General features: G+C 34.0%; 48 protein-coding genes and 1 pseudogene (1 of these 49 only partly in view). 27 read left to right on the top strand and 22 right to left on the bottom strand.

The genetic code is table 11. The features are described 5' to 3' along the window. Positions 1–82 precede the first annotated feature (82 nt). Both purD and guaA read left to right on the top strand, forming a co-directional pair. Positions 83–1,321: a phosphoribosylamine--glycine ligase gene (gene purD, locus J7E44_RS21320; RefSeq protein ID WP_214833445.1), complete on the top strand. Its 1,239-nt coding sequence runs from the start codon at positions 83–85 to the stop codon at positions 1,319–1,321. A 145-nt stretch (positions 1,322–1,466) separates the two neighbouring features. Beyond that, complete coding sequence (gene guaA, locus J7E44_RS21315) at positions 1,467–2,996, top strand: glutamine-hydrolyzing GMP synthase (protein WP_214833442.1); 1,530 nt, start codon at positions 1,467–1,469, stop codon at positions 2,994–2,996. A gap of 208 nt (positions 2,997–3,204) precedes the next feature. On the opposite strand, the gene J7E44_RS21310 is transcribed toward guaA, so the two are convergent. Both J7E44_RS21310 and J7E44_RS21305 read right to left on the bottom strand, forming a co-directional pair. After that, a complete protein-coding gene (locus tag J7E44_RS21310) occupies positions 3,205–3,549 on the bottom strand; it encodes a hypothetical protein (RefSeq protein WP_214833439.1) in 345 nt (114 codons plus the stop codon). 55 nt (positions 3,550–3,604) lie between these two features. Beyond that, complete coding sequence (locus J7E44_RS21305; protein ID WP_214833436.1) at positions 3,605–3,952, bottom strand: hypothetical protein; 348 nt, start codon at positions 3,950–3,952, stop codon at positions 3,605–3,607. A gap of 197 nt (positions 3,953–4,149) precedes the next feature. Here J7E44_RS21305 and J7E44_RS21300 point away from each other — a divergent pair, with 197 nt between their 5' ends. The 3 genes and pseudogenes from J7E44_RS21300 to J7E44_RS21290 all read left to right on the top strand — a co-directional run bounded on the left by J7E44_RS21300 (position 4,150) and on the right by J7E44_RS21290 (position 9,868). Beyond that, positions 4,150–5,073: a pepsin/retropepsin-like aspartic protease family protein gene (locus tag J7E44_RS21300; protein ID WP_214833433.1), complete on the top strand. Its 924-nt coding sequence runs from the start codon at positions 4,150–4,152 to the stop codon at positions 5,071–5,073. A gap of 238 nt (positions 5,074–5,311) precedes the next feature. Then, positions 5,312–8,280: pseudogene (locus tag J7E44_RS21295) on the top strand (glycoside hydrolase domain-containing protein). A 79-nt stretch (positions 8,281–8,359) separates the two neighbouring features. Then, entirely contained in the window at positions 8,360–9,868 is a 1,509-nt protein-coding gene (locus J7E44_RS21290; RefSeq protein ID WP_214833431.1) for a carbon-nitrogen hydrolase family protein, read from the top strand. Positions 9,869–9,935: 67 nt separating this feature from the next. Here J7E44_RS21290 and J7E44_RS21285 read toward each other — a convergent pair whose 3' ends face one another. Then, complete coding sequence (locus J7E44_RS21285) at positions 9,936–10,097, bottom strand: hypothetical protein (RefSeq protein WP_214833428.1); 162 nt, start codon at positions 10,095–10,097, stop codon at positions 9,936–9,938. 161 nt (positions 10,098–10,258) lie between these two features. Between J7E44_RS21285 and J7E44_RS21280 the strand changes: the two genes are divergently transcribed. Genes J7E44_RS21280 through J7E44_RS21270 form a run of 3 tightly spaced genes read left to right on the top strand, consistent with a single transcriptional unit; the run spans position 10,259 to position 13,836 of the window. Then, positions 10,259–11,905 carry an ABC1 kinase family protein gene (locus tag J7E44_RS21280; protein WP_214833425.1) on the top strand — a complete coding sequence of 549 codons (1,647 nt, stop codon included), beginning with the start codon at positions 10,259–10,261 and terminating at the stop codon, positions 11,903–11,905. A 51-nt stretch (positions 11,906–11,956) separates the two neighbouring features. Then, the gene (locus J7E44_RS21275) at positions 11,957–12,466 is read left to right on the top strand and encodes a hypothetical protein (RefSeq protein WP_214833422.1); all 510 of its coding nucleotides are present in this window, start codon (positions 11,957–11,959) and stop codon (positions 12,464–12,466) included. Positions 12,467–12,483: 17 nt separating this feature from the next. Continuing rightward, positions 12,484–13,836 carry a DEAD/DEAH box helicase gene (locus J7E44_RS21270; protein ID WP_214833420.1) on the top strand — a complete coding sequence of 451 codons (1,353 nt, stop codon included), beginning with the start codon at positions 12,484–12,486 and terminating at the stop codon, positions 13,834–13,836. Between the two features lie 151 nt (positions 13,837–13,987). Here J7E44_RS21270 and J7E44_RS21265 read toward each other — a convergent pair whose 3' ends face one another. The 5 genes from J7E44_RS21265 to J7E44_RS21245 form a co-directional block, all read right to left on the bottom strand. Then, complete coding sequence (locus J7E44_RS21265) at positions 13,988–14,956, bottom strand: tetratricopeptide repeat protein (protein ID WP_214833417.1); 969 nt, start codon at positions 14,954–14,956, stop codon at positions 13,988–13,990. 8 nt (positions 14,957–14,964) lie between these two features. Next, positions 14,965–15,621 (bottom strand): GDSL-type esterase/lipase family protein, encoded by a 657-nt coding sequence (locus J7E44_RS21260; RefSeq protein WP_214833414.1) that lies wholly within the window; start codon positions 15,619–15,621, stop codon positions 14,965–14,967. A gap of 71 nt (positions 15,622–15,692) precedes the next feature. Continuing rightward, entirely contained in the window at positions 15,693–16,154 is a 462-nt protein-coding gene (locus tag J7E44_RS21255) for a lipocalin-like domain-containing protein (RefSeq protein WP_214833411.1), read from the bottom strand. A gap of 207 nt (positions 16,155–16,361) precedes the next feature. Beyond that, positions 16,362–17,525: an iron-containing alcohol dehydrogenase gene (locus tag J7E44_RS21250; protein WP_214833408.1), complete on the bottom strand. Its 1,164-nt coding sequence runs from the start codon at positions 17,523–17,525 to the stop codon at positions 16,362–16,364. Between the two features lie 118 nt (positions 17,526–17,643). Then, complete coding sequence (locus tag J7E44_RS21245) at positions 17,644–18,048, bottom strand: winged helix-turn-helix transcriptional regulator (protein WP_214833405.1); 405 nt, start codon at positions 18,046–18,048, stop codon at positions 17,644–17,646. Positions 18,049–18,145: 97 nt separating this feature from the next. On the opposite strand from J7E44_RS21245, the gene lpdA reads away from it, so the two are divergent. Further along, the gene (gene lpdA, locus J7E44_RS21240; protein ID WP_214833403.1) at positions 18,146–19,546 is read left to right on the top strand and encodes a dihydrolipoyl dehydrogenase; all 1,401 of its coding nucleotides are present in this window, start codon (positions 18,146–18,148) and stop codon (positions 19,544–19,546) included. Positions 19,547–19,592: 46 nt separating this feature from the next. Here the strand turns inward: lpdA and J7E44_RS21235 are convergent, their stop codons facing one another. Beyond that, complete coding sequence (locus J7E44_RS21235; protein WP_214833400.1) at positions 19,593–20,198, bottom strand: hypothetical protein; 606 nt, start codon at positions 20,196–20,198, stop codon at positions 19,593–19,595. 99 nt (positions 20,199–20,297) lie between these two features. Then, the gene (locus J7E44_RS21230; protein WP_214833397.1) at positions 20,298–21,779 is read right to left on the bottom strand and encodes a serine hydrolase domain-containing protein; all 1,482 of its coding nucleotides are present in this window, start codon (positions 21,777–21,779) and stop codon (positions 20,298–20,300) included. A gap of 189 nt (positions 21,780–21,968) precedes the next feature. On the opposite strand from J7E44_RS21230, the gene J7E44_RS21225 reads away from it, so the two are divergent. Further along, positions 21,969–24,503: a phosphoenolpyruvate carboxylase gene (locus tag J7E44_RS21225; RefSeq protein WP_214833394.1), complete on the top strand. Its 2,535-nt coding sequence runs from the start codon at positions 21,969–21,971 to the stop codon at positions 24,501–24,503. A 214-nt stretch (positions 24,504–24,717) separates the two neighbouring features. Here J7E44_RS21225 and J7E44_RS21220 read toward each other — a convergent pair whose 3' ends face one another. Then, positions 24,718–26,322, bottom strand: a complete 1,605-nt coding sequence (locus tag J7E44_RS21220) for a S8/S53 family peptidase (RefSeq protein ID WP_214833391.1) — start codon at positions 26,320–26,322, stop codon at positions 24,718–24,720. Positions 26,323–26,408: 86 nt separating this feature from the next. Between J7E44_RS21220 and J7E44_RS21215 the strand changes: the two genes are divergently transcribed. From J7E44_RS21215 to J7E44_RS21200, 4 genes are all read left to right on the top strand, one after another. Further along, on the top strand, positions 26,409–27,533 hold the full coding sequence (locus J7E44_RS21215) for a DegT/DnrJ/EryC1/StrS family aminotransferase (RefSeq protein WP_214833388.1): 1,125 nt from the start codon (positions 26,409–26,411) through the stop codon (positions 27,531–27,533). 4 nt (positions 27,534–27,537) lie between these two features. Next, positions 27,538–28,035 (top strand): hypothetical protein, encoded by a 498-nt coding sequence (locus tag J7E44_RS21210; protein WP_214833385.1) that lies wholly within the window; start codon positions 27,538–27,540, stop codon positions 28,033–28,035. Then, positions 28,036–29,064: a UDP-glucose 4-epimerase GalE gene (gene galE / locus J7E44_RS21205; RefSeq protein ID WP_214833382.1), complete on the top strand. Its 1,029-nt coding sequence runs from the start codon at positions 28,036–28,038 to the stop codon at positions 29,062–29,064. A gap of 84 nt (positions 29,065–29,148) precedes the next feature. Further along, positions 29,149–29,589 (top strand): adenylyltransferase/cytidyltransferase family protein, encoded by a 441-nt coding sequence (locus tag J7E44_RS21200; RefSeq protein ID WP_214833379.1) that lies wholly within the window; start codon positions 29,149–29,151, stop codon positions 29,587–29,589. A 63-nt stretch (positions 29,590–29,652) separates the two neighbouring features. Here the strand turns inward: J7E44_RS21200 and J7E44_RS21195 are convergent, their stop codons facing one another. From J7E44_RS21195 to pnuC, 5 genes are all read right to left on the bottom strand, one after another. Further along, positions 29,653–32,157 carry a TonB-dependent receptor domain-containing protein gene (locus tag J7E44_RS21195; RefSeq protein ID WP_214833376.1) on the bottom strand — a complete coding sequence of 835 codons (2,505 nt, stop codon included), beginning with the start codon at positions 32,155–32,157 and terminating at the stop codon, positions 29,653–29,655. A 168-nt stretch (positions 32,158–32,325) separates the two neighbouring features. Continuing rightward, entirely contained in the window at positions 32,326–33,351 is a 1,026-nt protein-coding gene (gene mltG, locus J7E44_RS21190) for an endolytic transglycosylase MltG (protein WP_214833373.1), read from the bottom strand. A 31-nt stretch (positions 33,352–33,382) separates the two neighbouring features. Next, positions 33,383–34,150 (bottom strand): diaminopimelate epimerase, encoded by a 768-nt coding sequence (dapF, locus tag J7E44_RS21185; protein WP_214833370.1) that lies wholly within the window; start codon positions 34,148–34,150, stop codon positions 33,383–33,385. A gap of 91 nt (positions 34,151–34,241) precedes the next feature. Beyond that, the gene (locus J7E44_RS21180) at positions 34,242–34,880 is read right to left on the bottom strand and encodes a hypothetical protein (protein WP_214833367.1); all 639 of its coding nucleotides are present in this window, start codon (positions 34,878–34,880) and stop codon (positions 34,242–34,244) included. Then, a complete protein-coding gene (gene pnuC / locus J7E44_RS21175; protein ID WP_214833364.1) occupies positions 34,877–35,554 on the bottom strand; it encodes a nicotinamide riboside transporter PnuC in 678 nt (225 codons plus the stop codon). The genes J7E44_RS21180 and pnuC overlap by 4 nt, the downstream gene beginning before the upstream one ends. Before the next feature lie 167 nt (positions 35,555–35,721). On the opposite strand from pnuC, the gene J7E44_RS21170 reads away from it, so the two are divergent. From J7E44_RS21170 to J7E44_RS21150, 5 genes are all read left to right on the top strand, one after another. Further along, positions 35,722–37,251, top strand: a complete 1,530-nt coding sequence (locus tag J7E44_RS21170; protein ID WP_214833361.1) for an APC family permease — start codon at positions 35,722–35,724, stop codon at positions 37,249–37,251. A gap of 57 nt (positions 37,252–37,308) precedes the next feature. Next, entirely contained in the window at positions 37,309–38,319 is a 1,011-nt protein-coding gene (locus J7E44_RS21165) for a WD40/YVTN/BNR-like repeat-containing protein (protein WP_214833358.1), read from the top strand. A 76-nt stretch (positions 38,320–38,395) separates the two neighbouring features. Continuing rightward, positions 38,396–39,307 (top strand): sialate O-acetylesterase, encoded by a 912-nt coding sequence (locus J7E44_RS21160; RefSeq protein WP_214833355.1) that lies wholly within the window; start codon positions 38,396–38,398, stop codon positions 39,305–39,307. A 95-nt stretch (positions 39,308–39,402) separates the two neighbouring features. Beyond that, the gene (gene hemN, locus J7E44_RS21155) at positions 39,403–40,761 is read left to right on the top strand and encodes an oxygen-independent coproporphyrinogen III oxidase (protein WP_214833353.1); all 1,359 of its coding nucleotides are present in this window, start codon (positions 39,403–39,405) and stop codon (positions 40,759–40,761) included. Between the two features lie 75 nt (positions 40,762–40,836). Continuing rightward, on the top strand, positions 40,837–41,976 hold the full coding sequence (locus J7E44_RS21150; protein WP_214833351.1) for a hypothetical protein: 1,140 nt from the start codon (positions 40,837–40,839) through the stop codon (positions 41,974–41,976). A 15-nt stretch (positions 41,977–41,991) separates the two neighbouring features. Here the strand turns inward: J7E44_RS21150 and J7E44_RS21145 are convergent, their stop codons facing one another. Beyond that, entirely contained in the window at positions 41,992–43,359 is a 1,368-nt protein-coding gene (locus J7E44_RS21145; RefSeq protein ID WP_214833349.1) for a PQQ-dependent sugar dehydrogenase, read from the bottom strand. A 216-nt stretch (positions 43,360–43,575) separates the two neighbouring features. On the opposite strand from J7E44_RS21145, the gene secD reads away from it, so the two are divergent. Next, positions 43,576–46,470 carry a protein translocase subunit SecD gene (gene secD, locus J7E44_RS21140; protein WP_214833347.1) on the top strand — a complete coding sequence of 965 codons (2,895 nt, stop codon included), beginning with the start codon at positions 43,576–43,578 and terminating at the stop codon, positions 46,468–46,470. Between the two features lie 252 nt (positions 46,471–46,722). Continuing rightward, a complete protein-coding gene (locus J7E44_RS21135) occupies positions 46,723–47,949 on the top strand; it encodes a TCR/Tet family MFS transporter (protein WP_214833345.1) in 1,227 nt (408 codons plus the stop codon). Positions 47,950–48,030: 81 nt separating this feature from the next. On the opposite strand, the gene J7E44_RS21130 is transcribed toward J7E44_RS21135, so the two are convergent. Beyond that, positions 48,031–48,969 (bottom strand): hypothetical protein, encoded by a 939-nt coding sequence (locus J7E44_RS21130; protein WP_214833343.1) that lies wholly within the window; start codon positions 48,967–48,969, stop codon positions 48,031–48,033. A gap of 219 nt (positions 48,970–49,188) precedes the next feature. Between J7E44_RS21130 and J7E44_RS21125 the strand changes: the two genes are divergently transcribed. From J7E44_RS21125 to J7E44_RS21115, 3 genes are read left to right on the top strand one after another with little or no spacing between them, the layout of a single operon-like run. Then, positions 49,189–49,521: a Sec-independent protein translocase subunit TatA/TatB gene (locus J7E44_RS21125; RefSeq protein WP_214833341.1), complete on the top strand. Its 333-nt coding sequence runs from the start codon at positions 49,189–49,191 to the stop codon at positions 49,519–49,521. A gap of 3 nt (positions 49,522–49,524) precedes the next feature. Next, on the top strand, positions 49,525–50,091 hold the full coding sequence (locus J7E44_RS21120) for a phosphatase PAP2 family protein (protein WP_214833340.1): 567 nt from the start codon (positions 49,525–49,527) through the stop codon (positions 50,089–50,091). Next, a complete protein-coding gene (locus J7E44_RS21115) occupies positions 50,088–50,906 on the top strand; it encodes a tetratricopeptide repeat protein (RefSeq protein WP_214833338.1) in 819 nt (272 codons plus the stop codon). The genes J7E44_RS21120 and J7E44_RS21115 overlap by 4 nt, the downstream gene beginning before the upstream one ends. Here J7E44_RS21115 and J7E44_RS21110 read toward each other — a convergent pair. Next, on the bottom strand, positions 50,903–51,376 hold the full coding sequence (locus tag J7E44_RS21110) for a 23S rRNA (pseudouridine(1915)-N(3))-methyltransferase RlmH (protein ID WP_214833336.1): 474 nt from the start codon (positions 51,374–51,376) through the stop codon (positions 50,903–50,905). The two genes, J7E44_RS21115 and J7E44_RS21110, sit on opposite strands and share 4 nt — an antisense overlap. Positions 51,377–51,535: 159 nt before the next feature. Here J7E44_RS21110 and J7E44_RS21105 point away from each other — a divergent pair, with 159 nt between their 5' ends. The 3 genes from J7E44_RS21105 to J7E44_RS21095 all read left to right on the top strand — a co-directional run bounded on the left by J7E44_RS21105 (position 51,536) and on the right by J7E44_RS21095 (position 53,822). Next, a complete protein-coding gene (locus tag J7E44_RS21105; RefSeq protein WP_214833333.1) occupies positions 51,536–52,561 on the top strand; it encodes a DUF4421 family protein in 1,026 nt (341 codons plus the stop codon). Between the two features lie 2 nt (positions 52,562–52,563). Continuing rightward, a complete protein-coding gene (locus J7E44_RS21100) occupies positions 52,564–53,541 on the top strand; it encodes a YihY/virulence factor BrkB family protein (protein WP_214833331.1) in 978 nt (325 codons plus the stop codon). A 134-nt stretch (positions 53,542–53,675) separates the two neighbouring features. Next, the gene (locus tag J7E44_RS21095; RefSeq protein ID WP_214833329.1) at positions 53,676–53,822 is read left to right on the top strand and encodes a bacteriocin-like protein; all 147 of its coding nucleotides are present in this window, start codon (positions 53,676–53,678) and stop codon (positions 53,820–53,822) included. Between the two features lie 42 nt (positions 53,823–53,864). On the opposite strand, the gene nhaA is transcribed toward J7E44_RS21095, so the two are convergent. The 3 genes from nhaA to J7E44_RS21080 form a co-directional block, all read right to left on the bottom strand. Further along, positions 53,865–55,052, bottom strand: coding sequence for a Na+/H+ antiporter NhaA (gene nhaA, locus J7E44_RS21090; protein WP_214833327.1), 1,188 nt, complete (start codon positions 55,050–55,052; stop codon positions 53,865–53,867). A 2-nt stretch (positions 55,053–55,054) separates the two neighbouring features. Further along, positions 55,055–57,265 (bottom strand): RelA/SpoT family protein, encoded by a 2,211-nt coding sequence (locus J7E44_RS21085; protein ID WP_214833325.1) that lies wholly within the window; start codon positions 57,263–57,265, stop codon positions 55,055–55,057. 110 nt (positions 57,266–57,375) lie between these two features. Then, on the bottom strand, positions 57,376–57,671 hold the 3' portion of the coding sequence (locus tag J7E44_RS21080) for a hypothetical protein (protein ID WP_214833323.1). 70 nt of this gene lie beyond the right edge of the window; only the last 296 of its 366 coding nucleotides appear in the window; its start codon lies off the right edge, out of view; its stop codon occupies positions 57,376–57,378.

Raw genomic sequence — 57,671 nt, 5'->3', positions numbered from 1 at the left:
TTAAAAAGTAGTTTTGAGATGGTATTTATAGCATTCAAAATTATATATTTGTATAATATAGACTAGATAATTAAATAAAAGTATGAGAATCTTAATCATAGGTGAAGGTGGAAGAGAGTCTGCATTAGCGGCAAAACTTCATAAAGACTCCAGAGTGACTAAAATGTTTTTTGCTAATGGAAATGCATCTACGGATGTTATGGGAAAAAATGTTCATTTATCAGAAATTAAAGAACTTAGAGATTTCGCTATTAAGGAAAAAGTAGATTTAACGATCGTAGGTCCTGAAGCTCCTCTTGTAGCAGGTTTGAAGGATGAATTTAAGAAACATGATCTTAAAGTTTTTGGTCCGAATCAAAAAGTAGCAAGTCTGGAAGGAAGTAAAGCTTTCTCTAAGAAATTTATGCAGACCTATGATATTAAAACAGCTAAAGCTGTAGTATTTGATTCATATAACGAAGCTAAAGAATATGTAAAAACTCAGGAATATCCTTTAGTGATCAAAGCGAGTGGTTTAGCAGGAGGAAAAGGTGTTGTGATCTGTGATACTTTAGAAGAAGCTGAAGCCACTATTCACGATTTCATGATTCGCAGAATCTATGGAGATGCTGGTATCCGTTTAGTTATCGAAGAATTTTTACAAGGTTTTGAAGCATCTATCATTGCATTCTCAAACGGAGAAAAATTGTTCCCTTGTATAGCTGCTAAAGATTATAAAAAAGCTGGAAACGGCGATACGGGTCCTAATACAGGTGGTATGGGTTCAGTGGCACCAAGCCCGGAATTTACTGCAGAACATCAGGCGGATTTTGAGAAAAATATTTTAGAACCAACTGTTCATGGTCTTAAAGAAGAAGGATTTAGTTTTAAAGGGATCATTTTCTTTGGATTAATGGTAACTAAAAACGGAACATACCTTCTTGAATATAATATGAGATTCGGAGATCCTGAAACTCAGGTATTGATGGCTCTTATGGAAAACAATCTGCTGGATGTTATCAATGACTGTATGAACGGTAAAGATATCGAGCTTAAGTTTAAGGACGAAAAAGCAGTATGTCTGGTGATGTGTTCAGGAGGATATCCAAGAAACATTGAAACAGGCTTCGAGATCAAAGGAGAGGATAAAGTACAACACAGCCAGTTATTGCATGCCGGAGCTATTAGAAAAGGAGATAAAGTGGTTTCTAATGGTGGTAGAGTACTTAACCTGGTTGCTACAGGAGCTACTTATGACGAAGCTCGCAAGAAAGTATACGAAGATGCAATTCCGGTTCACTTCGATTATAGTTTCTACAGAGAAGACATCGGAAAGTTTTAATAAAATCATAAAAAAAGATTTGGAACGTTTCCAAGTCTTTTTTTGTAAAACAGTTAATATTAGAAATAAGATTTCAGATACTAGATTCCAGGCTTCAGGCCCAAAAATCTGATATCTGATATCTTTAAAAAAATCAATTATAAAAATGAATAACGGTATTATCATATTAGATTTCGGATCACAGTATAACCAGCTTATCGGAAGAAGAATCCGGGAGATGGGTGTATATTCTGAAATCTTACCTTACAATACACCATTACAAGATATTTTAGACAAACAGCCAAGAGGAATTATCCTTTCCGGTGGTCCAAGTTCTGTGAATGCAGAAAATGCTCATCTTGTTGAAAAAGAATTATATGAGCAAGGAATTCCTGTATTGGGAATCTGTTACGGAATGCAGCTTACGGCACATCTTTTAGGTGGAAAAGTAAACAAAGGGGAAAAAGGAGAGTATGGAAAAGCTCATTTAGATATTATTAAAGAAAACGCTTTATTGAAAGGAGTAACTCAAAATTCTATCGTTTGGATGAGTCATTTTGACGAAGTCGGAGATTTACCAACTGGTTTTGAATTAAATGCAAAATCTGGTGTTATTGCTTCTATTTCTAATCCTGAAAGAAAAATTTACTGTGTACAGTTCCACCCTGAAGTTTCTCATACGGAAGAAGGAGGAAAAATACTTGAGAACTTTGTGTTCTCGATCTGTAATGCAGAGAAAAACTGGAAGCTGACCAACTATATTGAAAAGACCGTTGCAGAGATCAAAGAAAGAGTAGGAGACAATAAAGTGATCCTTGGACTTTCCGGAGGAGTAGACTCTTCTGTAGCAGCTGTTTTAATTCACAAGGCAATTGGAGATCAATTGACTTGTATCTTTGTTGATACCGGTCTTTTGAGAAAGAATGAAGATGTGAAAGTAATGGAGAATTATGGAGAGCATTTCAACATGAACATTAAGTTGGTTGATGCTTCCGAAAGATTCTTATCAAAGTTAGCTGGTGTAGATGATCCTGAACAAAAAAGAAAGATCATCGGAAACGAGTTTATTCATGTTTTTGATGAAGAATCCCATAAAATTGAAGGCGCTAAGTTCTTGGCACAGGGAACGATTTATCCCGACGTAATCGAAAGTCAGTCCGTAAACGGACCTTCTGCCGTAATTAAATCTCACCACAATGTGGGCGGGCTTCCGGAAGAAATGGATTTTGAATTGCTGGAGCCTCTAAGAGAGCTTTTCAAAGACGAAGTAAGAAAGGTAGGAGAAGAACTAGGTATTCCTCACCATCTGGTACACAGACACCCTTTCCCGGGTCCTGGTTTAGGAATTAGAATCTTAGGAGCTGTAGATGCTGAAAAAGTGAAAATCCTTCAGGAAGCTGACGATATTTTTATTGAAGAATTATATAAAAATGACCTTTACGAGAAAGTTTCTCAGGCTTTCGTCGTATTACTTCCTGTGAAATCAGTTGGAGTAATGGGTGACGAAAGAACATACGAGTACACGGCTGTAGTTCGTTCTGCAAATACCATAGATTTTATGACGGCAACGTGGAGCAGACTTCCTTACGAGTTTTTGGATACTGTTTCCAGTAGAATCATCAATGAAGTAAGAGGAATTAACAGAGTAGCTTATGATATTTCAAGCAAACCACCTGCAACAATTGAGTGGGAGTAATCCTGCTTTAAAATAGATAAAATACAGAATCCTACTTTTTTAGTAGGATTTTGCTTTTTATGATTATGCTCATGAGTTATTAGATTTTTAGGACTTATCTTTGTATAAGAATTAAGTGACTTATATTAATAAATATAATAATTTTTTTTTCATCATTTGTGTTTTTGACCTCCCTTAGGGGAGGTTTTGTTTTTTAAACTTTATATTGTTATTTAAACTCCCGAAAAGAATATTTATATTCCTTTCCATTCTTCTTTTTTAGAGTTAAGATTTTTTGAAATGGTTTTTTATAAATACTGTCACCTATTTCTGTAGTTGCATTGAAAATACTGTTATCATTTAAATCTGAAGTACGGGGATAAAAAACATATTGATTATATTTAAAAATAATTTTCACTCCCCTTGCATAATAGTCAGTGCCTAAGAGTTTATCGTTTAAATTGCTTTTATTAAAATTGATGTAATTATTTTTTGCTTCTTTTCCACCATAGCAATAATGTATTATAACTGCTATCAAGGCAATAATGAAAGGCAGATATTTTTTGAAATTCATTTTTTACTTGCTTTTTTATAAAATATTCTAACAAAGGCAGAATTGGTTTTTATGATTAAAATTTAAAAAAGGTGTATTTAAAAACCAAACCATTCTTTTTCTGTAATATTAAAGTATCTTGGAATTGTTTTTTTATAACCTTATCTCCAACTTTTGCAGTAAAAATAAAAATATTATTATCATTTAATTGACTGGTTTGGGGATAAAAAACAACAATTTTACTCTCTAAGTGCAATTTAATTCCTCGAGCAAATTCTTCTAAGCCAGTGATAGAACCGTTCAGATTACTTTTATTAAAATCATCATAATTCTTTCTGTCTCTTTTCTCCATTGAATTTGCTGTATAACAATAGATGGCTAATAATATAGCAATAGCTATCGAAAAAAATATCTTCTTATTCATTATTATCTATTTGTAGAACATCCTTTCCTTTGCTGGAACGAACATCTCACTTGCTCCTAATATTATATTGCAAATTTAAATCTATTTCCACAGTGTAAATGAAGGAGACGAGTATTTTTTCCTGAAAATAAATATATCTACAAAATTATTATACATTTAGAATTATAAATCTAATACCTCAATTAAGCATTCTAGAAATGAAAATACAACGACTTTTTATCATTATTTTACTTACCTCAATATTATCAGGGTGTTCGACCTCTAATAAAGGCATTACTCACACAGACAATTATTCATGGTTTCCGTTTTCGTGGTATTCTGCAAAAATATCAGGAAAGACATTTGATAAAGTAGCGATGCTTGTTCCCGTTAAGGTAAATGATTTGAATGCCAACTTCACAGTGCAGTTTGATTTAGGAAGTGATGCAACACTTATTTATGGAAATACCATAAGCAGTTATTACAAGGAAAATGAAATGAAAAATTTCATTTTACAAGATTCTAAATCTACTGATGATGGAGGAAAAATAGGATATGCTACGAAAGGACTTGTCTATCATTTTGGGAGATTATCCAGGGATAAATTAATATATAAAGATAATTATGGGGATAAAATTCCCCGGGACTCATTATTTACTAAAAACCCTAAACACATAGGGAGTTTGGGTGCTCATATTTTTTATAATAAAGTATTGATTATAGATTATCCGAATAAAAAAATGTGCCTTCTGGATTCGTTGGATAACCACTGGAAAAACATCACAACCTTTGTCGATGTTAGATCTAAAAATGGAAGACTTCATATTCCATTGACTATTGATAAAAAAACATACTGGTTTTTGTTTGATACAGGAGCAAGCTTATTTCCTATCAACATCAGCAAAGACTTGTGGAATTCATTAGTTGATAAATCAGCGAAAACAGATACTATTCTCGCCAACTCCTGGGGAGAAAAAGTTAAATTCTACGGATGCCCCATTAAAGAAAAAGTTTATTTGGGGAAAAAGAAGTTAGAGAGCAATTATGCCTGGTATAATGAAAATAAAAGACTTCAGGAATTTAATAAAACTGAGCAAATAAATGGTTTAACTGGAAATGCTTTTTTGTTAATGATATTGTAGTCTTAGACTTTAAAAATAACAAATTTGGAGTGGTTAATTAGGGCAATAGAAGTTATCATATAGCCAAGCAGCCTTTAGCAATGATCTTTTAAAATATAGCAATCTTTGTTTTTTAGCTAGGCGTTATGTATTATAATTCTGTTCATTAAAAAAATACTATTTCCCTTGTATCAGAATTAATTGATTTATATTAAATTTGACTGGTAAGAACCATTTTTATCTTCTATTCATATTTACTATGCTTTTAAAAAAACTTTTTCCACTTATCCTGATGGGAAGCCTTGTTCCTAATCTAATTATAGCGCAACATATTTATCCTCCCCAAGTTCAGAAATGGAATGCGGACGAATTGGGAGATCAGCGTGCAGTTTTGCGTTGGGATGCATCGACGAAACAAGCTAAAGCCACTGTTCCATGGAGGAATATCAATATAAAACCGGATCAGAAGCTGATCATTATTGATAGTCTTACTCAAAAACAGTATGAGCCAGACGCTTATCTGAATATCAATGAGGAGGAAGGATCATTCATTTTTACACCAGTGTCAGGAAAGGGAATCTATTATGTTTATTTTCTTCCTTACCAATTGGATAAACGAACCAATTACCCTACGGCAACTTACTTGAAAAGAACAGATAAATCTGTGTCTAAAGACGTCGGGGCTTCATTAGCGAGCGTATTAAGAATTGAATCAGTAGACGACTTCAACAGCAATGAACCAATGGAAATGATCGCTACCCAAAAAGAGATCGATCAGTACAAGAAGAAGCACGAGAATAAAATTTATCTTGTTTTTCCAGAGGTTAGAGATAGACCAATTAAGACGAATAGAATTCCTCGACATTGGATAGACGATAAAAAAAACGTGTCAGTTTTTCAGGGTCAGGCAGAAAGAGGAGAGTTTTACGCTTTTCAAATCGGTGTTTTACCAGTAAAAACAGACCTTAAAAATGTGAAGATTACAGCATCTTCACTGAAAAACCTTTTTGGAGCGACAATAGAATCCAAATATTTCAATTGTATCAATACAGATGGTATAGACTATAAGGGAGAGAAACTTGAGCTAACTGTAAATGTTAAACAAGATAATTTACAAGCCTTTTGGTGCGGTTTTGATATTCCAGAAAATACTTCTCCGGGAACCTACAAAGGAACGGTAACGATCCAACCCGAAAATGCAGAAGCTCAGATTGTAAAATTTATTTTGAGCGTAGGAGGAAATCCTGTTAACAAAGGCTTTGATGAGCCCTGGAAGATGACCCGTTTGCCATGGCTTAATTCAACATTGGCACAGGCAAATACAGTAATAAAACCATATACACCTTTACAACTCAAAGGGCAGGAAATTTCATTGTTGGGAAGAAAAGTAATACTGGATGCATCTGGATTTCCAAAACAGATTCAAACCTTTTTCACTCCTGAGATGACTTCGATCGGTAAAAATGCCAATTCCATATTGAATGAACCTATACATTTTGTAGTGACAGGTCCGAAAGCAAATTCAGAAAAGTGGAAGACGTCTGGAATTCAGTTTACCGGAAAAGAAGAAGGAAAGATTTCCTGGACAAGCATAAACACCTCAGAAAATTTGAAAATGCAGGTTGAAGGTTCCATTGAATTTGACGGATTTATGGACTATAGCGTGAAGATCACGGCATTGAACGATATACAGCTTCAGGATATTGCCATGGAGATTCCTTTTGCAAAAGATAAGGCCACCTATATGATGGGCTTAGGCCAAAAAGGAGGATACAGACCAGAAAGTTTAGATTGGAAATGGGACGTGGCCAAGAAAAACCAGGATGGAGCATGGATAGGAAATGTAAACGCTGGGATACAATTTTCTCTACGTGATCAAAATTATTCAAGACCACTTAATACCAATTTTTACCTGCAAAAGCCTTTGATTCTTCCTTCTTCATGGGGTAATGACAATAAAGGCGGAGTAAACATCAGGGAAGAGAGAGGTGAGATTTTAGTTAATAACTTTAGTGGTGCCCGCAGTATGAAAAAAGGAGATGAACTGTACTATAATTTTCATTTGCTTATTACACCATTTCATCCGATCAATACTGAAGAACAGTGGAATAACCGTTTCTACCATGCCTATAAGCCTGTTGACACAGTAAAGGCAAGTGGTGCTAATGTGATCAATATACATCATGGTAATGAGATCAATCCTTACATTAATTATCCTTTTGTGGCAACTAAAGAAATGAAAGATTATATTACCAAAGCCCATGAAAAAGGACTGAAGGTAAAGATCTATAATACCATTCGTGAGGTATCTAACAGAATGTATGAGCTGTATCCAGTGAAAAGTCTGGGCCAGGAAGTTTTTTCTACTGGAAAAGGTGGTGGCTATTCGTGGTTGCAGGAGCATTTGCACGACAATTATATAGCAGCCTGGTATGTACCGGAATTTAAAGATGCTGCGATTATCAATAGTGGAATGAATCGTTGGCACAATTACTATGTAGAGGGAATGAACTGGCTGATCAATAATTTGGGAATTGATGGGATCTACCTTGATGATGTGGCTTTTGATAGAGTAACAATGAAAAGGATAAAAAGAGTAATGACGCAGGAAGGACATCCAGGTATAATAGACCTGCATTCTGCAAACCAATACAATGAAAAAGATGGTTTTAATAATAGTGCAAACCTCTATCTGGAACATTTTCCCTACATCAATCGTTTATGGTTTGGTGAATACTTTGATTATAACAGCAACAGTCCGGAATTTTTACTGACGGAAGTAAGTGGTATTCCTTATGGATTAATGGGAGAAATGTTACAGGATGATGGAAACCCTTGGCGAGGAATGTTGTATGGTATGACAAGTCGTCTGGGATGGTCAGAGAAGAGTAATCCAACCCATCTTTGGAAAGCCTGGGATGATTTTGGAATCAAAGGCTCGAGAATGATTGGCTATTGGGTCAATGATAACCCGGTTAAAACAAACAATCCTGCAGTACTGGCAACAGTTTACCAACAGGATAAGAAAGTCATGATCTCTTTAGCCAGTTGGGCTCCAGAGGATACCCGGGTAAATTGAAGATCGACTGGAAAAAACTGGGGCTTGATCCCAAAAACTTAAAAATGGGTACCCCTTCAATCAAAGATTTCCAGGAAGCAAAAGCTTTTGACTTAGATGAAGAAATCAGTATTGCTAAGAATAAAGGATGTTTATTAATTATTCAATAGGATAAATCAACTGTAGGAATAGAGGTAATCCGGTTTAGGAATTGATTTATTTTACCTAAATTTAGTAAAATTTATAAAAATGCAAGTAGATACAAGGACCTTAAATGTTCAGGATTATGATGGATTGGTGGAAACCATGAGACGGGCTTATCCTCAAATGTCGGAATATGTATGGTCCAAAAAGAGCATAGAAAAATTAACCAAAATATTTCCAAAGGGCCAGATCTGTATCACTGTAGATGGCAAACTCGCAGCAGTTGCACTTTCTATTATCGTTAATTATGATGAATTTGGAGATGATCATACTTACAGTGATATCACAGGAAATTATACTTTTAATACCCATTCATCTACTGGAAATGTACTTTATGGAATAGAAGTTTTTGTAGATCCTGAATACCGTGAATTACGATTAGGGAGAAGACTGTATGATGCCAGAAAAGAATTATGTGAACAACTGAATCTGAAATCTATTGTATTGGGTGGAAGAATACCCAACTATCATAGATACAGTGATAAGCTTTCAACAAGAGATTATATAAGAATGGTAAGGGATAAAGAGATCTATGATCCTGTTTTGTCATTTCAGCTTTCCAATAATTTCTTACCTATTAAAGTATTGAAGAAGTATCTTCCTGAAGATGAATCTTCAAAAGAAAATGCAGTTTTGCTGCAATGGAATAATATCTATTACAGCAAAAGTCCTAATACGATGCAGGACAGTATCATCCGATTGGGTCTTGTACAATGGCAAATGAGGCATTTTAAAAATATAGATGCCTTCTACGAACAGGTAGAATTTTTTGTAAATGTGATGGGAGATTACAAATCTGATTTTGTTCTTTTTCCAGAACTTTTCAATACCCCTTTATTGGCGCCATTCAATAAGCTATCTGAGAGAGATAGTATGATCGAATTAGCCAAACTGACCGATCAGATCAAGCAAAAAATTTCAGAACTAGCGATCAGTTATAATGTCAATATTATTTCGGGAAGTATGCCGGTTTTTGATCATGATCATAATGATCTCTATAATGTAAGTTATCTGATGCACCGTGATGGACGTATCGATGAATACCGTAAAATACATATCACGCCTAACGAAAGGAAGTACTATGGAATGAAAGGCGGAAATGAGATCAGAGTATTTGATACCGATTGTGGAAAAATAGGTCTTGTCATCTGTTATGATGTAGAGTTTCCGGAGCTTCCGCGAATTCTGGCTGATCAGGGAATGAAAATCCTGTTTGTGCCTTATCTGACAGATACTCAAAATGCCTATATGAGAGTCCGCCACTGTGCGGCTGCGAGAGCAATAGAAAATGAATGTTATGTAGCTATTGCAGGGTGTGTGGGAAATTTACCGGGAGTAAATAATATGGATATTCAGTTTGGGCAGGCTGCCGTATTTACACCTTCGGATTTTGCCTTTCCATCCAATGCCGTAAAAGGAGAAGCAACGCCTAATACGGAAATGACCTTAATTGTTGATGTGGATCTGAATTTATTAAAAGATCTCCACTATAACGGTTCCGTTCAGATTCTTAAAGACAGACGAAACGATCTCTATGAGACTTATCTTAAATAATAAAAAAGAAAAACAGAATGCCTAGCATTCTGTTTTTTTATAAAATGGTTTTTTTCCTATTTATATCTTATACTAACTGCGGGCAAACCACAGCAGGGCAGATCAATCTTGGACATCTTGGTCTTCCATCGGTAGGGCAGCACTGGTTTGAACAACCAACAATGATTCCACCTCCTGAAACATTTCTTAATTCTTCTCTGGATAATTTTTTACTTGGTAAATTTTTCATTTTGTAATCTTTTATGGGTTAGTATTAATTTGATTTGTACTCCATAAAGATAAAAAAAACTAGCAAATAACAAGAAAGGTGAAAAGTTTTTCTTAGATCGTTATTTTAAATTCTACATAGGAATAGTTTTTGGAGTAATTTGCGTTCACTATCCATACAATATGTTTGATAAACAACAACGAAAACTGAAAAGATCTGCCCGACTGATTTCTGTATTGAGTAAATACGGTTTTAAGGATATGCTGGCAAGAATGAATGGGAATAAGCAAGAGGAAGATGCTGGAAATTCTGATGAAATCATATCAAAAGGAACGGTTTACGAACGGATCAGATTGGTTTTGGAAGAATTGGGACCCACGTTTGTTAAATTAGGTCAGACATTCAGCAATAGAGAAGATTTACTTCCACCGGAACTGATTCAGGAATTACAGAGATTACAGGATAAGGTAGATACTGTAGACATGAATGTGAATGAAATCCTTGAAAATGAATTTAATATTTTAGTTAAAGATCACTTTCAGGAAGTTCAGGTTCAACCTTTGGCCACAGCTTCTATTGCTCAAGTGTACAAAGCTACGTTGTTAAATGGTTCTGAAGTGATCCTGAAAATTAAAAAAGCTGACGTACAGACCGTTATTGAAGATGATTTGCTTTTAATAAAAGACCTGGAAAAAATTGTTTCTTCATATTCAGAAATAGGAGAGAAACTTAACTTAAAACAAGCTATTTCCACTTTTGAAAAATCCTTACTGGAAGAAGTTTCGCTGATCAATGAGAAGGATAATATCCTACAGTTTGGCAGGAATTTTAAAAATAATAAAGAAACCTACGTTCCGAAAGTTTATGAAGAATTCTCCAACAATAATGTACTTTGTATGGAATTCATTGATGGAATCAAGGTGACGGATAAAGCTGAACTCTTAGCCCATAATATTGATCCTGTAAAAATTTCTGAAGTAGGGCTAAGGTTGTTTGTTGCACAGATTTTAGACTATGGCTTTTTTCATGCTGACCCACATGCCGGAAATATTTTAGTAAAAAAAGACGGTAAGGTTGTTTTTATAGATTTTGGAGCTGTTGGTCAAATTCAACCTAATGATAAAGAGATTCTTGAAGATCTTATTGTAAGTTTTGTGGCTAAAAATTCTCATAAAATTGTTCGATATCTAAAAAAAATGGCGATAAGCTATGAAATTCCTGATGAAAGAAGATTTGAAAATGATGTAAATGATATTCTCAATTTTGTTCACAGCTCATCCCTGCAGGAGATCAATGTTCAGATAATGATCAATAAGATGAAAGATATTCTTAAAGATAACCGACTGCATATGCCGGATTATTTTTATCTCTTGTTTAAAGGAATAAGCTTGATAGAAGGAGTGGGGCGAACTATTAATCCTGATCTGGATATTGTAAAAAGCCTTCATCCCTATACAAAGAAAATATTCTCAAAAAAAATCAGTCCAAAGAATATTCTAAAAGTGGGGATGGATAAAATGATGAATTTCACAGATAATGTTGACGAAATTCCCAAAGAGCTCCGTTCTGTTTTACAAAAATTGGATGAAAATAAATTTACCATTTCCAGTGAAATAAAAAATATTGATAAGACTAACCAGATTATTAAATCAAGTGCGGTTAATATGATTTTAGCACTGATCTTAGGAGCTAATATGATTGCAACAGCGATCGTTTTTGTTTCTGAAGCTCCACCCCGGATTGGGGAAATGTCACTGATAGCGATATTAGGTTTTATTTTTTCTGTTATATTAGTTTTAATAATTTTGCTTAGAATAACCAGAAAATAATCTAATGGTTTTTGAAATTTATTTAAGCTTAAAACAACAAAAAATAACCAGATGAAACTAATGATCTTAACCGCTTTTACTTTTTGGAGTTCTCTTTTATGGGCTCAAAAAGCAGAAGAAAAAGGAATGCAGGATGACTATGATGGAAATGGGACAAAAGAATATGCCTTCGTAAAAGTAAACGACTGCAGTGAAGAATGTGATGGAAAATGTGAAACAACGATCTTTTTTAGTGATAAAAAGATAAAACCTTTCACGATCTCACCAGCTAATGGAGTCACTTTATATAATCTTGGTGACTTAAATGATGATGGAAAAGATGATCTTGGGGCTTACCCGGATTGGTGCACAAGTTGTTGGCATCCTTTTTATGTATATACCTATGGGAAAACAGATTGGAAGCCTTTAGTAAAGCCTATTTCTACACATTGTTCACAATGGGAAGAAGATAAATTTCCCATTAAAAAAGATCCTAAAAAGAAAGGAAATGTGATCATTACTTCCAGCGAATGGAAGGATGACGATATTAAAATAATAAGTGAAAGTGTAAAAATTAATTAAATACCTATCTTTGCAAAATGGAAAAACTCACTTTTGCAGATTTTGACCTTCCGGTTAAAATTCTTGATGTTTTAGCAGATTTAGAATTATTCGAACCTACACCTATTCAGGAAAAGAGCTTGAGCCCAATACTTTCAGGAAGAGATGTTATGGGAATTGCTCAAACCGGAACCGGAAAAACATTAGCTTATCTTTTACCAGTCCTTAAGACTTGGAAATATAATAAAACAGGAAATCCAACAGTTTTGGTGTTGGTTCCTACAAGAGAATTGGTAGTTCAGGTAACGGAAATTGTTGAAAAGTTAACGGAAAACATTACTGCAAGAGTTATAGGGATTTATGGTGGCAAGAATATCAATACACAGAAACTTTTATTCAATAACGGATGTGACATTTTAATAGGTACACCTGGTAGAGTAATGGATCTGGCGATTGATAATGCTATATCTCTTAGAGAGGTTCAAAAGCTTATTATTGATGAATTTGATGAAATGCTTAACTTAGGTTTCAGACCTCAGTTAACACATATTTTCGAAATGATGAAGGCGAAGAGACAAAATATTCTATTCTCTGCTACCATGACGGAGGCTGTAGATGAAATGTTGGATCAATATTTCGCACATCCAATTGAAATTTCATTGGCAAAATCAGGAACTCCACTTGAAAAAATAGAACAGACGGGTTATAAAGTTGAAAACTTTAATACCAAGATCAATTTACTGGAACATTTACTGAAAAGTAATGCAGATATGTCCAAAGTGTTGATCTTCAATAACAATAAAAAGAATGCCGATTTATTGTTTGCTAAAATTAGTGAGCTTTTCCCTGAACAGTTTGATGTAATCCACTCCAACAAATCTCAGAATTACAGATTGAAAGCGATGAAACGTTTCGAGAATGAAGAGATTAGAGGACTGATCACCACCGATGTAATGGCGAGAGGATTAGATATTTCGAATATTACCCACGTTATCAATTTCGAAACACCTGAAGTACAGGAACAGTATATTCACAGAATTGGTAGAACAGGTAGAGCAGATAAGGATGGTAAAGCAATAACGTTCGTTACTAAGAAAGAAGAATCTTTAGTATTAGATATTGAGCTCTTGATGGATAAGGAATTGAAATTTATTGATTTCCCTGAAGAGGTAAAAATAAATCCTAAAAAGATTGCTTCTGAAGAGGAACAGATTGTAATGAAAAATCCAGCACAGGTAAAATTACATGAAGGTGGTGGAGCATTTCACGAGAAAAAAGATAAAAACAAAAAAGAAAACTGGGGTGGACCTTCTAAAAGAAAAGCACCAAAGAAATTTGGAGCCAACAGAGCCCAACAGAAAGCGATCTCAAAATCGAAAAAAAAGAAATAATAAAAGAGGCTCCCAATTTGGGAGCCTCTTTTATTTGTATGGTTTCTCGTTCCACTAACGTAAGAGGTTCTTCTTTATCATCGTTATTACATGAAACATTACTAAGTGAAAATTAATAAATTAAAAGTTGGCAATTTGAAAACTTCTTTAATCAAAACTGCATATTATTTTTTTTCAAGATTTCTTTAAATTTTTCAGTTTTGTTATTTTCTTTCATGTTTTTGTAAATAGATTGCATTACAGCTTCAGCATCTGTTCGATAGGGAGATTTTTGATTGCTATAAATCCTATAAGCTTTACAGATATAATCTAATGCTTTTTCATCATCTTTAATACCTGAAAAATACACCTGACCAATTCCGTAATAGACTTCAGGGTCTCCAGGGTATAATTTGTCTAAGGCTAAATAAGCATCAATTGCTTTTTGAAAATCTTTCTTGTATATATAAACCAGAGGAATATTTTGTAAAGGCATTTTTCCTTTAGGGTCTATTTCAAGAGATTTTTTATAGGCTTCAAGAGCTTTATCATATTCGTTAATTCGTCTGTAATTTATACCTAAATTATCCCAGGCATAAATGAATTTTGGATCTTTTTTTACAGCTTCTTCATTATTTCTAATAGCTTCTTTCCAATCTTCTTTTTTTGAAGCCTCTAATGCTTTAGAGTAGAATTCCAAGGCGATTGGATCTTTTGAAAGTCCTTCAGTTTTGGTTTCTGATACAGCGGTTGCCATTTTTACACTTTCACAATTTTGCATCAGATAACGTTCAAGTTCATTATAGCTTTCTGTATATTGTTGAGAGTTTTTACTTGTATCAAAGTTTAAATTTATTTGTTTTTTACCATTTACTTCTGGTGCTTTTTTTTCTAAAGTTTCTACGCTTCCTAATAGCAATCCTATTTGTAATGCTCCGGCATGTTTATCAATACAATCATGTACATCTTTTAAAATGTCTTTTTTACTGCGATTAAACAAACTAATTGAGTCAGTACATTTACATGCATTATCAGAAAGCTCTTGAATAAGTTTTTGTTTATCAAAACTTTTATCTTTTTGTCCAAAAATTACTGAAAAACTAAAAATAAGAATTAAAATGGTTATTTGTTTTTTTATCATTTTTTTAATTATTTCATATAAGGTCTAATCACATCTGCCCAGATTTTGTTTCCTTCGGGGGTCAAATGAAGCATATCTTCCAGGAAGAGATCTCTTCTGACATTTCCGTTTGCATCTTCCATTGCTTTTGTGATATCAATATATTCGGCGTTTTTTTCTTTTTTCATGAATGCAGCAATCTTTTTATTGGTTTCTTTCATTTGCGGCCAGAGGATCTTTCTGCTTGGTGAAAATTTTATTGAAATATAATCAATTTCTATATCCGGAAACCTTTCACGAACTTTCTTATAAAAAGTTTTATATCGCTCAACAACTACTTTTGCTTTGAGTTGATGATTGTCTGCAAAATCATTATCACCACAGTAAATGATGATTTGTTTTGGTTGATAAGGATCCAGAAGGTCAGTGGCAAAATCATTGAGATCTGTTAATCTTGAGCCACCAAATCCACGGTTGATGAGTGTTTTATCAGGAAAATAACTGGCAATATCTGTCCATCTGGTAAAAGATGAACTTCCAATTAGAAGAATAGCATCTTTGGGAGGTGGAGTTTCCTGATCTAATTTTTTGAAATTTTGTATGTCCTGCCAGAACACTGACTTTTCTTTCTGCGAAAAGAAAAGGGCAAATGACAGCAATAAGAATGCTGATAGAATCTTCTTCATTTTTTTAATAATTTTTAGTTAATTAAAAAACCTTCTCAAAAAAAACTCCCGAACTTTCGGGAGTGTGGTTTTTATCTTTTGTAAGTGGTGTAGCTTATATCTACCACCTGATCTCCATTTACATCAACATTGCCAAACAGCTGTTGTATTTTTAGCTCTGTACTGTTGAGTATAACAATTCTATACTTTCTTTCAGTATCGTTCTTATATGTTATATTTAAATCCTTACTTTCAGTATCATACGTAAAAGTTCCCTCACTTACTCCATTTTGCTGACAGTCAGCACCAACTCCTGCATAAGAGGTATACGATGTAAAATAGTCAGTTCTGAAAACTGTTACATTTTTAGTACTACACCCTGTTGGAACGTCGGAAGCAAGTACAGTTTTATTGTCTTTTCCGGAGATAATTTCTGTTTTACTCGTCTTCCATTCTCCCTTCATCATATCCAATTCGTAGGCTTGATTATTATCATCTTCACAAGAGGTAAGCGCTAACGCTGAAAAGGCAAATAAAAGTAGTTGTTTTTTCATTTTCACAAATTTAAGAATATGCTAAAATATAAATAAATTTGAAATATTTGTAATGAAATTAAGGTTTTTTAAACGAATGTTTATAAATAAAATAATTTTATATGATAAGCTGGAAGCAACAAGTGTTTAGAATTTAAAGATTTGAAAATTCAAATGCTTTAAGAACCCAAAAATAAAACAACTTGTAACTTCCAGCCCTAAGCTTTATTAATAGCTCATTTCTACGATTTTATACGCATCCTGAGGAGTCAGTTTTTTATACTCTCCCAGACCAAGCCAGTTTCTTTCGGTGAATGCTTTTTCTACTCTTTCAGCAGTTCCTTTATATTCTTCGGTGTATTCTGAAAGTTTAGTCTGGATATCCAAACTATGGAAAAATTCTTCCATTTTTTTTATTCCAGCTTCAGCCTTTTCTTCTGTGCTTCCTTCCTTAATTCCCCAAACTCTCTCGGCGTATTGTGCCAGTTTTCCTTTTTTTGAATCAAAATTATAGCGATAATGAGAAGGGGCAATGATAGCAAGTGTTCTAGCATGATCAATTCCGTAATAAGCCGTTAATTCGTGCCCCATTGCATGAACTGCCCAGTCTGTAATAACACCTTTTTGGATCAATCCGTTAAGAGCCATAGTACAACACCACATAAAGTTTCCGGCTGCATCATAATCAAAATTATCAGCCATTACTTTTGGAGCGGTTTCCTGTAAACTGATCAGGATGCTTTCTGCAATTCTTTCCTGTAAATCTGCAGAAGATGGAGCAGTCATATATTGCTCTAAAACGTGAGTATAAGCATCTGTAATTCCGTTTACGATCTGTCTTTTAGGAATAGACCGTACGACTTCAGGGTCTAAAACTGAAAATTGAGGAAAAAGTCCGGGACCACCGGAAGATAATTTTTCATTTGTTTCTCTTCTCGAAATTACATATCCTGAATTCATTTCCGAACCGGTCGCCGGAAGCGTTAAAATGCTTCCGAAAGGCATTCCTTCTCCTTCAAATGTTCTTACAGGTTTTTTTAGAATTTCCCAAGGTTCACCATTGTAATTTGCAGCTGCAGAAAGAAATTTAGCTCCATCAATTACAGAACCTCCGCCGACAGCTAATAGAAATGTTATTTTGTTTTCTTTAATAACATCTAGTGCATTAATTAAAACTTCATACTCCGGATTGGCAGGAATTCCACCGAACTCATAAACCTGATGATCTTTCAAGACTTCTTTTACCTGGTCGTAAACACCATTGCTTTTGATGCTTCCACCACCATAGAGCATTAATATTTTAGCATCTGCGGGAATTTCTTTTGAAATTTTAGTTATTTCACCCTTCCCGAAAAGTATTTTTGTTGGATTTTTAAACTCGAAATTTAGCATTATTGTAAATTTATTTTAATTCAAATTTACGGAATGCAATATGAAAATTGAGTTAACGAAGTTTTAAAATTAATATGATTATTTTTTATGAAAACTATTGACTTTTGTGGTGAATAAATTATTTTCCCTTAAGATAAATTTTAGCTGTTTCTATAAACTTTTCTTTATCTCTCTTTATATTCTCAAGCATTTTAAGCTTATCAGGCGGAGTAGATAAATATTTATCTCCCCAAAGGTTAATCTCAACAATGATAGGAACCAGATCAATCCCTTTTTCTGTAAGATAATATAGACCCTTTAATTTACTATCCGGATGATCTTTCTTGTCAATAATGCCATTCTCTGATAGATGCTGTAGTTTCGATGCCAATATATTGGTTGCAATTTTTTCATCCGCTTTAAGAAACTCTCCATAGGTACATTCCTTGTTTAGCATAAGGTCACGGATGATTAGCAATGACCATTTGTCACCCCATATTTCCAAGGATGAACTGATAGGACAATCTGATCTTTTTTTACTCATAGCTTTTAATTAGAAAAACACTTGCAAAATGAAAGTTTTTATGTAATTTTACTTTTGTTTTGCAAGCAAATTTAATCATAAATAAATTAATCAATCAATGGAAAATTATGACGTTGCCGTAATAGGCTCAGGTCCTGGAGGGTATGTAGCAGCAATCAGAAGTGCACAATTGGGTTATAAGACAGCTATTATAGAAAAGTATGATACTTTAGGCGGAACATGCACCAATGTGGGTTGCATTCCGACGAAAGCCTTATTGGACAGCACCCATCATTATGCAGATGCGCAACATAAGTTTGCTACTCATGGAATCGGACTGGGTGAAATTGATCTTGACTTTTCTCAAATGTATAAAAGGAAATCAGAGGTTGTCGCTAAAAATACATCCGGACTTGAATTTTTAATGAGTAAAAATAAAATTACTCATATTAAGGGTGTAGCACAATTTATAAATAATTCTACAATACAAGTTACCGGAAAAGAAGGAAACCAAACTATAGTTGCGAAAAACTACATCATTGCAACGGGTTCTAAGCCGTCTGCAATACCTGGAATAGAAATAGATAAACAAAGAATTATTACTTCTACAGAAGCTCTTTCACTTCAAGAAAAACCTAAAACTATGGTGATCATAGGTGGTGGAGTGATAGGAGTGGAAATGGCATCCATTTTCAGTCGTATTGGTACAAAAGTAACCGTTGTTGAATATGCTGATCATCTTATTTCTACTATGGATCACGAATTGGGAAAAAGCCTTCAGAAGATCTTAAAAAAGGAAGGGATTGATATTCTTCTTAATCAGTCTGTTTATAAAACGGAGAATCTGGGAGCATCTGCAAAAGTATTTTTTCGGGATCAAAGTGGTAAAGAAAGTGAATTGGAAGCTGATTATGTTCTTGTTGCAGTAGGACGAAAACCTTTTACAGAAGGACTGGGACTGGAAAAAACAGAGGTACAGGTTAATAGCCGGGGTTTTATCAAGGTAGACGGTACATGTAAAACATCAGTATCCAATATTTATGCAATTGGAGATGTTATTGGTGGTGCTATGCTGGCTCATAAAGCGGAAGAAGAGGGCGTTTTGGTTGTGGAAACGATTAACGGGCAAAATCGACCTATTCATTATAACCGTATCCCCTCTGTGGTATACACATGGCCGGAAGTAGCTTCTGTTGGGTATACAGAAGAGTATCTGAAAAATAATCAGATTGAATACAAATTCGGAAAATTTCCATTTTCAGCCAGTGCGAGAGCGAGAGCTTCAATGGATACAGAAGGATTTGCAAAAGTTTTGATAGATCCGAAGTATGGAGAAGTTTTAGGAGTTCATATTATTGGTGCAAGAGCTGCAGATTTAATAGCTCAGGCGGTTATTGCTCAAGAGTTTGAAGTGACTGCAGAAGATATGTTCCGTATTTCGTATGCACATCCCACCTATTCAGAAACTTTGAAGGAAGCTTATTTGATTGCATCCGGACAGGGTGCTGTCAATATTTAATATTTTTAGATTTTATGAAGAAACTGCTCTTAAATGGGTAGTTTCTTTATTGGTTTATACACTCATCACTTTTGTAGTAAACACCATTACTTTTTGCGTCGAGTTTTCCATTTTTCCGATTAATTTTTATTAGAAAAGATTCTTTCGTAGCCGGACAGTCTTTTGATTTTAAACCATATATGGAAATGTATTTGTCTTCTATTTTATATGAACCTGTGAATCGGTTCTTGGTGTCGATCCAGAAACCATTGATCCTTGCTATAAGAAGAGCCTCAGGAAGATTATCCACGGATCCGATAAAATCTTTAAGTTGCTGTTCATTGGAAAAATAGACTGACCTATCTTTTTTACAGGCAAGGATGTATGAAAAGCATCCTTCTCCAATACATTTTTGGAAAAAACCTTTTTCAGGAACAGGTTCATTGATGGTCATCGGATCAGGCATCTGGCTTTCATAGATCACAGCCTTGTCGGGATCGGTGACGTTGCTGAGTACTCTCCAATAAGCATATTCCTTACTCGGGACGATGAATGGGTATAAATAATCAACCGTATCCAGGATATCAGGAATTTTCTTATAATCATTAGGAACTGTAATCTGAGTATAAAACAGATTGGATACAATGAGGGAGAGCGCAACAATTATTTTCATAGATGATTGTGATCCTGTAAATTTACGAAATGATATTTTTATATCAATATGGTGATCTTCCATTCTACACTAAGGCAAATTTCGCTTCAGGATATTATTCTATTTATTTTTTAAATAATCAGCAGCATTTGTATTTCCAGGATTTAACAAAAGGGATTTCTTATAATTAATAATAGCTTCTTTCCTATTTCCCATGGTTTCTAAAATCTCGCCATAACTGTCAAAAACATTTGAGCTTTGAGGAAATAACAGTGTGTTTAATTTAAATACATTTAATGCTTCATCCTTTTTATGTAAACCTGACAATTGGTAACCCCAGGCATTTACTTCATCTTCTGTTAAGGCGAAGTTTTTATGATCTTTTTTTAATGTTTTATATGCTTTTTCAATATTGCTGAATCCATCTTTTATAGCTTGCTGGCGTAATAATTTCATATTGGAACTCAAGCCAAAACCATTTTCAACTTTCATATCAGAAATATAGTAACTGGCAATTTCATCAATAAACCATTCCGGATTGGAGCCCTGAAGATTTGTTAAAACCACGATCGATAAGTCGTCTTTAGGATAAACAAATAAAGCAGAACGCATTCCACCAACTGGAGCTGCCGCGGGATGATCTTCTCTTACCACGGTTGGCCAGCCAAGTGCATAACCGTTCGTTAATTTATTAAAACCATCAATATGTCCATCATTCAATTTTGTTGTTGTGAAAAGTTGTGTAATACTGTTCTTATCTTTTAATAACTGACCATTTTGTAAGGCGATAAGCCATTTACTAAGGTCTTCAGCGGATGAAATAATTCCTGTAGCTGTTCTGAAAAACACGGGAAAAGTTGCAAAAGCATTATGTTGTTTTCCGTCATTAATCCATTTTCCATCTGTATTAATGATCGTAGAATAGGCTCCGGCACTATTAGGAATAATATCATTAGAATCACCAAATTGTGTAACCGTCATTTGTGATGGCTTAAATTGATTTTCTTCAATGAATTGGGTGAAATGTTTGCCACTTAATTTTGTAATTATTTTTCCTAAAATATAATATCCGGTCTGATTATAACTGAACTTTTCTCCAGGTTGAAATTCCATAGGTAATTTTCTCACCAGTTCCCAGTTTTTTTCCTCTGAGCCATCTCCTAATAGCTGTTCCTTGTTATCAATATTATTTGGAAGCCCTGAAACATTACTCATCATCTGTCTGATGGTTATGGATTTCCATTCATTGGGAATATCTGTGATGTAAAGAGAAATAATATCATCTACTTTTAATTTCCTCTGCTCTTGTAATTGTAAAATAGCAACACCTACAAAAGCTTTGGTTATAGAATTGATTGAGAATACAGTCTTCGTTTTTGTTGAAACCTGATGTTCCAGATTGGAATAACCGTAGTTGCTCAGTTTCTCTATCTTCCCATTTCTGATAACAGCTAACTGAAGTCCCGGTATTTTGAGCTGTTCCATCTTATTCTTAAGAAAAATGTCAATACTATCTGGAGCTTTTTGAGCTGACAATAAATATGAAAATGGGAGGAACGCAACTATTAATAATTTTTTTATGGATAGCAATAGGTATTTCATAGAGTAGATTTATACATAGAACAGTTTAAAGAGTAATTTAGTTACATAGGTAGGCAAAATAATGATGAAAAGGACAAATTAAATTTTGGTTAATTAAACTAGAATATGAGGAGTGTATTTTGTTAATATTTTATATTTTTTTAATTAAAATAGACACTATTTAAAAACAAAATCTACTACATTTGTTATATGATACATGACCAACGCGCAGAAAAATTCAGGCAGATTGTAGAAAATAAGTTTCAGATCTACAATTCATTATTTATGAGTCTGCCTTATGATAAAATGACTAATATCGGGATGTTGCTCCCGTTTTTATATGAAGAAAGTAAAAATGGCTACGAAGTCGGAAAGACACCCGAAGAAATTGTAGAAGAGTTTTTTAAAAGCCATACTGATTTACAGACTGAAGAGCAGAAATTAGAATTGCTTTTTAAGATTATACAATATATCGAAAGGCAGGTAGTATTATTTGATAGTATTGAAGATGCTGCTTTTCCTAATTTACATTCTGAAAGCGATAATGGAACGGTAACCAATCTTTTTGAACGTTCACAACAGGATCATAAGCTTGAAAAAGTTCGTGAGAAATTAAGAGATTTTACGGTGAAAGTAGTCTTTACAGCACACCCAACCCAGTTTTATCCGAGTTCTGTACAAAGAATCATTCAGGATCTAAGATCTGCTATTACGACAGATTCTATAACCAATATTGATATGCTGCTTCAGCAGTTGGGGAAAACACCATTCGTTAATAAAGAAAAGCCAACGCCTATTGATGAGGCCTTGAGTATTATTTCTTATTTACGATATGTTTACTATGATACAATTGGAGAATTGTTTACCAAGATCAGAAAAACTTTTGGAAATGGGCATTTTCATTTACACGAAGATATTATTCAGCTTGGTTTTTGGCCTGGAGGAGACAGGGATGGAAATCCTTTCGTAACAGCAGAGGTTACCAGAAGAGTAGCTGAAGAACTTCGGTCAGCGATTTTAAAATCCTACTACAGTCACTTGAAATTTATCAGAAGACGCTTAAGTTTCAGAGGGGTATCGGAAGTTTTACAACAGCTGAATGACGAATTGTATAGTGCTATTTTTAATAATCATAAGATCACTACCGAAGATATTCTCGCAAGGGCAGATGAGGCAGAGCGTATTCTTGTTAATGAGCATAATTCTTTGTTTTTAGATCTTTTAATGAATTTCAAGGATCGTGTTAAAATTTTCGGGACCCATTTTGCTACGTTGGATATTCGTCAGGACAGCAGAATCCATCAGCAGGTTATTGATGAGGTTTTTACAAAAGTCTATGGAAATGTTGAAGCTGATCACAATGAAAAATTCAATAAATTAATTCAAATTACAGATGAGGTCAATGCAGATGATTTTGAAGGTATTATAAAAGATACCTTGCTTACGGTTTCGGAGGTTGAGGGAATCCAGCAGCTAAATGGATTACGGGGAATGAACCGATATATTATTTCCAATTCTGATGCAGTGAAGGATGTGATGAATGTGTATGCATTTTTCAAGATCTGCGGATATAAGGATGAAGATATCAATATGGACATTGTTCCATTGTTTGAAACTATGGAAGGGCTCAATAATGCTGAAAATGTAATGCGGGAACTTTATCAAAATCCTGTCTATAAAAAACATCTTGAAAAAAGAGGAAATCAACAGACGATCATGCTTGGTTTCTCGGATGGTACAAAGGACGGGGGGTATTTAAAAGCAAACTGGGAGATCTATAAAGCTAAAGAAGTTTTGACTCAGCTTTCTGAACAGACAGGAATTAAGGTTGTTTTTTTTGATGGTAGAGGAGGGCCACCTGCAAGAGGAGGCGGAAAAACCCATGATTTTTATGCTTCACAGGGAAATACAATTGCCAATAATAAAATTGAACTAACGATTCAGGGGCAAACCATAACCAGTATTTTTGGAAATAAGGAACAGGCAAAATATAACTTTGAGCAACTTCTTACCGCAGGAGTGGAAAATGATGTATTCAAAAACTCTAAGAAGGATCTGACAGAAAAAGAAAGAAAATTAATCACAGAGCTAGCTGAGATTAGCTATAAAAAATATTCAGACTTAAAAGCCCATCCTATGTTTGTGCCTTATCTTCAGGAGATGAGTACATTGGAATATTACGGTAAAACGAATATTGGAAGTCGTCCGTCGAAAAGAGGAAATGGAAATGAACTAAGGTTTGAAGATTTGAGGGCTATTCCTTTTGTGGGTTCATGGTCACAGTTGAAACAGAATGTTCCTGGATTCTTTGGTTTTGGATTTGCGATGGAAGAAATGAAGAAGCAGGGAAGGTTTGAAGAAGTAAGAGATTTGTATAAAGGATCAGACTTCTTTAAAACTTTAGTTTTAAACTCAATGATGAGTATGAACAAGTCTTATTTCCCGCTTACATACTACATTAAGAACAATGCGAAATTTGGAGCATTCTGGAATGTGCTGTTTGAAGAGTACAGTCTTTCAAAAGATATTATGCTTGAATTAACAGGATTTACCATGCTTCAGGAAGAAGACCCACTATCCAGAAAGTCGGTGAAGATTCGTGAGAAAATAGTATTACCATTGTTAAGCATCCAGCAATATGCTTTAATGAAGATTCAAAAAGGAGAAGGTAATAAAGAAGCCTACGAAAAGCTGGTAACAAGATCTCTTTTTGGAAATATTAATGCGAGTAGAAACTCGGCTTAAATAATTTGCCAAGTATTTGAGACTGATTCTATATAAAGCTTATCAGGTGGTGATGGACATTAAGATTGTCATTCAGAATGAAACACAGTGGAGTGAAGAATCTCACATAAATTACAATAAGATTTCTCACTATGTTCGAAATGACAACAGGAATAGTATGAATACCTTTATATGAAATACATAAAAAAGCCTATCAACTCGATAGGCTTTTCAATTATTCTTTTATAAATTTCTCGTAATAGGCTTTATCTTTGGTCTGGATTTTCAGATAGTAAGTTCCTTTTTGAAAATCTTCAACTCGTAGCGATTTTTGTTGAGTATTCTTAATAACCAATCTTCCGAGATTATCATAAACTTCCAATGATAAAACCTCGCTTTCAGAAGCGACATTCAAAATGCTCTTAACAGGATTAGGAAATACGGCAACCTTTTCTTTTTTTACCGTTTCAGAAGTACTTAACGTAGTATTATAAAAACTGCCAAAATTTAGAATTCCATATCCCATTTGGTTTGTATGATTAGGATATAATGATGCTGTTTGTCTTAATCTGTTTTTCATCAGATCTCTATTCATATTTGAAAAAGCCTGAATTAAGCAGGCGACTCCTCCTGCTGCGATGGGTGTTGCAATAGAAGTTCCAGTGGCAACAGTTGTGCCATTATCGAAAACAGTAGCAGCTGCGGATCCTCTGGTGCTGCCGTCTGGCTTTATTACACCTAAAGCATTAGGTCCGAAAGATGAGAATCCAGATGAATTACCACTGGAATCTACGGATCCGATTGTAAATACTTTGGCATTATCAGCTGGTGTTAGAATATAATGCCAAGGCTGTTGTCCTGAATTCCCGGCAGCGATTAAGACAAAAATACCTTTATTCGATGCAATTTCTGCAGCTCTCGCAATAAATGAAGTGTTTCCGTTCATATCCGCATATTCATAATTATATCGCGGATCATCAAATGTGGAATACCCTAAAGAAGTAGTGATAAGATCAACTCCTTTTCTATCAGCTTCCTCTGCGGCTTCGATCCAGTATAGCTCTTCTTCAGGAATCTCTACCGTTGAATTTTCACTGCGATAAAGATAAAAATCTGCATCTGGAGCAGAGCCAGCAAATGTATCCTGGATATAACCTCCTATAGCTCCTAAAACTATGGAGCCATGAACATTGAGTGTGGGATTATAAATGTCATTAGACTTCGTGACAAAATCGTAGCTTGCTTTAATCTTATTGTTTGTCCACAACCTTGCAAAGGCAGATCCTGTATTTACAGTAGGAAAACCAGTATCTATTACGGCGATTGAAACACCTGTTCCCGTAAATCCAGCAAGATGAAGTGGTCTTAGATTAATCTGATCGATCTGTTCAGAGCCAGAACCATAATCAAAAGTGGTTAGATTTTTATTAGTATTATTAAAGTTTTCCCATTTATTACGATTCATATTCTTTGTTCCTGTTGAAGAATTTCTCGCAAAACTTTCCACGGATTGCACAAAGGATTGTGACTGGAGTGTTGTTATTTGTGCTTGTGTAGCATTTACAGCAACCCCATTCAGCCACTTTGAATAATCTGTTACCGTAAAGCCTAGATTTTGGATATTCTGTATGTAAGATTGTTCAATGGGAGCATCCTGATCGTTTAATGAGATTCCCAATGCGATTCTTCTGTTTAACGACTTCTGGCTAAGCTCAGACAGTGGATTAGCATAGAAAGCAGATTTATTTGGCTTGTCATTAAAAAACACAAAAACAAGCTGTGTTTGGGCAAATGTAAGTGAATAACATATTAAAAGACAAATAAGTAGAATTTTTCTCATGAAGTTATTTTGTATAAAGATAAAACAAAATCAATAAAATTTTTGAATGGATTTTAAATTCCTTATTTTTACGGAAATATTTATTTATGAAAAAAATTCAGATGGTTGACTTGCAAAGTCAGTATTACAAAATAAAGAATGATGTAGATAATGCAGTATTAAATGTAATGGATTCAGCGGCTTTTATCAATGGCCCAGAAGTGAAGTCCTTCCAGAATGAATTGGAATCTTATTTAGAAGTAAAGCACGTTATCCCTTGTGCAAACGGAACCGATGCTTTGCAGATTGCTTTGATGGCCTTAGACCTTAAAGAAGGAGATGAGGTAATCACTGCCGATTTTACTTTTGCAGCTACGGTAGAAGTTATTCATTTATTGAAACTTAAATCTGTTTTAGTAGATGTAGATTACGATACATTCACGATTTCAACAGAAGAGATAAAGAAAGCAATTACACCAAGAACGAAAGCGATCATTCCAGTACATATATTTGGACAATGTGCTAATATGGAAGAAATTCTTAAGATCGCAGAAGAAAATAATTTATTTGTTATTGAAGATAATGCACAGGCAATCGGTTCGGATTATACATTCTCGGATGGGACTGTAAAGCAGGCAGGAACAATGTCTACTGTAGGAACCACTTCATTTTTTCCATCTAAAAATCTAGGTTGCTATGGAGATGGTGGAGCTATTTTTACTAATAACGACGAATTGGCTCATCGTTTAAGAGGAATCGTTAATCATGGAATGTATGAAAGATACTATCATGATGAAGTAGGGGTAAACTCTCGTTTAGACAGTATTCAGGCTGCTATTCTGAGAAAAAAGCTTCCTAATCTTGATTCTTATAACGAAGCGAGAAGAAAGGCTGCTGATTATTATGATGAGGCATTTGCTGGTAATCCAAATATATTAACCCCAAAAAGAGCAGAAAATACAACGCACGTATTTCATCAGTACACACTAAGAATCCTAAATGGAAAACGCAATGAGTTGCAGAAATTCTTAACAGAAAAAGAAATTCCTGCAATGATTTATTATCCTGTTGCATTAAGAAAGCAAAAGGCATATTTTCAGGAAAGTAATGATGCTGATTTCGTGAATACAGATAAGTTATTGGATCAGGTTATTTCTCTTCCAATGCATACAGAATTGGACGAAGAGCAGCTGAAGTATATTACTGATGCTGTGGTGGAATTTATGGGGTAGAAAGATGAAAAAGATACTTTTTTTTGCTGTTTTTTTTAGTCAATTTATTTTTGGACAAAATAATAAATTTTTTGTTATTAATGATTTTTTGATCACTTTTCCAAAACCAGTTGAATTGAAGAACCTTAATAAAGAGTCAGGTCAATATCTTTTTAAGGATGGAAAAAATGGTATTATACAAGTGTCTGTTAGAAATGCATCCAAAATGGAATTTTATAAACCAGATCTTAATAAGACTCAAATATTGGAAGCATATTACAAGTGGGAGTTTGATTATTGGAAAAGCAACTCAGTTGAAGTAGATATTAAAGAAATTTCTAAAAAATTAGCTGAAGATTATATTCTTTGGGAAGTTACACTAAAAGAAAGAAATACTATTTTTTTATTTGGGGCTATAGAAGATAAGATTGTTTCATTATCTATAAACAACAATCTCTCAAAGGATCAAAAAGTTGATTTTCTAATTAATCTTTATAAAAAAATTTCAAAATATAAAATATAAATGGCAATACTCGTAACGGGAGGTCTTGGATATATTGGTTCTCATACGGTTGTAGAACTTTTAAATAATAACTTTGAGGTTGTTATTGTAGATGATTTATCCAATTCAGAAAGGTTTATTTTACAAAATATAGAGGAAATTACGGGGAAGAAGCCTGTTTTTTATCCTTTCGATTTAAAAAGAAAGGAGCTTCTTACGCAGGTTTTTGATGCTCACCAGATTGATGGATGTATTAATTTTGCAGCTTCTAAAGCAGTCGGAGAAAGTCAGATTATCCCTGTGGATTATTATGAAAATAATTTATTTTCATTGATTAACATTCTTCAGGAGTTTAAGAAGAGAGAGATTTCAAATTTCATTTTTAGCTCTTCGTGCACTGTTTACGGTCAGGCTGATGTAATGCCGATTGATGAGGAAACACCATTGAAAATGCCAGAGAGTGTTTATGGTAAGACAAAACAAATGGGTGAAGAAATTCTTAAGGATTTTGCTAATGCCTATAAGAGAAAGGTGTCTTTGTTGAGGTATTTTAATCCCATTGGAGCGCATCCGTCAGCGAAATTAGGAGAGTTGCCAATTGGTGTTCCTAATAATCTGGTTCCATATGTAATGCAGACCGCAGCGGGAATTCGTGAAAAGCTAAATATTTGGGGTAATGATTATGAAACAGAAGATGGAACTCCTATTCGTGATTATATTTATGTAGTAGATCTTGCTAAAGCACATGTAGCAGCTTTAAAAAAATTAATGACAGATAAGGACAACAAAACTGTGATTGATATTTATAATTTAGGGACTGGAAAAGGTTCATCCGTATTAGAAGTTGTTAAGGCTTTTGAGATCGCTAATGATGTAAAAGTAGCTTATCAGATTTGTGACAGAAGAGAAGGGGATATTACGATAGCTTATGCTAAAGTTGATAAAGCTCAACGTGAATTGGGCTGGAAATCAGAAACAACCTTAGAAGAAGCATTAAAAACAGTTTGGGAATGGCAGAAATATCTGGATTCCAGAAACTTTAATAGTTAAATTAATTACAAAATATTTTTCTGAGTGATAGATTTTTTATGATTAAAGGACTTATTGCTTCAGTGAATTTTTAAATATATAAATATGAAAACAGAAAGAATAGGGATTACATTCTCTTCATTTGATTTACTTCATGCCGGTCATATAAAAATGTTGGAAGAAGCAAAAACAGTTTGTGATTATCTAATTGTGGGCTTACAAATTGATCCTTCTCATGATCGTCCTAATAAGAACAAACCTACTCAGACGATTGTAGAGAGATACATTCAGCTTAAAGCTGTAAATGCAGTTGATGAGATCATTCCTTACTACACGGAAGAAGATTTAGAAGATATTTTAAAATCATTCGTGATCGATGTAAGGATTATCGGAGATGATTATATGGACAGAGATTTCACGGGAAAAAAATACTGTGAACAAAAAGGAATTGAGATCTATTATAATAAGAGAGATCATAGATTTTCTTCCAGTGATTTAAGAAAGAGAATTTTTGAAGCCGAACAGAACAAAGTAGCTGTAAAATAAAAAAAATCCCGAAAATATTTTCGGGATTTTTTTTATACTATTTTGTTTTTAAAACAAGTCGGTTTACATTGGGCCACCTTGATCGTCTCCGCCATTATCATTAGCGTTGATGTCCTTTTTCTTTTTAGGTTGTTCTACCTTCTCTCCCTGCTTAAATCTATAGGTTAATGATAGGGCAAACTGTCTTGGCTGCCATTGCATGTAAGAATCCCTTGTAAAATCAGTACCATAAGTAGTGGATCTCATCGCTCTTGTATTAAAGATATCCTGAATATTGAAACCAATGGTTCCGTTGCCGTTCCAAATTGTTTTAGAAGCTCCAAAGCTTATTGCATACATATCTTTTCTATCTTGGCTTTGTGTTTTCTGAGCTCCTCTGTAAAAACCTTGAAGCTGGAAATTAAATGTTTTATCTACTTTGAAAGTAGAAGTAAGTCTTGCTCTTGTAGAGAAACCACTTCCATCAAAAGACATTGGCTTGTCCATTGTTTTAGAATCAAAGTAAGTACCGGTTGTTTTATATCCAAATAAATCGACATTACCCATGAACTTCAGCCATTTTGTAGCATCCCAGTTAAAATTCAAATCTAAACCGTAACGATCATCATTGCCAAGATTAATTGGTTTTGTATGGAAGGTAGTAATGTCATTGGTATCAACGGTTTTAAATACTAACATTTTAACATCATCACTAGAATGTCTGTAGTATAGAGTTGGGTTAATTGTAAAATTCTTTTTTGAAATGCTATATCCAAATTCATATGAATCTACATACGAAGGATTTAGGTCAATATTTCCATCGAAAATATTCTGATTATCATTATAGCTTGGATTCGGAATCATAAAAAATGAACGTGGGCGGTCAATTCTTCTTGAGTAGTTCACCAAAAATTGATTGTCCTTTGCAATCTCATAACTTAAGAATACACTTGGAAAAAGGTTGTTGTAATTTTTAGTCGTTTTTTGAGCGCCACCAGCAAGATTTAAATAATCAATATCTACCTTAGAAATTTCATCTCTTAATCCCAGTTGATATCCCAGTTTTCCAATCTTGCTTTTAAATTGAAGGTAAAATGCATTAAACATCTCTTTATAAACAGCATTATAGGAGTAATCTTCAAGATATGAAAACAGAGGATGTGTTGCTGTGCTTTCCATAACCATATTATTATAGTTATTTCTGTTAACATCTATTCTATAACCCGCTTCTATTTTGGAGTTTTCTCCAATAGGCAACTCATAATCTGCTTTCCCTATAAAAGATTTGTTGAGTGTTTTTTGTGCCACTAAATCTTGTAATTGAAAGATTCCATTATTGGTGTCAGATATATCTGTATCATTGTTGGATCGGTTTCTCTGTAAGCTTGCTGATAAGGAAAGGTTTTGACCTTTGTCATCAAATTTATGATCTAATCCAAAATCTCCCTGAAAAGCAAGATTATTACCATTTGCAGTGTTTAATCTTTGTCTGAAACCCGTTGTATTATTACTAAAATAGTCATAATAAGTAACATTTCCATTGCTTTGGTTATCAAAAGTTCTTACCGTTCCAGAAGCATTTATAGAGGTCTTATCGTTGATGTCATATGTTACACCAGCAGAAGCATTATAATTATCATTCTTACTTTTTGTGATGGATTCGTTATCAATCTGTTGTGTTGTACCACTATTGAAGAATGAATTATTTCGATTTGTATTTTTGGATTCACGATATCCACCACCGCCATTTAGAAACCAATTGAATTTTCCTTTTCTCCAACTTAAATTGGTATTAAGATTGGTTTGTGGAAGGTATCCCAAAGTCCCAACTACGCTACCATTAAAACCGGTTTTCTTACTTTTCTTTAAAATAATATTTAAAATACCTGCTGTACCACTAGCTTCAAATTTAGAAGAAGGATTGGTGATCACTTCAATTCTATCAATCTGATCGGCCGGGATACTTTGTAATGCGTTAGCGCCATCGTCGATACCTAACAATGCTGAAGGCTTCCCATTAATTAAAAATTTTACATTTGAACTCCCTCTCATAGAAACAGTACCATCAGTTTCTACAGATACGGAAGGAACATTAGATAGTACATCTTGAAGGTTTCCTCCTTTACTTACAATATCTTGAGAAGGGTCGTAAGTTCTTTTGTCTAATTCTACTTTATATGGTTTAGCCTGGACCGTAATGGTTACTCCCTGTATATCCTGAGTTTTCAGGTTGGTTGCACTTTTTTCTGGTTCAATAGCTAAAGCTCCGATGTTTCCTGCAGCTGTAATTTGTTTGTTGATTACATTTTTTTTGTAATCAATAGCTTCAACAGTGATATCGTAATTCCCTGGAGTAAGATCAAGCTTATATTGGCCCTTCTCATCAGTAAGAGCGGCGTCACTGAATAATTTATTTTGTTTATTGCTAAATGTAACTGAAGCATAAGGGACAGCTTGATTATTTTTGTTGACAATAGTTCCTGAAATACCTACCTTTTCCTGGCCAAAAGCGAATGCTGCTGCCGAAAGTACAAAAGTAAGCCCTAAGGTTTTTTTTGTGAAAATGTTAAAAATTTCCGTCTGATTCATAAGGTATTTTTTGTGTAAAATCGTGAAAGGATGACTCCTAATATTGCGAAATTATTAATGAATTAAATTTCAGAATATTACGATTGATTTATTATTTATAATGAATATGTCGATTTTAAGAGCTAAATGTTAATTGTGAGATTGTTAAAATAAAGTTAAACTTTGGTTTTATTTTATATTTTTTGAATTTAGCCAGTTCTGATAAGCCTTTGCATTGATAGCATGCTCTTCTGCGCTTGCTGTAAATTTGTGATAACCAAATCTGGCAGGATCGGCACACATGAATATATAGTTGTTGTTTTCTGCATTAAGTACTGCATCCACCGAGTTTTTATCGACAACACATATTGGTCCTGGAGGGATGCCTGCATTCGCATATGTATTATAAGGTGATGGAGTAGAAAGATATTTATAGAAAACCCTTTTAATAGGATCTTTAAAATTCGTTTGTTTATTGATAGCATAAATCACTGTAGGATCAGATTGTAATTTCATTCCCTTTCTATATCGGTTTAAGTATAATCCTGCAATAGTTTTCATTTCATCTTTTTTTCCTCCGGATTCTTTATATACAATTGAAGCTAAGGCGTAGATCTGATCTCTTGTTAATCCAGATTGTTGTTCTTTACCTTTTCTTTCGCTCGTCCAAAAAGCATTATATTGATCTTCGAATCTTGTAAAAAAGTCTTTTGGGCTCACCGTCCAGAAAAAATTATAGGAATCAATAAAGAAATACTTTTTAAGATCTTCAGCATCTTTATATCCTTTTTCTGTCGCAATTGTATTAAGCTCTTTCACAAACGTCAATGAATCCAATTCGGTTTTTTTCGTAACCTTACCAATCATTTGGTACATATCTCCAAAATCTCCTATCCTGAATGTATTCTCCGTCTGATTTCCTGCTTTAATCATATTAATAATATTCGTATTGCCGGTTCCTTTTTGGATGTGATAACGCCCAGGTTTAAAACGTTGGGCAAGATCCTTATCTTTTGCCACGGTTTCAAATGATTCTTTATTCTGTATATATGGAGCAATAGAATCTAAGACCTGTTTAAAACTTGCCCCATGGGGAATTAAAACATAACCTTCCTTTTCTACGTTATTGCCGTAATATGTATTATAAAATCTTAACCCAAAAAATCCCGCAACTACTACAATAAGTAGGACGATAATGAGAATAGTTTTTTTCATTATTAAATAATTGATTAAAAGTTTTCTGTTTTTAAACTAGGTCAACCTTTCCTCTAAAAACTTGCTTTGCGGGCCCTTCCAGCCAAATGTTTTGGAAAGAATTTCCCTCTTTTTCAGCATAAACCTTTAGATTTCCACCCAAAGTTTTAACTTTTACAGAGATTAGATTGTTTTTTTGTAGAAAAGTTAAAGCCGATGCTGTAACTCCTGTTCCGCAGCTGAAAGTTTCATCCTCAACGCCTCGTTCATAGGTTCTTACGAAAATTTCATCATCAGTGATCTTTTCAACAAAATTCACATTGATTCCTTTTTCTTTATAATTTTTTGAATTCCTGATGCCATTTCCTTCTGCAAAAACGTTGTAGGTAACAAGATCTTCAACATACTTTACATAATGTGGTGACCCCGTGTTCATTACTGTAGCTTCTCCATCATTGGAAATAGTATTCACATCGATCATTTTTAATTTGACAATTCCATTATGAATTTCAGCATCATGTTCTCCATCTATAGCGATAAATTTGCATTTGTTTTCAAAGATATCCAGGAAAAAAGCAAAGGCAACCAGGCATCTTCCCCCGTTTCCACACATGGTACTTTCTCCACCATCGGAATTATAATATACCATTTTGAAATCATACTTTTCATCATTCTCTAATAGAATAAGGCCATCTGCACCAATTCCAAAGCGTCTGTCACAAAGCTTTTCAATGATCTGCTTATCCTTTGGAAACTGTAAATCACGGTTATCTACCATTACAAAATCGTTTCCTGTACCCTGATATTTATAAAATTCCATACTTTCTTTCTCTAAAAATAAACATGCAAAATTACTATATTAAAATAAAAAACGAGCAGTGTTTGCTGCTCGTTTTTGTTATTTAGAATAATTATCTTCTGAATCCACTTCCACTGGATCTGTTGGAATTATCTTGTGGCTGAGGATTAGTTTGTGTATTAGTTGGTGTAGTGTTTCTAAATCCACTGCCACTGTTTGTATTGGTGTTGCTGGAATTATTGTTTCTGAACCCACTGTTGTTATTTTGAGGGCGTTGTGTATTTTGCTGTGGAGCATTTCTGTAGCCACTTCCCTGGTTATTTTTATTGCTGTTTGAATTTGAGTTTCTAAAACCGCTATTGCTGTTATTATTATTGTATCTATTGTTATTATTGTAATTACTATTGCTGTAATTGCTATTATTAGTAGATGTATTTTGCAGACCATAATTAGGTCTTTGTGAAGTAACTGTTCTTCTTTCTACATATACTTTTCTTCTGTTATTATTATTTCCATAGTAATAATAAGGAGCACCGTTATCATAATAATAGTTTACATCATTTCTATAGTAATACCCGTCATTGCCGTAGTATCCACCACTTCCATAATACCCGGACGGAGCATAGTAATTTCCGTTGTTATAATATGGATCTCCATAACCACTATTAGCATATCCATCAGAATAGGCTAAACAAGATGTTAAACTAACGATAGTGAAAAAACTAAATGTTATTTTTAATAAATTTTTCATGACTTTATTTTACTTTTTTCTTTAAAACTTTTTTTCCAATTGACGTATCCTATGATCGCCATTATAGTAAATACCAAATATTGAACCGAAGTGATTCCTAGACCCTTAAAAATCATCATTGGCATGCAAATAAAATCTCCGATAATCCAGAAGATCCAGTTCTCAATGCGTTGTTTGGCCATAAACCACATTCCAACTAAAAATATAGATGTGGTTAAAACATCAAGCCAATTTGCCCAATCCAAATGATATAATCCCAAATTTGCCCCTTTCATAGAAAAATGATTATCTATATAAGGTTTATAATAATATATGATGGTAACTAATAACAAACTAACAATAAAAAGTATGCTGGCAAATATCCACTCTTTTTTTGTAGCCCATGAAACCTGTACATGAATGTTATCATCAGAATTTTTAGCCCATAGTATCCATCCGTATACACTCATTGCAGTATAATATACATTAATCATACAATCGCCCAGCAATCCGAAGTTGAAAAGTATATAAACATAAATTAAGGTAGAAATAATACCTGTTGGATATACCCAAATGTTTTTTTTGATCGAGAAATAAACGCTGAGAATACCAAAGAATGTGCCCATGGCTTCAAGCATAATTTGTAAAGCAGTATAGTATTCATACGGTTTTACAAAAAGATCATATAGATTCATGTGTTCAAAAATAAGGAAAAATTCATTATAATCGAAAAATGAGTTGAATGGTATGCTAATCAGTTTTTTATGTTCTTAAATATAAATTTAATAATGAAAGTTTATCAATAATTGTTAGTATTTGTAAATTTTTTATACTTTCGTAAATCTTAAATAAACAATAAAATATGTCTAAAATTTGGGTTAAAAAACCAATGAGCGCTTATGAAGCTGATATTAAAAAAAGCGAGCTGAAACGCGTTTTGGGAAAATGGAGCCTTACTGCTATTGGAATTGGAGCAATTATCGGAGGTGGGATTTTTGTACTTACAGGAACCGGAGCGTATTATAATGCAGGACCTGCATTAGCTCTTTCTTTTGTAATTGCGGGGATTGCGTGTGTGTTTGCTGCTCTATGTTATGCAGAATTTGCTTCCATACTCCCTGTAGAAGGTTCGGCTTATGCTTATGCTTACGGAACAGTAGGTGAGATCTTCGCCTGGATAATAGGGTGGGGACTAATTCTGGAATATGCGATGGGATCTATGACGGTCGCCGTATCCTGGTCAGGATATTTCGGAAAACTACTCAAAATGTTCGGATTGCATTTACCAGCTTGGCTTACCACGGATCCACAAACATATTGGGCTGCCGGAAATTCAGGCTTTTCAATGAATTTACCCGCATTTTTGATCGTATTATTTGTTATATCAATTTTAGTTAGAGGAACAAAAGGAGCTGCTAAGGCAAATAACTTTATTGTAATCCTTAAAGTTTCGGCTATTATTTTTGTAATTATTGCCGGAGTTTTCTTTATTAATACAGCAAACTGGACACCTTTTATTCCTGAAGCAACAACGATCACAGAAAATGGAGTTTCCCATTCTGCCTATGGTTTTGGTGGGGTCGTAGCCGGAGCTTCAGCTATTTTCTTTGCATATGTAGGATTCGATGCCGTTTCTACACAGGCAGGGGAGGCGATTAATCCTAAAAAGGATGTACCTTTTGCTATTATTACTTCATTAATAATTTGTACGCTTTTATATATATTGGTGTCATTGGTATTAACAGGAATGATGCATTATACAGATTTTAACCCTCTTGGGAAATATCCTGATGCAATTAAAGCTCCTGTAGCTTATGCTTTTGATATTGCAGGACAAGCTTGGGCTGGTTATATCATTACAATTGCAGCAACGATAGGTTTAATTTCCGTATTAATGGTAATGATCATGGGGCAATCAAGAATCTTTTTAGGAATGTCTAAAGATGGATTGATCCCTGCTACATTTTCAAAGGTAAATCCTAAAACAGGAGTTCCTACGAAAAATCTACTTATTTTGGGTGTTGTAATTTCTGTTATTGCTTCTTTAACACCTATTAATGATTTAGCACACATGACAAGTTTCGGAACTTTGTTCGCATTTACAATGGTTTGTGTTGCAGTTTGGGTATTAAGAGTTAAAGAACCAAATTTACAGAGAAACTTTAAAGTTCCTGCTTTACCTTTAATTGCTTGCTTAGGTATTTTAATTAATGTGTATTTGATTTTCAATTTAAGTAGAGAAGCTAAAATGTATTCTTTTGCCTGGTTGATTATTGGTTTCATTATTTATTTCTTGTACAGTAAAAGAAATTCTAAGCTCCAAAATGGAGGTTATGGTGAAACTTTTAAAGCTGAACAGGAGCCTTTGGAAAAACCAAATACAGATTTATAAAAAAAATAAAAGTTAAAAAATCCACAGGAAGCTGTGGATTTTTTATTTTTGTCTACTATGAAAAAGATTTTACCATTTTTACTTTTCTTTTTAGGAATATTTTCATTCTCTCAGGAAGTTAGCTTTGAGACTGTTTTTAATGACAAAATTAGCATTAGAGCCATTGAAATATGGGACAATAAAGTCTGGTATAGTGGAACAGATTCTAAATTTGGTTTTGTAGATCTAAAGAATCCTCAAGATCAAAAACAAATTAAATTGTCTGAAGGAAGATTGCAGTTCCGTACACTGGGACAAAATAAAAATCATTTTTATGCCATCAATATCGAAAGTCCGGCTCTCTTTTTTGAAATTGATAAAAAAGACCTGAAATCGAAAACGGTATTTAAAGACACGGTGAAAACAGCATTTTATGATGCTCTGCATTTTGTTAATGATAACTTAGCCTACAGCTTCAGTGATTCTGATGCTAATGATAACTTAAAATTAGCAATTCTAAAAAATGGAGAATGGAGCTCATTTAAAAATGATGTCATTTTAAATAAAGGAGAAGCGGCCTTTGCTGCCAGTAATACTAATATCGCTTCTAATAAAAAATATCTATGGATTGCTACAGGAGGAAAGGCTTCCAGGATTATCAGATTAAATTTTAAGACAGAAAAATTTGAAATTTTTAATACTCCTTTTATTCAGGGAGAATCTTCACAAGGAATGTATTCTATAGACTTTTATGATGATCAGTTTGGAATTGCAGTAGGTGGAGATTATACCAAGCAGGCTGATAACATCAATAATATTGCTACTACAGGTGACGGTGGGAAAACATGGCAGATTCAAGCTTCCGGAGCTAATGCAGGTTATACAACATGTGTCAAAATAAGACCAGGTTCAAAAGGGAAAGAAATAATAGCAGTAGGTGATCAACATATCAGTTATTCTTCGGATTTTGGAAAAACTTGGAAGAAAATTTCTGATGAAAAAAATCTATATGTCTGTGAATGGATCGATTCTAATTCTATAGTTTTTGCTGGAAAAGACAGGATTGCGGTACTGAAATTAAAATTTTAAATTTTTAGTATAGACTATATCTCTGTTAATACTACCATTTATCTTATTCTTCACTCTACCTTTGAATAAAATTTGCATGAGAAACCTTAAAATATTTGTTCTTCTCATTTTTCCAGCTTTATTATTCAGTCAAAAGATAAGAGTTTTTATTTTAGCAGGTCAATCCAATATGAATGGATTTGGCTATAATAAAGATCTTCCTGATGATTTAAAAAGTTTTAAAGAGGTATACATTTTTCAGGGAAACTCAGTGCCGGACGGAGATTTGAATGGTGGAATAGGAAAATGGGAAGTTTTAAAGCCAGGAAATGGAACAGGATTTAAGACAGATGGAAGAATAAATATACTTTCAGATAGATTTGGTTTAGAACTTTCTCTGGCAAAAAGGCTAAAAGAGCTTTTTCCGAATGATAAAATTGCTTTAATAAAGTATGCAAGAGAGGGAACATCCATTGATAGTCTTGCTAAAGGAGATTTTGGATGTTGGGATTCTGATTTTCATGGGAAGAACGGAATTAATCAGTATGATAATTTTCTGAAAACAGTTAAAAATGCTTTTTCGGAAACTGATATTGATGGAAATGGTAAGAAAGATGAAATTGTTCCTTCAGGTATTCTATGGATGCAGGGAGAAGGAGATGCAGGTTATAGTGAGGAAATAGCTGATCATTATTATGATCATTTAAAAATATTAATGAATCAAATAAGAGCCACATTACGGACCGACGATCTACCCGTTGTCATTGGAAAAATTTCTGATTCAGGAAAAGATAAAACAGGAAAAGTATGGCCTACAGGCGAATTGGTACAATATGCCCAGGAGAAGTTTGTGAAAAATAATAAGAATTCAGCGATTGTGCGGTCTACTGGAAAATATAATTATGGAAATGATCCATGGCATTACGATAGTGCAGGATATATTGATCTGGGGAAAAGCTTTGCTGAAGAGGTATTTAGACTCATTATAAATTTCGAAAATAAACCCTAATATAATTCATGATTTATAATTCATAAGTTATAGCTAATTTTGCAGAATGAAATTCTTTTGTATTTCATTCGATTTATAAAATTTAAAATTTTTAAATGAATTCTTTAATTGATAAATATAATATTCCGGGACCACGTTATACCTCTTATCCTACTGTTCCATATTGGGATGAGAGTACATTTTCTCCTGAGAAATGGAAAGAAAGTGTGGTAAGATCTTTTCATGAGAGTAACTCTGATGAAGGAATTTCTATTTATATTCATTTGCCATTTTGTGAAGCCTTATGTACTTTTTGTGCTTGCCATAAACGTATTACAAAACAACATAGCGTTGAAACACCTTATCTTGAAAGTGTTTTAAAAGAATGGAAGCTTTATCTTGAGCTTTTTGAAGAAAAACCGAAATTAAAAGAACTTCATTTAGGTGGTGGAACGCCAACTTTTTTCTCTCCTAAAAATTTAAAAACATTATTAGAAGGGATTTTTGATACTGTTGAGATCGCGGAACATCCTGAATTTTCTTTTGAAGGACATCCCAATAACACAACAAGAGAGCATCTTCAGACTTTGTATGATTTAGGTTTTAGAAGAGTAAGTTTTGGAGTGCAGGATTACGATCCAAAAGTTCAGAAAGCCATCAACAGAATTCAACCTTTCGAAAAAGTAAAAGAGGTAACTGAGCTGGCTAGAGAAATTGGTTACGGAGGAATAAGTCATGATCTTGTTTTTGGACTTCCACACCAGCACTGGGATGCGATGGAGCATACGATTCGTAAAACATTAGAACTAAAACCTGACAGATTAGCTTTTTATTCATATGCTCATGTTCCATGGATCAAAGGGGTAGGGCAGAGAGGTTTTGATGAAAATGACCTACCAAGTGGAGAGGAAAAAAGACGTCTATATGAGGATGGTAAGAGCCTTTTGGAGGAATTAGGTTATATTGAGGTTGGGATGGATCATTTCGCTTTAGAACATGATGATCTGTATCAGTCTTTGATTCAGAAGAAGCTGCATAGGAATTTTATGGGGTATACTTCAAGCAAAACGCAATTAATGGTTGGGCTCGGTATGTCATCAATTTCAGATTCATGGTATGCATTTGCTCAGAATGTAAAAACAGTTGAAGAGTATCAGAAAATAGTTGAAGAAGGAGAAATTCCTGTAGTAAAAGGACATATTTTAAATCATGAAGATTTAATAGTAAGAAGGCATATTTTAAATTTAATGTGTCAGCTTGAAACAACATGGGATATTCAGAATTCTTTTCCTGAATTGGAAAATGCTTTGGAAATGCTGAAGGAAATGGAAAGAGATGATCTGGTTGAAATTCATGATAATCAAATAAAAATTACAGAAAAAGGAAGGGCTTTTACAAGAAATGTAGCGATGGTCTTTGATCTTAGGATGATGCGGAATAAACCTGAAACCAGGATTTTTTCTATGACAATCTAAAAAATGAGGAGGAAGCTTCTTTTTGTAATCATTTATTTATATGCACTTGTATTTAGTGTTTTAAAAACGATTAGATTGCCAAATAATTGGTCCGAAGCACATTGGGTGATGGATTATAAATTTGGTTTTATTAAAAGAGGGCTTGCAGGAGAGCTTTTTAGTTTCTTTTTAGAAAAAACTGAACAAAATATACTATTCATCTCTGTTTTTATATTGATAATTCTGTATGCGTCACTATTATTTATTGCATACAGAGAGACTGTTAGAAGTAAAGAGGGTATTGAGACTGTATTGTTTTATGTAATTTTCTTTTTGTCTCAATATATCATATTTACAGCACATCTTATCGGGTACCTTGATCATTTAATCTTTTTGCTGACAATACTTGTTATCTGGCTTCTCAAATCGAGAAAAGTTTTACTCCCATCAGTACTTGTTTCAATAAGTATCCTGATACATGAAATTTCATTTTTCTTAATGGTTCCTATCTGTTGTTTCGCATTGATTATTAGTGAGATTGATGAGAATGGATTTTCAATAAAAGATATTCTGGCCAGGGGAATGGTAAAGAAAATTTTAATATTTTTAATATTACCTTTAATCACCACGTTTGGGGTGTCTATATATCAGGAAATTCTTGGAACAACTGATCATAGTCAAATATTTAATTATTTGGAGCACTTTCAGTTTATGGATAAAAAAGCTGCTGATTCGGTTGCATCTGCTTATACTGTAAAGTTCACAGAGTATTTCAGTGAAGAAAGTCCACACTTTTTTCAGAGAATATTTGTTTCAAAGGGTTCAGTTTTCTTTGGTATTCCCATTCTTTTTATGATGTACCTTGTTTACAGGCGATTCAAAAGAATAAATATCTACCTCCTGTTATTATTGGCCGTCATTGTTCTGTTTCCTTTATGTCTTCATGCTATCGCCTGGGATACCTATAGAATATGGTCTTTTCCCTTTATGATTTTGTTTTTAGGTTTTTGGATATTAAATTCTAAAATAACTTCAAGATCTGATGCCAGTGAAAAAATGTTTTTAATAGAAATAATTTTTGCCGTTATTTCAATTCTATTCGTATCATTAGTTCCAAATAACCTGCTTGACAATGAGGTTGAAAGATTTTCATTGTTAGAAAGGCTTGTTATTCTTTTACCACTACTGATTATATGGTTTTATTATTATAAAAAAGCCCCAATAAAAATATATTGAGGCTCTCATTTACTTTTATTGAATGATCAGCTTTTGACTATAAGATTTTAATTCTCCTGATTTAAGGTTGATATAATATACTCCTGCTGGAATACCTGAAATATCAATACTGTTATCTTTATTAATTTTTATTTGATCTAGAACCTTTCTTCCTTCTGAACTTATAATTTCTACAAATACTTTTGTGTCTTTTAATCCTTCAATAAATACTCTTTTAGAAGCTGGATTTGGATACACTTTAATCTCACTTATATTATTGTTTTCCTGTGTAGAAAGAGTTGTGCTGGTAATTTTATAAATTTTCCCACTGTTAATAGCAGCCACATATAATCCCTTCTGGCTATCTTGTCCGAAACTTGCGAATCCACTACCAGAATATGGAGTTGTCCAAGTAATAGAGTTATCTGAACTTAGTATACCAATCTGATCAGAACAGTAATCCGCAAAAAAATATTTGCCTACCAAAGTAGGATAAAGGCTTCCTCTGTAAACATAGCCTCCGGTTATGGAACATTTTCCGCCAGAATGATCATAAACTGCGATAGGGAATGTCATTGTGGAAGCACTTGCACAACCGTTGGCGTTATAGGCTGTATTTCCTTCGTAGCATCTCCATCCGTAATTGATCCCTGCCTGAGAAATAGGATTTCTGTTGATTTCTTCGATCTGACCTTGGCCGACATCAGCGATCATGGCATTTCCTGTTGTAAGATCAAAAGAAAATTTCCACGCATTTCGAAGACCGTAAGACCATATTTCGTCTGCTCCATCAACACCTACAAAAGGATTGCCTGCTGGAATATTATAAGCATTGGTGGAATTTACATCAATACGCAGCATTTTTCCAAGAAGAGAGTTTTTATTTTGTGCATTGTTATTGGGATCCCCTGCGCTACCGCCATCTCCGGTTACAATCCATAAATTTCCGTCAGGAGCAAAATGAATGCTTCCGCCATTATGATTAGAAAAGGGCTTTGGAATACTTAATAATATTTTCTCTGAATTGGGATCAGCAACATTAGGATCCGTGCTGCTTACAGTATATCGTGCTACAGTAATGTTACCTGTTGTAATATTGTTATAGTACACAAAGAAATACCCATTTGTAGAGTATTGAGGATGGAAAGCTAATCCTAAAAGTCCTCTTTCTCCACCATAAAGAACCTTAGTACTTATGTTTAAAAAATTAATCGTATTGATAGATCCTGTAGGCTGGATAATTTTTATGATCCCATTCTGTTGTACGACAAATAACCGGGTGTCATTGGCATTTGTGATTTCGACAGGACTGGTAAGTCCCGTTGCAAATTCTTCCAGATTAATAGATTGTGAATTAAGGAATAAGGAAGAAAAAATAGTTACAGTAAAAAGTAAATTTTTCATAATATTTTGATATTTAGTGTCTTGTGAAGTTAATGAAAAACAGCTATTAATCAAAATTTGAAAATTTAATAATTTATTGCCGCAAAATTGATGAATCTTAAATAGAAGTCGCGTTGTCGATATATCTGAAAATAAACCATTTCTGTTGTTGAAAGTTCATAAAATATAAAGAAAATCATTATATTTGCCGACTTAATTTAACGTAGTTATAACAAAATGCAAGGAAAAGGACTTATTACAATTGTTGCTATTGTACTGGGGTTGATTTGCTTAAATGAGCTTATACCAACCTGGTACGCCAGCAAAATTGAATCGCAGATTGAAGCTGCGAACGGAAACGAGAAAGAGATCAAGCGATTAAAAGAAGATACTCTAAATCTTGGTTATACAAAGCTTTACTATTCTAAAGCAAAAGACAAAGAAATGAAACTTGGTCTTGACTTGAAAGGAGGGATCAACGTTCTTCTGGAGATCAACCAAAGAGATTTAGTGAATGATTTAACAAATTATTCTTCTAATCCTGTTCTTATCGAAGCTTTAAACAAAACTGACGAAGTTCAGAAGAATTCTACAAAGGCTTATGTTGACAACTTCTTCGATCAATTTGAAGCATTAAACAAAGCAAAAGGGACGAATCTTAAACTTGCAGATCCGGAATTATTCGGAAACACTAATCTTACTGAGATTAAGTACAATACTACTGATGAGCAGGTAAAAAGTATTATCAAAAGAAGAATTGATGCTTCTGTAGGTACTGCTTTTGAGGTAATCAGAACGAGAATTGACAAAATGGGGGCTGTGCAGCCAAATGTTCAGAGAGTACCTGGAACAGCAAGAATTTCTGTTGAAATGCCAGGTATGAAGGATATCGACAAGGTAAAGAAAATGCTTCAGACTTCAGCAAAACTTCAGTTCTGGGAAGTTCAGCAGGTTCCTGAAATCGGACCTTATTTCCAGACTTTAACTACGATGATACCTATTAAAGGGGATTCTATGGGAGTTGCGAAGAACGTAAATTTCATGAATCTTTTACATTTAGATAAGCTGAGAACAAATGGTGTTGCTAGCATAAAGTTATCTGATACTGCTGTAGTTAACAAGATTTTAAATAGCAAAGTAGGACAGTCTTTACGTCCTTCTAATATTAAATATACCCAATTCATGTGGGGTTACAAACCTGAAGCTACTGATCCTGAAAGTTTAGTATTATATGCGATCAGAGGTAACATCAACCAAAAAGCACCAGTAGACGGTGCTGTTGAAACAGCTAGCATCAGCTATGATGAGCTGGGAAGAGTAGTGGTTGATATGCAGATGGATTCTAAAGGAGCTAAAGAATGGAAAACATTAACAGAGAAGAACGTTAACAAACCAGTTGCCGTAACTCTTGATAACAGAGTGTATACTGCACCAAATGTAGTAAACGCTATTCCTAACGGTAGAACTCAAATCTCTGGTAACTTCTCTCAGGATGAGGCTAAAGAATTGGTTGACGTTCTAGGAGCAGGTAAATTACCGGCTGGAGCTAAAGTAGTTCAGGCTACACAGGTAGGACCTTCATTAGGACAAGAATCTATTGATGCAGGGATGATCTCTTTTGCTATCGCATTTTTAGTGATTATCGTTTATATCATTTTCTATTATGGTGGTGCAGGGGTGTACGCTGTAATTGCAATGATCATCAACTTATTCTACATTTTCGGAATTATGGATTCCGTTGATGCTACCCTTACACTTCCTGGTATTGCAGGTATTGTTCTTACAATGGCCATGGCCGTGGATACGAACGTAATTATCTATGAAAGAACCAAGGAAGAATTATTTGCCGGCAAAAATATTTTAGAAGCATATAAAGATGGTTTCAAGCACGCTTTAAGCGCTATTGTTGATGGTCACTTAACGACGTTATTAACAGCAGGAGTACTTTTCCTTTTCGGAACAGGACCTATTAAAGGATTTGCTTTAACGCTGGGTATTGGTATACTAATGACTTTCTTTACTTCGGTATTGATTTCAAGAACAATGATCTTTGCTAGATTGAATAAAGGAAAACAACTTTCTGTTTGGACTCCTCCTACGAAGAACTTATTCAGAAATACCTGGATCGACTTTATTGGAAAAAGAAAATATGCTTATATTATCTCTTTAGTATTAACAGTAATCAGTATCGGATCTATTTTTATCCACGGATTTAAATATGGAATTGACTTTACCGGTGGTAGAAACTACGTTGTAAGATTTGATAAGGATGTAAATGCAGAAGATATTGAACAGAATTTAGTAAAAATATTCAAAACTGAAGATGGTAAAAATTCATCTGTTGAAGCTAAAACTTTTGGAAATGCTAATCAATTAAAGATTTCTACGGATTATCTTATTGACGATGAATCTCTGAAAGCTGACCAAACTGTTGAACAGAAGCTATATGAAGGTTTAAAAACAAGTCTGCCAGCTAATATTTCATTACATGATTTCAAATCTGCAGATAAAGAACATGCGGGAATTATCTCTTCTGAGAAAGTAGGACCTACTGTTGCTGATGATATCAAAACTCACGGTATTCTTGCAGTTGTAGCTGCTTTAGGAGGTATCTTCCTTTACATCTTGGTGAGATTTAGAAAATGGCAATTCTCTCTTGGTGCTGTTGCAGCGTTATTCCATGATGCAGTTATTATTTTAGGAACCTATTCGTTGCTTCACAAATACATGCCTTTCAACATGGAGATCAACCAGGATTTCATTGCTGCGATCTTAACAGTACTTGGATACTCTATCAATGATACCGTTATTATCTTTGACAGAATTAGAGAGTATTTAAGAGAGAAGAAATCTTTAACATTGGCGGGATTATTTGATGATTCAATTTCTAGTACGCTAGGTAGAACATTCAACACTTCATTTACAACAATCCTTGTTATTTTGGCGATCTTTATTTTCGGTGGAGATAACCTTAGAGGATTTATGTTTGCGATGTTAATTGGTATTGGTTTCGGTACATATTCATCCATATTCATTGCTTCGGCTATTGCATATGATTTCCTGAAATCAGGAAAAGAAGAAGAGGTACACGGAAAAACTACTTCGAGCAAAGAAGTACTTGCTTCAAAATAATTATACTACAATAAATAAAAAAGAGCCTTTCAAACGAAAGGCTCTTTTTTATTTATAAGCTTCGGGTTTCAAGTTCAATGGTAGGAAAATAAATGAAAATAGTGTTTCTGGGAAGAAGAAGTAGTTGATACAATATTCCGAAAAACTTGAAACCCGGAATCCGGAACTGAATAGTAGACAATTCACTATCCATATTAATTATTCATAATTTAGAATCATTAGTTCTCTATATTTCGTTATTTTTGCAGAATTATGGAAAATTCAAGGAAAAAAGCTGCCATGAGCTTTATTTTTATAACGCTATTAATTGATATCACTGGATGGGGTATCATTATCCCTGTTGTTCCTAAATTAATTGAAGAACTTATTCATGCAGATATTAGTGAGGCAGCGAAATATGGTGGGTGGCTTGGTTTTGCTTATGCATTCACCCAGTTCATATTTTCACCGGTTGTTGGAAACCTCAGTGATAAATATGGACGAAGACCTATTATTCTGATTTCACTTTTTGGATTTTCAATAGATTACATTTTCCTCGCATTAGCTCCAAGTATATGGTGGCTTTTTTTAGGAAGAATTATTGCCGGAGTTACAGGAGCCAGTATTACCACTGCCAGTGCCTATATTGCTGATATTTCTACAGATAGCGACAGAGCTAAAAACTTTGGATTGATAGGAGCTGCTTTTGGCTTGGGATTCATTATAGGTCCGGTTTTAGGTGGAGTCTTAGGTCATTATGGTGCAAGAGTCCCATTCTATGCTGCGGCTGGTTTATGTTTATTAAACTTTCTTTATGGATATTTTATTTTACCTGAAAGTTTGGATAAAGACAAGCGTCGTGAATTTAGTTGGAAACGTGCTAACCCTGTAGGATCATTTAAATTTTTGGGAAAGCATCCAGAAATTTCAGGATTAATAGTGGCACTTATTTTAATCTATATTGCCGGTCATGCTGTGCAGAGTAACTGGAGTTTTTATACGATGTATAAGTTTAACTGGACAGAAAGAATGGTAGGGTTGTCCCTTGGTGCCGTAGGTCTTTTAGTAGGACTAGTACAAGGTGGTCTGATACGTTGGACAACACCGAGGTTGGGTGAGCAGAAGAGTATTTATTATGGATTGGCTTTATATGCAATTGGGATGTTGCTGTTTGCTTTTGCTACAGAAGGATGGATGATGTTTGCTTTTCTGATTCCTTATTGTTTAGGTGGAATTTGTGGGCCTGCACTTCAATCGGTCATTACAAAAAGTGTTCCTTCCAATGAACAGGGAGAACTTCAGGGAGCATTGACGAGTTTAATGAGCGCAACAGCGATTATTGGACCTCCTATGATGACGAATTTATTCTATTATTTTACACACGATGAAGCGCCATTTAAATTTTCAGGAGCTCCTTTCTTCTTGGCTTTTATCTTAATGGCAGTGAGTGTTGTTATTACATATTATGGATCTCAAAAAAGTAAAGACATAAAAAAATAATACATTTTGAAATATAAAAAAGCGGGGAATCAAATGTGATTCCCCGCTTTCAGTTGAATATAATATAGTTAAAATAATGTATTATGGATAAAGTGATTTAGTACCATTACTTACAATATTGCTTCCCAATCCTGAGAATGATACTGAAAAGTTGCTTGAATTAAAGCTTAAAGAACCTGTCGGAGTACACAGACCAAGTGCATATCTGCATTGTCCGTAAGCACCTGTCCTCTTAATTACTTTACTTTCACTTTTGGCTTTCCCTAAGCTGATATTACCCCAATCGCTCACATCAGTGTTTGAAACCGTAGAACCGTTATAATAAATAGTTATTTTATATCCGGCTTCACCTCTCTTTGATCCCCACAACCATTTTGCAGTCCACCATTCTTTAAACCATTTAGAAACGACCTTGGCCTGAGTATCAGTAGAAGTCTCAACATTACTGCCTCTATCCATCATTACCAATCCACCAAGAACATTATCCCAGATAATTCCATCTTTATTATAAAAACATAACGAGGTAAACTGTTCTCCTTTATGATTCCATGTGATTTCAAGAACATCAGTGTTCATTTTTACTTCTTGTGCAATGACATCGGTAAGCCCTTTTTGAGCTGCAGATAATTCTTCACCAGAATTAAAACTTCCTATTTTTCCCACTTTTACTGAGTTAGGATCAGTGATGTTGCCAAATGCAACATAGGTGTCTTTACTCGAAATTAAATTCTGGGAAATTGCAATGCCTCTTTCAGTAGAAAGTGTCCCCAGAACATTAATACCTGTCATTTGAAGATCATTTTTCAAATATTGCTCAAGATTCTTTTTAGATTCTTCCAATTGTATTTGAACATTGTTGGAAAGTGTTTGGGCAGGGCTCAGTTCCTTTTTTAAATCAGAAATGGATTCCTTTTTTGTTGCATTGTCCTGAAGTACCTCAGTGCTTTCATTTTGACAGCTGGTTAAAGATAATACCATTGCCAGCGCAAAAAGTTTAAAAGTAGTTACTAATTTTTTCATAGTTTAATATTTGTAGTTGTGTGGAATAAATCTAATAAAAAAAACCATATAATTCTTTATATAGAGAATTAATTATTAATTAATTTTAAATGTATTTAATGTTAAACTATTGTTATCCTCAAATAAAATATTATAAAGCCCTGAAATAAATATTCTTAAAATTTGTTTAAAATTTTGGATTCTACATTATATATGTATAATCTTTTGTAATTTTACACCATGGAATTAAGCATTGGAGAAATGGCATTGATTGCAGTTGCAATCGTTGTATTATTCGGACCGGATAAACTTCCTCAAATAGCGCGTGATTTAGGAGCAGGCGTAAGAAAGATGCGTGGGGCGGTGGAAGACATTAAAACTGAGATCATGAAAGAAACAGATAACCCTGTTTCTGAAATCAAGCGTGAGATCGAAAAAGTAAAAGATGCTGCAAAAGATTTCAATCCGATGAAGAATATCGAAAAAGATATTCTTACGGAACCTTCTTCTTCTGAACCTGAAAAGCCAAAGCCTTCTGAAGATGAAACTTATGAAGGACCTGTAAGCAGATAATCGATGGAAGAAATTATTCAAGAGGATAAGAAGGTCTTTTTGTTTCTCAATAATTTGGGCGACTCTTCTTTTGATCAGTTTTGGATGCTGATTTCCAGTACCTGGATATGGGTTCCGCTTTATATTATATTTCTTTATTTTCTATATAAAAACTACAAACTAAAATCTTTAGTTTATATTCTTTTATTTGTACTGATAGGAACTACGGTTTCTGATCAGGTTGCAAGTATATTCAAACACGGAGTAGAGCGATTAAGGCCATGCCATGATCCTAGCTTGGAGCATTATATGAGGATTGTAAAATGTGGTGGACAGTTTGGATTCTATTCTGCCCATGCTTCAAATACTTTCTTTTTGGCAACTTATTTAAGTGTTTTATTAAAAAAGAAACTCAATTGGTTTCCTTATGCTATATTTGTATGGGCTGCAGTAGTTTCTTACAGCCGTATATATTTAGGAGTGCATTTTCCGATAGATATTTTGGTGGGGGCGTTTGTTGGACTTTTATTGGGAGTGATATTTGGTGCACTCGCAAAAAAAGTGATCAATAAACAAACTATAACCACATGAAAAAATTTTTATTCCTTCTAACATTAGCGATAACATCTGCTAATCTTTATTCCCAGGACTCAAAAACAGCTGAAGAATGCTTTAAAAAAGCGGATTATAAATGTGCTGAAGAGCAATATTCTAAACTGGCTGAAAAAGAACAGATTCAGAAATATCGATCTGAGTACTATAACAATTTAGGGACGGCACAAAGAAGACTAGGTAAAACGCCTCAAGCCTTTAAATCCTACGAATCTGCCTTAAGAGCAAATCCACTGTATGCATCAGTATATGCTAATTTAGCTTCATTAAACAGCCAGAAAGGAACCAAAGAAAAAGCTTTGGACTATATTGACAAAGGATTGCAGATTGATCCTGAAAATGTAGATATGTACCTAACGAGATCTAAAATTTATGATAGCCAAGGAAAAAAAGACTTAGCTATTAAAGATTTAAATCAGATCCTTGCCTTCGCACCAGAGAATATCTTTGCAAGAACAGGTTTAGCCAATCTGAAAAAGAATAATGGTGATCTTGAGGGTGCCTTGAAAGATTATAATCAGCTTATCTCTGAAAAACCTGAGTCGTTACTTTACAATGGGCGTGCAGATCTGTATTTAAAAATGAAAAAACCAAAAGAAGCTTTGGCAGATATTAATAAAGCCATTTCTATTGATCCTAAATTTGCTCAGTCATACGTAACAAAAGCTTTAATCCTATTCGATACTCAAAAACCTAAGGAAGCATGCACTAATCTGGAGAAAGCTGTAGCTGTGGGTTATGAAAAGGCTCTTCTAGCTCCACATTTTGCTAAATGTGTTATAAAACAGAATTAATCATTGTGATAAGGTTTTCCCTGTAAGATCTGATCAGCACGATACAGCTGTTCCACAATAAATAAACGGATCATCTGATGAGTAAATGTCATTTTAGATAATGACATTTTTTCATTGGCTCTATTATATATTTCTTCAGAAAAACCATAGGCACCGCCAATCAGAATATTAATTTTCTTGACTGATGAATTCATCCATACATCTATTTTTTGAGCAAACTCTCTACTTGTAAATTGTTTTCCTTTCTCATCTAAAATTACGACCAGATCATTTTTATCGATTTGATTCATAAAAAGTTTGGCTTCTTCTTTTTTTAAAAGATCCGAAGAAAGGTTTTTTGCATTTTTAATATCAGGGATTTCTACTATTTCAAAATTCCAATGCTTAGGAAGGCGGGTGAGGTAATAGCTGATCAAAGAAGTAATTTCTTTATCATCTGTTTTTCCAATACAGAGTAAGTTGATTCGCATGGGATGTAATCAATTTTAATGAGGGCAAAGATATTCATAATTTAAGGAATTATTTCTTATTTTTTTAATGCTTTTTGTTCATTATGATCCAAAAGCAACGTACCTAAATGTATTCTAAGTTTAAAAAAAACTGTATTTTTACGTAACCAACAGCACGTGATGACATTGAGATTAATCTCCTGTATATTTTTATATTTCCCCTTAACTTCTTTTAGCCAGGAGGTTACAGGTGATGATGAAAAAAAAATTGATGAGGATAAAAATAAAATTTCAATAGTCGCAGGGGTAAGTTATGTTAATAATTCTTTTGGGGTTCGTTTTCAAAAGGAAACCTTCAGGCTGAAGCCTAACGATTCTTTTTATACCGAATTTTTTGTAAGATACAGATGGCTGGATACGAGTATTTCTTTTACACCTAAATTAATTAAAATAAATAATGACGATGATATTAAGGGGAAGACCAAATATTTCAGCGTAGGTTTTGCCTTTTTCCTGACCCCAAAGCTTAGACAAATGGTAGGATATAACCAGATCAAAGGATTATATTTTGAGGACACAAAAAGATATATGACCATGCTAATGGAGGGGCTGAATTTAAATATAAGTGACGCATATTTTCAATTTCCCGATGCAAAATACCGCTCTTTTAAAGGAGAAACAAGTTACCTATGGCTTGGAAATAAGGAAAACTACAGAAGTTATACAAATATGACGTATCAGCCTTTGAAAAATGATTTTGTTATTATTACAGGTTTGTTTTATCAGTATAATATATTGAGTGATTCGGATAGAGCGATATATCTGGGGGAAGTTTTAGATGGTGGAGAGGGAAGTTCTGCTACTAAAGACCTTAGGTTAGCATTAAGGACGGGAGCAGGTATCCAAAGGGTAATTAATAATAACTGGTACGCTGTGGTTGAATTTTATCCTCAACTTTATTATTCAAAATTACTCGATGAAGCTTTTCATGAATTCAATATAGGAGTCAATTCTAATGTCAGAGTTGGCTATGATAATGGAAAATGGTTTATAGGAGCAGGTACCCAGTTAAACTGGGTAAATAGTTCAAATGAGAATTTCTATTCTTCTACCCAGTGGCAGTTTAGGGCTGGAATAGGATTAAGGTTTAATTCTCCAAAATTTGTCAATAGAAATTTTGATAAAATAGATAATATTCTAAAATAATTATGGGTATAAAAGTTCCTAATTTTATCTTGAAAATTCAAGAATTCTTAGACGATATACATATTCCTGTACTGGGAATATCACTTTGGCAGATGTTTCAAATTTATATTTCAGGTATATTTAAAGATAAAATAGGAAGAAAGGCCGCAGCTATTTCATGGAGCTTTACAATAAGTCTGTTCCCGTTTCTCCTCTTTTTGTTATCTGTTTTACCTTATATGCCTCATTATGATAAACTGCATTTTTATATTTTTGAAGTTTTAATCCACAATGTTTTTCCATCAAATATGGAAACGGATGTGCGGGGATATATTGAAAAAAGTATTATTCCCAATATGAGGGGGATCAGTAATTTAACGATCGTTCTGGCATTGGTTTTTGCAACAAATGGAACTTTCTCGCTGATCAATGGATTTAATGAAAATTCAGATGAAAAACTCACTGATGTAAAAGAATTTATACTTTCTTTTTTTATTACAATTGGTTTTATAACCATCGTATTCTTAGCTCTTTTTGGAGTCTATTATGTAGAAGTCGTGCTTAAATTATTTACACCTACACATAACGTTTCATGGTTAGTGAAAAACCTTTCGAAAATTATAGGATTTGTATCTTTTCCTCTTTTTTACTTTATTTTACTTGCTATGTTTTACTGGTTGGGAACTGTGAAAATCGCCAGATTCAGACAAGCGGTTCCAGGGGCTATTTTAACGACAGTTCTTTTTGTTCTTACTACCTATATTTTTGCTATTTATGTAAAAGATATTGCGAGATACAACGTTTTGTACGGCTCTATTGGAAGTATGATCCTTTTAATGGTTTGGGTAAATGTAAATGTCTATCTTCTTTTATTTGGCAATGAGCTTAATATGGCTATCAGAAAGCTTAGAATAGAAAAATTACTGTCAGATGAACTTCACAAAGATATGCTAACAGGCTATCCTACAAAGGATGAGAATAATAAAAAAGATTTTGATTAAATTCATAAGCATCTCATAATATTTAACGTTAATTATTCAAAAACTGTTGAATAATTTTTTTTGTTAATAGAATTGTATTAATTTAGTTATCAATAGGGAATCTGATATTCTCATATAAACTAAATCTATTTATTATGAAAAACATTAAAAAATTAACGAGAGATGAGCTGAAAATCGTAAAAGGAGGAATAGCTTGCAGAACAGACGATGGTGGTTGTCCAGGAACCAATACGTATTGTTGTAACGGACTTTGTAGACTGATAACTTATGTTTGTCCATAAAAACAAAAAGAGAGCCCAATAGCTCTCTTTTATATTTCAATATTATTCTTCATTATCTTCGTTAATGAATCTGTTTCTTTTAGAACTCATACTTAGTATGGTAACTCCTAAAACGGCAGATAAGAATGATGCGATTAGAATAGCAAATTTTGCCTCATCCTGAATCTCAATTTCATTTTTGAATGAAAGCAGAGCTATGAAAATAGACATCGTGAAACCAATTCCTGCCAGTAAGCCAACCCCCAGCATATGTGCCCATGAACTGTTATGTGGGAGTGAACTTAATTTAAGTTTGATAGCAATAAATGAGAATAAATTAATACCAATTAATTTTCCTATAACCAAACCACCTATAATTCCCAGTCCTAATGTACTTACCAGACCTTCAACCATTCCATTGTGAAATGTAATATTGGTATTGGTTAAAGCAAATATAGGCATGATAATAAAACTTACAGGGAGATGTAATGTATGCTCTAGTTTTTCTAAAGGAGATATTTTAACATTGGACGCATTCGTAGGAATTGATAATGCTAATAATACCCCGGCAATGGTAGCATGGATTCCGGAATGATGTAAAAAATACCATAAAAATAAACCGGGAACGATGTAGAAAACAAGTTTTGTAACCTTTAAAAAGTTTAAAAGAAAAAGCAGAGCGACAATTCCGAAGGATAAAATTAAATATATCCAATGGATCTGGTCTGTATAAAAAATGGCAATCACCAAAATAGCGCCCAGGTCATCAACAATAGCAAGGGCAGCAAGAAAGATCTTGATAGAGTTAGGGATCTTACTCCCCAGCATAGAAATAAGTGCTAAGGAAAATGCAATATCCGTTGCCATTGGAATTCCCCATCCGTTGCTGTATTCTGTACCTGAATTGAAAAGAGTATAAATTGTTGCCGGAACCAGCATTCCGCCTATAGCTGCAAAAATAGGGAGCGATGCATTTTTGAAAGATGAAAGCTCTCCCTCTACCAATTCTCTTTTTATTTCCAGACCAACCAAAAGAAAGAAAATAGCCATAAGGCCATCATTGATCCATATGTGGATTGGATATTTTAAATGAAAAAGATCGATGCCTGTCTCCTTATCCAATAAGTTTTGAAAACTGCCTGCTAATGTTGAATTGGCAATCAGTAAAGACACGACAACACAAAAAATAAGGATTATTCCTGACGATTGACTGTTATTGAAAAATTTTTTAAAATAAATTGATAAATTCATGTTTAAGATTGTAATCGTCTCACTCTCGAAACTCCGTTAATATTTTTAAGCTTTTTAAAGGTTTCCTCAAGTTGTCCCTTATTCTTTACTTCCAGGGTAATATTTCCCATAAAAACTCCATTATTGGATTCGATAGACATACTTTTCATATCCATTCCCATTGTTCCGCTGATGACAGCAGTAATATCATTGATCATTCCCATTCTGTCCAGACCTTCAATATCAATTTTCACTCTGTTTTTAAAGCTTTCTGCATTTACCCATTTGGCTGGAATAACCCGGTAATCATATTGGGCTCTAAGGTTAATCGCATTGGGGCAATTATCACTGTGTACTTTTATCCCATCTGAGATCGTAATGAATCCGAAAATTTTATCACCAGGAATTACAGTACAGCATTTTGCATATGTATAGTTTAGTTTTTCTTCATCTTTACCAAAGACGATCATATCAAGGTTTTGTTCCTTCGGCTCTTCGTAATGAACATTTTTCGGCGGCGATTTTCTAAATCTTGACAGCAAGTTATTGAAAACGTTTTTGCTCTCTATATATTTTCTTAAACTGCTAACATCTAATTCATTACTCTGGAATTTTAAAAATAACTCCTGAGATGTTTTTAAATTAAAAAACTTTTGAAGTTTGTTGATCTCCTCATCATTAAAATTGATCTTGGCATGACGAAGTTTTCTTTGTAAAATTTCTTTTCCTTCTTCTACCAATTGGTTCTTTTGCGAATTAAGATAACTTTTGATCTTAGATTTCGCTTTTGATGTTACTACAAATTCCAGCCAGTCGGATTTTGGTTTTTGATTTTGAGAAGATAAAATATCAACCTGATCACCATTTTGAAGAACATAAGAAATAGGAACCAGCTTACCATTGATTTTTGCCCCTAAACATTTCATTCCTAAATCGGAGTGTACAGAAAAGGCAAAATCCAGTGCTGTTGCATTTGTTGGTAGAATTTTAATTTCACCTTTTGGGGTAAATACAAAAACCTCTTTCGAATATAAATTAAGTTTAATATTATCTAAAAGTTCAGAAGTGGAGAGATTCTGTTGCTGTTCCAGTACATCCCGGATCTCTGTTACCCATCTTTCAAAATTTCTGTCATCCGTACTTTGTTTATAGCCTTCCTTATATTTGTAGTGGGCAGCCACACCTTTTTCTGCAATCTCATCCATTCTTTCAGAACGGATTTGTACCTCGATCCACTTTTTGTCCGGACCAAGGACCGTAAGGTGTAAACTTTCATACCCTGTAGAACGGGGCTGAGTAATCCAGTCACGCATTCTCGATGGATTACTGTGGTATACATCCGTTACAATAGAGTAGATCTTCCAGGCTAGAAATTTCTCATTTTTAGCATCAGATCTATAAATGATTCTGATGGCATAATTATCAAAGACCTCTTCGAAAGAAACACCTTGTTTAAGCATTTTTCGGTAAATAGAAGAGACTGCTTTTGCCCGACCCTTTATACTGAAATTCAATCCTTCTTCCTGTAATCTTTCCGAAACTTCTTTTTTGAATTCCTCAATGTATTTTTCACGATTTTCTTTAGCTAATTCTAATTTTTCCGTGATCTCATTGAAAACTTCTGGATTGTTGTACTTTAAAGAAAGATCCTCAAGCTCCGATTTGATGTTATATAACCCGAGACGATGTGCCAGTGGTGCATAAATATAAACGGTTTCTGAAGCAATTTTCTTTTGTTTATCAGGAGCCATACTCTCCAGGGTACGCATATTGTGAAGACGGTCTGCAATTTTGATCAGAATAACCCTGAAATCCTCAGATAACGTTAGTAAAAGCTTTCTGTAGTTTTCAGACTGCACAGAAATATTCTGATGATTCATAATGGATATCTTGGTTAATCCATTAACGATATTAGCTATTTTTTCGCCAAAAATCTTCTTTATATCTTCAAAAGTATAATCAGAATCCTCAATAACATCGTGTAGTAATGCACATGCAATAGAAGTGGCTCCCAAACCGATCTCTGTTGCTACAATTTTAGCCACAGCAATAGGATGGTAAATGTATGGTTCACCAGATTTTCTTCTTTGATCTTTATGTGCATCTAGTGCAATATCAAATGCCTTTCGGATGAGCTTGTTGTTTTCCTCATCAAGAGTCCTGTAGGTATTAGAAATCAGATCTTTATATCTTGCGAGTATCTCTTTATTCTCCTGTTCTAAGTCGTAACTCATTTGTGTAAATGCCTATATTTAAACGAAAATACGAAAATTTTCCCAGTTTTCAAATTACAAAAAATCCGCAGAAAGCTCTACGGATTTTCGGTTATTAGAATTTAGTTTTATTAGAATTTTACCTCGGAGTCAATGCCATGGCTTGAACCTTTGATCTTGACATCAGGGCTATTGTGGATTTCGGCTTTATTTCGAGCGTCAATGTATTTTTTTAAGTTATGGTAATCAGCCTGTTCGATACCCATATTTTCAAATAAATATGTTTTCAGAACAGAGTTTTGACTGAATATATTCCGTGCATTGTCGGTCTGATCAAGATCATTTACGGCGACACTTGCTAAATATTGAGAGCCGTGAGGATGGTCTTCGAGATATACAATGTAATCTGAGTTTCCAAAACCAGAGC

Origin of the sequence: Chryseobacterium sp. ISL-6 (assembly GCF_018613715.1) — a bacterium.
In the GTDB taxonomy this organism is placed as follows: domain Bacteria; phylum Bacteroidota; class Bacteroidia; order Flavobacteriales; family Weeksellaceae; genus Chryseobacterium; species Chryseobacterium paludis.
This window is presented reverse-complemented; position numbering and strand designations above follow the sequence as displayed.

Coding starts and splice junctions, on each gene's coding strand:
- purD (WP_214833445.1), top strand. CDS start 83: ATGAGAATCTTAATCATAGGTGAAGGTGGAAGAGAGTCTGCATTAGCG.
- guaA (WP_214833442.1), top strand. CDS start 1,467: ATGAATAACGGTATTATCATATTAGATTTCGGATCACAGTATAACCAG.
- J7E44_RS21310 (WP_214833439.1), bottom strand. CDS start 3,549: ATGAATTTCAAAAAATATCTGCCTTTCATTATTGCCTTGATAGCAGTT.
- J7E44_RS21305 (WP_214833436.1), bottom strand. CDS start 3,952: ATGAATAAGAAGATATTTTTTTCGATAGCTATTGCTATATTATTAGCC.
- J7E44_RS21300 (WP_214833433.1), top strand. CDS start 4,150: ATGAAAATACAACGACTTTTTATCATTATTTTACTTACCTCAATATTA.
- J7E44_RS21290 (WP_214833431.1), top strand. CDS start 8,360: ATGCAAGTAGATACAAGGACCTTAAATGTTCAGGATTATGATGGATTG.
- J7E44_RS21285 (WP_214833428.1), bottom strand. CDS start 10,097: ATGAAAAATTTACCAAGTAAAAAATTATCCAGAGAAGAATTAAGAAAT.
- J7E44_RS21280 (WP_214833425.1), top strand. CDS start 10,259: ATGTTTGATAAACAACAACGAAAACTGAAAAGATCTGCCCGACTGATT.
- J7E44_RS21275 (WP_214833422.1), top strand. CDS start 11,957: ATGAAACTAATGATCTTAACCGCTTTTACTTTTTGGAGTTCTCTTTTA.
- J7E44_RS21270 (WP_214833420.1), top strand. CDS start 12,484: ATGGAAAAACTCACTTTTGCAGATTTTGACCTTCCGGTTAAAATTCTT.
- J7E44_RS21265 (WP_214833417.1), bottom strand. CDS start 14,956: ATGATAAAAAAACAAATAACCATTTTAATTCTTATTTTTAGTTTTTCA.
- J7E44_RS21260 (WP_214833414.1), bottom strand. CDS start 15,621: ATGAAGAAGATTCTATCAGCATTCTTATTGCTGTCATTTGCCCTTTTC.
- J7E44_RS21255 (WP_214833411.1), bottom strand. CDS start 16,154: ATGAAAAAACAACTACTTTTATTTGCCTTTTCAGCGTTAGCGCTTACC.
- J7E44_RS21250 (WP_214833408.1), bottom strand. CDS start 17,525: ATGCTAAATTTCGAGTTTAAAAATCCAACAAAAATACTTTTCGGGAAG.
- J7E44_RS21245 (WP_214833405.1), bottom strand. CDS start 18,048: ATGAGTAAAAAAAGATCAGATTGTCCTATCAGTTCATCCTTGGAAATA.
- lpdA (WP_214833403.1), top strand. CDS start 18,146: ATGGAAAATTATGACGTTGCCGTAATAGGCTCAGGTCCTGGAGGGTAT.
- J7E44_RS21235 (WP_214833400.1), bottom strand. CDS start 20,198: ATGAAAATAATTGTTGCGCTCTCCCTCATTGTATCCAATCTGTTTTAT.
- J7E44_RS21230 (WP_214833397.1), bottom strand. CDS start 21,779: ATGAAATACCTATTGCTATCCATAAAAAAATTATTAATAGTTGCGTTC.
- J7E44_RS21225 (WP_214833394.1), top strand. CDS start 21,969: ATGATACATGACCAACGCGCAGAAAAATTCAGGCAGATTGTAGAAAAT.
- J7E44_RS21220 (WP_214833391.1), bottom strand. CDS start 26,322: ATGAGAAAAATTCTACTTATTTGTCTTTTAATATGTTATTCACTTACA.
- J7E44_RS21215 (WP_214833388.1), top strand. CDS start 26,409: ATGAAAAAAATTCAGATGGTTGACTTGCAAAGTCAGTATTACAAAATA.
- J7E44_RS21210 (WP_214833385.1), top strand. CDS start 27,538: ATGAAAAAGATACTTTTTTTTGCTGTTTTTTTTAGTCAATTTATTTTT.
- galE (WP_214833382.1), top strand. CDS start 28,036: ATGGCAATACTCGTAACGGGAGGTCTTGGATATATTGGTTCTCATACG.
- J7E44_RS21200 (WP_214833379.1), top strand. CDS start 29,149: ATGAAAACAGAAAGAATAGGGATTACATTCTCTTCATTTGATTTACTT.
- J7E44_RS21195 (WP_214833376.1), bottom strand. CDS start 32,157: ATGAATCAGACGGAAATTTTTAACATTTTCACAAAAAAAACCTTAGGG.
- mltG (WP_214833373.1), bottom strand. CDS start 33,351: ATGAAAAAAACTATTCTCATTATCGTCCTACTTATTGTAGTAGTTGCG.
- dapF (WP_214833370.1), bottom strand. CDS start 34,150: ATGGAATTTTATAAATATCAGGGTACAGGAAACGATTTTGTAATGGTA.
- J7E44_RS21180 (WP_214833367.1), bottom strand. CDS start 34,880: ATGAAAAATTTATTAAAAATAACATTTAGTTTTTTCACTATCGTTAGT.
- pnuC (WP_214833364.1), bottom strand. CDS start 35,554: ATGAATCTATATGATCTTTTTGTAAAACCGTATGAATACTATACTGCT.
- J7E44_RS21170 (WP_214833361.1), top strand. CDS start 35,722: ATGTCTAAAATTTGGGTTAAAAAACCAATGAGCGCTTATGAAGCTGAT.
- J7E44_RS21165 (WP_214833358.1), top strand. CDS start 37,309: ATGAAAAAGATTTTACCATTTTTACTTTTCTTTTTAGGAATATTTTCA.
- J7E44_RS21160 (WP_214833355.1), top strand. CDS start 38,396: ATGAGAAACCTTAAAATATTTGTTCTTCTCATTTTTCCAGCTTTATTA.
- hemN (WP_214833353.1), top strand. CDS start 39,403: ATGAATTCTTTAATTGATAAATATAATATTCCGGGACCACGTTATACC.
- J7E44_RS21145 (WP_214833349.1), bottom strand. CDS start 43,359: ATGAAAAATTTACTTTTTACTGTAACTATTTTTTCTTCCTTATTCCTT.
- secD (WP_214833347.1), top strand. CDS start 43,576: ATGCAAGGAAAAGGACTTATTACAATTGTTGCTATTGTACTGGGGTTG.
- J7E44_RS21135 (WP_214833345.1), top strand. CDS start 46,723: ATGGAAAATTCAAGGAAAAAAGCTGCCATGAGCTTTATTTTTATAACG.
- J7E44_RS21130 (WP_214833343.1), bottom strand. CDS start 48,969: ATGAAAAAATTAGTAACTACTTTTAAACTTTTTGCGCTGGCAATGGTA.
- J7E44_RS21125 (WP_214833341.1), top strand. CDS start 49,189: ATGGAATTAAGCATTGGAGAAATGGCATTGATTGCAGTTGCAATCGTT.
- J7E44_RS21120 (WP_214833340.1), top strand. CDS start 49,525: ATGGAAGAAATTATTCAAGAGGATAAGAAGGTCTTTTTGTTTCTCAAT.
- J7E44_RS21115 (WP_214833338.1), top strand. CDS start 50,088: ATGAAAAAATTTTTATTCCTTCTAACATTAGCGATAACATCTGCTAAT.
- J7E44_RS21110 (WP_214833336.1), bottom strand. CDS start 51,376: ATGCGAATCAACTTACTCTGTATTGGAAAAACAGATGATAAAGAAATT.
- J7E44_RS21105 (WP_214833333.1), top strand. CDS start 51,536: ATGACATTGAGATTAATCTCCTGTATATTTTTATATTTCCCCTTAACT.
- J7E44_RS21100 (WP_214833331.1), top strand. CDS start 52,564: ATGGGTATAAAAGTTCCTAATTTTATCTTGAAAATTCAAGAATTCTTA.
- J7E44_RS21095 (WP_214833329.1), top strand. CDS start 53,676: ATGAAAAACATTAAAAAATTAACGAGAGATGAGCTGAAAATCGTAAAA.
- nhaA (WP_214833327.1), bottom strand. CDS start 55,052: ATGAATTTATCAATTTATTTTAAAAAATTTTTCAATAACAGTCAATCG.
- J7E44_RS21085 (WP_214833325.1), bottom strand. CDS start 57,265: ATGAGTTACGACTTAGAACAGGAGAATAAAGAGATACTCGCAAGATAT.